Annotated in this window: 45 protein-coding genes (1 of these 45 cut by a window edge); 23 read left to right on the top strand and 22 right to left on the bottom strand. The window is 71.6% G+C overall.

The window, feature by feature from the left end:
* Window positions 1-558 carry the end of a cell wall metabolism sensor histidine kinase WalK gene (locus tag E6R62_RS10295; protein WP_136213143.1) on the top strand. 795 nt of this gene lie to the left of the window's left edge, so only the last 558 of its 1,353 coding nucleotides appear in the window; its start codon lies beyond the left edge, outside the window; the stop codon is at window positions 556-558.
* 38 nt (window positions 559-596) lie between these two features.
* Here the strand turns inward: E6R62_RS10295 and E6R62_RS10290 are convergent, their stop codons facing one another.
* The 5 genes from E6R62_RS10290 to E6R62_RS10270 form a co-directional block, all read right to left on the bottom strand.
* Window positions 597-980, bottom strand: coding sequence for a hypothetical protein (locus E6R62_RS10290; RefSeq protein WP_136213050.1), 384 nt, complete (start codon window positions 978-980; stop codon window positions 597-599).
* 316 nt (window positions 981-1,296) lie between these two features.
* Window positions 1,297-2,214, bottom strand: a complete 918-nt coding sequence (locus E6R62_RS10285; protein ID WP_136213049.1) for a MurR/RpiR family transcriptional regulator — start codon at window positions 2,212-2,214, stop codon at window positions 1,297-1,299.
* A gap of 50 nt (window positions 2,215-2,264) precedes the next feature.
* Window positions 2,265-4,184 (bottom strand): GAF domain-containing protein, encoded by a 1,920-nt coding sequence (locus E6R62_RS10280; RefSeq protein ID WP_240801587.1) that lies wholly within the window; start codon window positions 4,182-4,184, stop codon window positions 2,265-2,267.
* 91 nt (window positions 4,185-4,275) lie between these two features.
* Window positions 4,276-5,640 (bottom strand): MFS transporter, encoded by a 1,365-nt coding sequence (locus E6R62_RS10275; RefSeq protein WP_240801586.1) that lies wholly within the window; start codon window positions 5,638-5,640, stop codon window positions 4,276-4,278.
* Window positions 5,641-5,766: 126 nt separating this feature from the next.
* Window positions 5,767-6,681, bottom strand: a complete 915-nt coding sequence (locus E6R62_RS10270) for an aldose 1-epimerase family protein (RefSeq protein WP_168714016.1) — start codon at window positions 6,679-6,681, stop codon at window positions 5,767-5,769.
* A 288-nt stretch (window positions 6,682-6,969) separates the two neighbouring features.
* Between E6R62_RS10270 and E6R62_RS10265 the strand changes: the two genes are divergently transcribed.
* Genes E6R62_RS10265 through E6R62_RS10250 form a run of 4 tightly spaced genes read left to right on the top strand, consistent with a single transcriptional unit; the run spans window position 6,970 to window position 10,973 of the window.
* Window positions 6,970-7,809 (top strand): SDR family oxidoreductase, encoded by an 840-nt coding sequence (locus E6R62_RS10265; RefSeq protein ID WP_136213045.1) that lies wholly within the window; start codon window positions 6,970-6,972, stop codon window positions 7,807-7,809.
* A gap of 44 nt (window positions 7,810-7,853) precedes the next feature.
* A complete protein-coding gene (locus E6R62_RS10260; RefSeq protein ID WP_136213044.1) occupies window positions 7,854-9,326 on the top strand; it encodes a cytochrome ubiquinol oxidase subunit I in 1,473 nt (490 codons plus the stop codon).
* Window positions 9,323-10,381: a cytochrome d ubiquinol oxidase subunit II gene (locus E6R62_RS10255; protein ID WP_136213043.1), complete on the top strand. Its 1,059-nt coding sequence runs from the start codon at window positions 9,323-9,325 to the stop codon at window positions 10,379-10,381. The genes E6R62_RS10260 and E6R62_RS10255 overlap by 4 nt, the downstream gene beginning before the upstream one ends.
* Window positions 10,382-10,433: 52 nt before the next feature.
* Window positions 10,434-10,973, top strand: a complete 540-nt coding sequence (locus E6R62_RS10250) for a gluconokinase (RefSeq protein WP_136213042.1) — start codon at window positions 10,434-10,436, stop codon at window positions 10,971-10,973.
* 24 nt (window positions 10,974-10,997) lie between these two features.
* On the opposite strand, the gene E6R62_RS10245 is transcribed toward E6R62_RS10250, so the two are convergent.
* Window positions 10,998-12,767, bottom strand: coding sequence for a sodium:proton antiporter (locus E6R62_RS10245; protein ID WP_136213041.1), 1,770 nt, complete (start codon window positions 12,765-12,767; stop codon window positions 10,998-11,000).
* Window positions 12,768-13,018: 251 nt separating this feature from the next.
* Here E6R62_RS10245 and E6R62_RS10240 point away from each other — a divergent pair, with 251 nt between their 5' ends.
* The 4 genes from E6R62_RS10240 (at window position 13,019) to E6R62_RS10225 (ending at window position 19,145) form a co-directional block, all read left to right on the top strand.
* Window positions 13,019-13,951 carry a cyclase family protein gene (locus tag E6R62_RS10240; protein WP_206308700.1) on the top strand — a complete coding sequence of 311 codons (933 nt, stop codon included), beginning with the start codon at window positions 13,019-13,021 and terminating at the stop codon, window positions 13,949-13,951.
* Window positions 13,952-14,093: 142 nt separating this feature from the next.
* Window positions 14,094-15,674 (top strand): GMC oxidoreductase, encoded by a 1,581-nt coding sequence (locus tag E6R62_RS10235; RefSeq protein ID WP_136213040.1) that lies wholly within the window; start codon window positions 14,094-14,096, stop codon window positions 15,672-15,674.
* A gap of 85 nt (window positions 15,675-15,759) precedes the next feature.
* The gene (locus E6R62_RS10230) at window positions 15,760-17,577 is read left to right on the top strand and encodes a glycoside hydrolase family 15 protein (protein WP_136213039.1); all 1,818 of its coding nucleotides are present in this window, start codon (window positions 15,760-15,762) and stop codon (window positions 17,575-17,577) included.
* A 200-nt stretch (window positions 17,578-17,777) separates the two neighbouring features.
* Window positions 17,778-19,145, top strand: coding sequence for a histidine-type phosphatase (locus tag E6R62_RS10225; protein ID WP_136213038.1), 1,368 nt, complete (start codon window positions 17,778-17,780; stop codon window positions 19,143-19,145).
* 8 nt (window positions 19,146-19,153) lie between these two features.
* Here the strand turns inward: E6R62_RS10225 and E6R62_RS10220 are convergent, their stop codons facing one another.
* The 5 genes from E6R62_RS10220 to E6R62_RS10200 all read right to left on the bottom strand — a co-directional run bounded on the left by E6R62_RS10220 (window position 19,154) and on the right by E6R62_RS10200 (window position 27,500).
* Complete coding sequence (locus tag E6R62_RS10220) at window positions 19,154-20,419, bottom strand: MFS transporter (protein ID WP_136213037.1); 1,266 nt, start codon at window positions 20,417-20,419, stop codon at window positions 19,154-19,156.
* A 44-nt stretch (window positions 20,420-20,463) separates the two neighbouring features.
* Window positions 20,464-22,464 (bottom strand): PEP/pyruvate-binding domain-containing protein, encoded by a 2,001-nt coding sequence (locus tag E6R62_RS10215; protein ID WP_240801585.1) that lies wholly within the window; start codon window positions 22,462-22,464, stop codon window positions 20,464-20,466.
* Complete coding sequence (locus E6R62_RS10210; RefSeq protein WP_240801584.1) at window positions 22,461-23,894, bottom strand: acetyl-CoA carboxylase biotin carboxylase subunit family protein; 1,434 nt, start codon at window positions 23,892-23,894, stop codon at window positions 22,461-22,463. Before E6R62_RS10210 ends, E6R62_RS10215 begins: the two co-directional genes overlap by 4 nt.
* Window positions 23,895-24,228: 334 nt before the next feature.
* The gene (locus tag E6R62_RS10205) at window positions 24,229-25,965 is read right to left on the bottom strand and encodes a glycoside hydrolase family 6 protein (protein WP_136213036.1); all 1,737 of its coding nucleotides are present in this window, start codon (window positions 25,963-25,965) and stop codon (window positions 24,229-24,231) included.
* 14 nt (window positions 25,966-25,979) lie between these two features.
* Entirely contained in the window at window positions 25,980-27,500 is a 1,521-nt protein-coding gene (locus E6R62_RS10200) for a cellulase family glycosylhydrolase (protein WP_136213035.1), read from the bottom strand.
* Between the two features lie 635 nt (window positions 27,501-28,135).
* On the opposite strand from E6R62_RS10200, the gene E6R62_RS10195 reads away from it, so the two are divergent.
* From E6R62_RS10195 to araA, 4 genes are all read left to right on the top strand, one after another.
* Entirely contained in the window at window positions 28,136-29,125 is a 990-nt protein-coding gene (locus E6R62_RS10195) for a LacI family DNA-binding transcriptional regulator (RefSeq protein ID WP_136213140.1), read from the top strand.
* A 220-nt stretch (window positions 29,126-29,345) separates the two neighbouring features.
* Complete coding sequence (locus tag E6R62_RS10190; RefSeq protein ID WP_240801583.1) at window positions 29,346-31,097, top strand: ribulokinase; 1,752 nt, start codon at window positions 29,346-29,348, stop codon at window positions 31,095-31,097.
* Window positions 31,094-31,765, top strand: coding sequence for an L-ribulose-5-phosphate 4-epimerase (locus E6R62_RS10185; RefSeq protein WP_136213033.1), 672 nt, complete (start codon window positions 31,094-31,096; stop codon window positions 31,763-31,765). The genes E6R62_RS10190 and E6R62_RS10185 overlap by 4 nt, the downstream gene beginning before the upstream one ends.
* 16 nt (window positions 31,766-31,781) lie before the next feature.
* The gene (gene araA / locus E6R62_RS10180) at window positions 31,782-33,296 is read left to right on the top strand and encodes an L-arabinose isomerase (RefSeq protein ID WP_136213032.1); all 1,515 of its coding nucleotides are present in this window, start codon (window positions 31,782-31,784) and stop codon (window positions 33,294-33,296) included.
* A 220-nt stretch (window positions 33,297-33,516) separates the two neighbouring features.
* Here araA and mmsB read toward each other — a convergent pair whose 3' ends face one another.
* The 5 genes from mmsB to E6R62_RS10155 form a co-directional block, all read right to left on the bottom strand.
* Window positions 33,517-34,770: a multiple monosaccharide ABC transporter permease gene (gene mmsB / locus E6R62_RS10175; RefSeq protein ID WP_136213031.1), complete on the bottom strand. Its 1,254-nt coding sequence runs from the start codon at window positions 34,768-34,770 to the stop codon at window positions 33,517-33,519.
* Between the two features lie 3 nt (window positions 34,771-34,773).
* Window positions 34,774-36,321 (bottom strand): multiple monosaccharide ABC transporter ATP-binding protein, encoded by a 1,548-nt coding sequence (gene mmsA / locus E6R62_RS10170; RefSeq protein WP_136213030.1) that lies wholly within the window; start codon window positions 36,319-36,321, stop codon window positions 34,774-34,776.
* A 107-nt stretch (window positions 36,322-36,428) separates the two neighbouring features.
* Complete coding sequence (chvE, locus tag E6R62_RS10165) at window positions 36,429-37,526, bottom strand: multiple monosaccharide ABC transporter substrate-binding protein (protein WP_136213029.1); 1,098 nt, start codon at window positions 37,524-37,526, stop codon at window positions 36,429-36,431.
* A 337-nt stretch (window positions 37,527-37,863) separates the two neighbouring features.
* Window positions 37,864-40,308 (bottom strand): SpoIIE family protein phosphatase, encoded by a 2,445-nt coding sequence (locus E6R62_RS10160; RefSeq protein ID WP_136213028.1) that lies wholly within the window; start codon window positions 40,306-40,308, stop codon window positions 37,864-37,866.
* A gap of 124 nt (window positions 40,309-40,432) precedes the next feature.
* Entirely contained in the window at window positions 40,433-41,266 is an 834-nt protein-coding gene (locus E6R62_RS10155; RefSeq protein WP_306432422.1) for a class I SAM-dependent methyltransferase, read from the bottom strand.
* 224 nt (window positions 41,267-41,490) lie between these two features.
* Here E6R62_RS10155 and E6R62_RS10150 point away from each other — a divergent pair, with 224 nt between their 5' ends.
* Window positions 41,491-42,477: an MsnO8 family LLM class oxidoreductase gene (locus E6R62_RS10150; RefSeq protein ID WP_136213027.1), complete on the top strand. Its 987-nt coding sequence runs from the start codon at window positions 41,491-41,493 to the stop codon at window positions 42,475-42,477.
* A gap of 10 nt (window positions 42,478-42,487) precedes the next feature.
* On the opposite strand, the gene E6R62_RS10145 is transcribed toward E6R62_RS10150, so the two are convergent.
* On the bottom strand, window positions 42,488-43,186 hold the full coding sequence (locus E6R62_RS10145) for a DUF4232 domain-containing protein (protein ID WP_240801582.1): 699 nt from the start codon (window positions 43,184-43,186) through the stop codon (window positions 42,488-42,490).
* A gap of 170 nt (window positions 43,187-43,356) precedes the next feature.
* Window positions 43,357-43,710 (bottom strand): nuclear transport factor 2 family protein, encoded by a 354-nt coding sequence (locus E6R62_RS10140; protein ID WP_136213026.1) that lies wholly within the window; start codon window positions 43,708-43,710, stop codon window positions 43,357-43,359.
* A gap of 70 nt (window positions 43,711-43,780) precedes the next feature.
* Here E6R62_RS10140 and E6R62_RS10135 point away from each other — a divergent pair, with 70 nt between their 5' ends.
* The 3 genes from E6R62_RS10135 to E6R62_RS10125 all read left to right on the top strand — a co-directional run bounded on the left by E6R62_RS10135 (window position 43,781) and on the right by E6R62_RS10125 (window position 46,018).
* Window positions 43,781-44,677 (top strand): LysR family transcriptional regulator, encoded by an 897-nt coding sequence (locus tag E6R62_RS10135; protein ID WP_136213025.1) that lies wholly within the window; start codon window positions 43,781-43,783, stop codon window positions 44,675-44,677.
* 163 nt (window positions 44,678-44,840) lie between these two features.
* On the top strand, window positions 44,841-45,521 hold the full coding sequence (locus E6R62_RS10130; RefSeq protein WP_136213024.1) for a triacylglycerol lipase: 681 nt from the start codon (window positions 44,841-44,843) through the stop codon (window positions 45,519-45,521).
* A 101-nt stretch (window positions 45,522-45,622) separates the two neighbouring features.
* Window positions 45,623-46,018, top strand: coding sequence for a DUF2267 domain-containing protein (locus tag E6R62_RS10125; protein ID WP_136213023.1), 396 nt, complete (start codon window positions 45,623-45,625; stop codon window positions 46,016-46,018).
* 16 nt (window positions 46,019-46,034) lie between these two features.
* Here E6R62_RS10125 and E6R62_RS39455 read toward each other — a convergent pair whose 3' ends face one another.
* Together E6R62_RS39455 and E6R62_RS10110 are read right to left on the bottom strand one after the other, a co-directional pair.
* Window positions 46,035-46,937 carry a hypothetical protein gene (locus E6R62_RS39455; protein ID WP_168714015.1) on the bottom strand — a complete coding sequence of 301 codons (903 nt, stop codon included), beginning with the start codon at window positions 46,935-46,937 and terminating at the stop codon, window positions 46,035-46,037.
* A 204-nt stretch (window positions 46,938-47,141) separates the two neighbouring features.
* On the bottom strand, window positions 47,142-48,515 hold the full coding sequence (locus tag E6R62_RS10110; RefSeq protein WP_136213137.1) for an MFS transporter: 1,374 nt from the start codon (window positions 48,513-48,515) through the stop codon (window positions 47,142-47,144).
* A 227-nt stretch (window positions 48,516-48,742) separates the two neighbouring features.
* Here E6R62_RS10110 and E6R62_RS10105 point away from each other — a divergent pair, with 227 nt between their 5' ends.
* The gene (locus E6R62_RS10105) at window positions 48,743-49,597 is read left to right on the top strand and encodes a helix-turn-helix domain-containing protein (RefSeq protein ID WP_136213020.1); all 855 of its coding nucleotides are present in this window, start codon (window positions 48,743-48,745) and stop codon (window positions 49,595-49,597) included.
* A gap of 41 nt (window positions 49,598-49,638) precedes the next feature.
* On the opposite strand, the gene E6R62_RS10100 is transcribed toward E6R62_RS10105, so the two are convergent.
* Window positions 49,639-50,199, bottom strand: a complete 561-nt coding sequence (locus tag E6R62_RS10100) for a hypothetical protein (protein ID WP_136213019.1) — start codon at window positions 50,197-50,199, stop codon at window positions 49,639-49,641.
* A 102-nt stretch (window positions 50,200-50,301) separates the two neighbouring features.
* Between E6R62_RS10100 and E6R62_RS10095 the strand changes: the two genes are divergently transcribed.
* On the top strand, window positions 50,302-50,829 hold the full coding sequence (locus E6R62_RS10095) for a PadR family transcriptional regulator (protein WP_136213018.1): 528 nt from the start codon (window positions 50,302-50,304) through the stop codon (window positions 50,827-50,829).
* An 87-nt stretch (window positions 50,830-50,916) separates the two neighbouring features.
* Here E6R62_RS10095 and E6R62_RS10090 read toward each other — a convergent pair whose 3' ends face one another.
* The gene (locus E6R62_RS10090; RefSeq protein ID WP_240801581.1) at window positions 50,917-51,786 is read right to left on the bottom strand and encodes a hypothetical protein; all 870 of its coding nucleotides are present in this window, start codon (window positions 51,784-51,786) and stop codon (window positions 50,917-50,919) included.
* A 291-nt stretch (window positions 51,787-52,077) separates the two neighbouring features.
* Between E6R62_RS10090 and E6R62_RS10085 the strand changes: the two genes are divergently transcribed.
* The 4 genes from E6R62_RS10085 to E6R62_RS10070 are packed head-to-tail and all read left to right on the top strand — an operon-like array spanning window position 52,078 to window position 57,510.
* Entirely contained in the window at window positions 52,078-54,291 is a 2,214-nt protein-coding gene (locus tag E6R62_RS10085; protein ID WP_136213016.1) for a HAMP domain-containing protein, read from the top strand.
* A gap of 6 nt (window positions 54,292-54,297) precedes the next feature.
* Window positions 54,298-55,896, top strand: a complete 1,599-nt coding sequence (gene pgsB, locus E6R62_RS10080) for a poly-gamma-glutamate synthase PgsB (RefSeq protein ID WP_240801580.1) — start codon at window positions 54,298-54,300, stop codon at window positions 55,894-55,896.
* Entirely contained in the window at window positions 55,893-56,375 is a 483-nt protein-coding gene (locus E6R62_RS10075; protein ID WP_136213015.1) for a poly-gamma-glutamate biosynthesis protein PgsC/CapC, read from the top strand. The genes pgsB and E6R62_RS10075 overlap by 4 nt, the downstream gene beginning before the upstream one ends.
* Window positions 56,376-56,430: 55 nt before the next feature.
* Window positions 56,431-57,510: a C40 family peptidase gene (locus E6R62_RS10070; RefSeq protein ID WP_136213014.1), complete on the top strand. Its 1,080-nt coding sequence runs from the start codon at window positions 56,431-56,433 to the stop codon at window positions 57,508-57,510.
* The last annotated feature ends 161 nt before the right edge of the window (window positions 57,511-57,671 follow it).

Genomic DNA, 57,671 nt, shown 5'->3' with positions numbered 1-57,671 from the left:
CTGTGGGGCGAGTTGGTGAGCGGCGCGCTGGAGGACACGGTCCGGCTGCAGGACCTCGCGGCGGACCTGCTCCTGTTGGCACGTCTGGACACCGCCGAACCGGCCCCGGCCGCCGTCGTCGACCTCACCGGGGTCGCCCGGGAGGCCGCGCGCCCGCGCGGGGGCGACCGCGTCCCGGTAGAGACGGAACTCGCGCCCGACGTCACGGTGCGCGGAAGCACGCTGTGGCTGGCCCGACTCGTCACGAACCTGCTGGACAACGCCCAACGGCACGCCGCCGGGCGGGTATCGCTGGTTCTACGGGAGGACGCGGCGCGGGACGTCGTCGTGCTGGAGGTGTCCGACGACGGGCCGGGGATCGCGGTCGCGGACCGGGAACGGGTCTTCGAACGGTTCACTCGGCTGGACGACGCCCGCAGCCGGGACGCGGGAGGGTCGGGCCTGGGCCTGGCCATAGCCCGGGACATCGCCGGCAGCCTGGGCGGCTCCCTCGCGGTCCACACCGCCCCGGCGGGCGGCGCCCGCCTGGTGGCGACCCTGCCCCGGATGCCGGCCTGACGGCCCGGGCCCGGACGGCGCCCTTTTCGACGGGGGGCCTAGCGTCGGCGGGGTGCGCCGCCGACGAGGAGGGCGTCGGTGATCAGGCGTACGCCCCTGGCCAGCCGGGCGAGTTGGTCGAGTTCTACGGCGTACATCCGGATGGTGTTCTCGATGACGGCCTCGGCGACACCCAGCGAGGGCAGTTCGGCCCGGCAGGTCTCCAGGGCCACCCGCACGGCGCGCATCTCGTGCTGGAGTTGGAGGCGCGCGTGCCGGGTCAGGAGCACGGGGTGGCGGTTGAGCGTCGAGTAGCCCGCGTACCGGGCCGGCAGCAGGTCGCGCAGCCAGCGGATGGCGGTGCGCTCCCAGTCGTGGTTTCCGGGGGCCTTGACCTGACAGGGCCAGTCCGGGCTGAGGGTGACAGAGGCCGTCTGGGGCATTCTCGTCGCTTCCGAGTGGTGTCGAACTCTGATCGAGAGGGGGTGGGCGGCCTCGACCCAGGGGTTGATCGAGGCCGCCACGGCGGTCGACGGGATCCGAAAGCCCGGATCGGGTACCCGGAAGCGGGCGTGAGGAGGAGGCGCTCGCTGCTGGGTGCTCGCTCGGGAAGGCGTGGGGTCGCTCTCCCTGGCATCTGGTGGATTCCGGCCGCGCGCTCAGTAAACATATATACCGTCGAGTAAGCAAGCGTATGAAAAAATTCATACCTCCGCTGAATGAACGGTTCCATCCGGAAAAGGAGGCTGAGCCTCCGCTCTAAAGGAAGAAACCGTGCAGGTCAGCGGCCTGCTCATAGCTTTCGAGGCGCGCCTGCGTCCGTTCCGGGTCCGCGTCCGCCATGGCCTGGAGGAGGGCCGCCGACAGCACCCCGGGCGCCGCGTACGAGTCGAAGACCAGCCGCGAACCGGTGCCCGCGGTGAGCACCACGTCAGCCTCCTCCACCAGCGGGCCCAGCGTCGGATCGGTGATCAGCGCCACGCGCAGCCCGGCGCTGCGGGCCGCCCGCACCGCGGACAGGGTTTCCTTGGCGTGCCGGGGCATGGCGAAGGCCAACACCCAGGTGCCGCCCGCCGCCCGGGCCTGGAGCAGCGCGTCGTAGGCGACGCTGCCGCCCCCCGTCACCAGGCGTACGTCGGGGTGGATGCGCCGGGCCGCGTAGGCGAAGTACTCGGCGAGGGAGACGGAGATCCGCAGACCGAGCACGGTGAGGGGGACCGACCGGGCCAGGTCCCGGCCGATGTCGAGGATCTGATTGGTGTCGGCCAGCAACCGGCGCACGTTCTCCAGGTTCTCGATCTCGGCGTCCACCGCCGCCTGGAGCTCGTTGTGGCGGATCTGCTCCCGGCTCTCCGGGTAGCCGGCAACCGCGTTCAGCGCGATCGGCTGCAACACCTCGCGCAGGGCGGGATAACCGCTGAAGCCCAGCGCCGAGGCGAACCGGGTCACGGACGGCTGGCTCACGCCGACCCGTTCCGCGAGTTCGGTGATCGAGAGGAACGCGGCCTCGGTGAGGTGGTCGATCAGGTACTGGGCGATCCGCCGCTGACCCGGGGACAGGGGGTGTCCGTCGAACAGCGCCCGGACCCGGTCGGCGGGGGCGCGCTCGTGCTCCGCGGCCTGCCCGCTCGGCGTGATGGCGGCCGCCTGAGCGCGTTCCTGCTGCCCGGATGACACCGACGGGCCTCCTTCTCATCACTCGTGATCAAACATAGCTCACCGGTGAGTCACGAGGTCAGACGGTACAGACGAAGGGCGAGCTGGAGTTCCAGCGCGGCGGCGGGGGCGTTCCAGTCGTCACCGAGGAGCCGACCGATCCGGTCCAGCCGCTGCACCACCGTATTGACGTGCACGTGCAGGGCCTCCTTCGCCTTGGACAGGCTCGCGCCGTGGGCGAAGTAGGCATCCAGCGTACGGACGAGTTCCGTCCCGCGCCGGGCGTCGTACGCGATGACGGGGCCCAGCACCCGGTCGACGTAGCCGCTCACATCGGCGCGCTCCCCGAGCAGTACGCCGAGGAAACCCAGATCGGCCATGCCGGCGCCCCGGCCGGACTGTCCGAGGGAGTGCAGGGCCTCCACACACCGCAGGGCCTCCGCGTACACGGCCGGCAAGGCGCCCGGGTGGTCGGCGGGGCCGGCCGCGCCCACCGTCACCGGGACCCCGAGGGCGTGCCCCAGTTCGGCGGCCAGCGACCGGGCGAGCTCACCGGGGTTTCGCGCCGGGGTCACCATCACGACGAGGCCCTGGTGCACGCCGGACAGCCCCTGGGCGGCGCGTGCGCGGCGGGCCGCCTCCGAGGCCACGCGGCCCCGTACCCCCGCGTCGCACCGGAGCGCGAGCACGACGTGCGGTCGGGACAGGTCCAGGCCCAGCCGGCGGGCCCGGAGGTGCCGGCTCGCCCCGTCGTGCGACCGCCCCGCGACCTCCGGCGTGAGCAGGTCGCCGAGCAGTTCGCCGCGTACCCGGTCCTCCGCCTCCGCTATGGAACGCCGCAGCAGCAGGAGGAGGGCTGTGACCAGACCGGCCCGCTCGAACAGGCGACGTTCGGAGTCGGTGAGGCCGGCCCGACCGGTCAGGGCGACGCTGCCGAGGAGTTCGGTACCGGCCATGACCGCCCAGACCCATACGCCGTCCACGACCACGGCGCGCCCGCCGGTACGGGACCGCGCCACCCCCCGGTCCGGTGCGGCCAGGGGGTCGGCGCGGACCCGGGCCAGTTCGGTGCCGTCGGCGTCGTGGACCACGATGCCGCCGCCCAGGAGACCGGCGACGTCCCGCGCGAGGTCGCCCACGTCACCGCCGCGCAACACGAGATCGGTGAGCCGGTCGTGGGTCTCGGTCGCCAGGCGCATCGCTTCGCTGTGCGCGCGGACCGTCTCGTTGGCGTCGCCCAGCTCGCGCAGTGCGGCCCGCGTCTCCTCCAGCAGGCGGGCCCCGTCGATGGCCACCGCGGCGTGGTCGGCGAGCGAGGAGAGCAGGGCGACCGCGTCGGGGGCGAACGCCCGGACGGCGCGATCGGCCGCGTACAGCACGCCGATCACCCGCGTCCCCACCCGCAGCGGCACGCCCAGGATGCCCCGCAGCCCCTCCTCGCCGACGCCGCGGTCGATGACCGTGGTGTGTTTGAACCGGCCGTCCGACCCGTAGTCGCTGGTCGCGTAAGGCCGGGCCGTCTGGGCGACGAGACCGCCGAGTCCCTCTCCCATGCCCAGGCGCAACTGCTGGAAGGCGGCCGAGACCGAGCCGTCCGTGACCCGCATGAACGTGTCGCCCGCGGCCGGGTCGTTGAGGGTGAGGTAGGCGACGTCGGTGCCCAGCAGGGTCCTCGCCCGGCGGACGATCGCCCGTAGTACGGCGTCCAGGTCGCGCAGGGCGGCCAGGTCGCCGGCCGTGTCGAACAGGGCGGTCAACTCCGCCTCCCTGCGCCGATGCTGACCGAGGGTCCGGCTGACGGCCGACGCGACGCGGGTGGCGTCCTCGACGAAGGCGAGCTCCGCCTCGTCGGCGCCGTCGGTACGGGCCTGCCCGGCGGCCGCCGCGAACCGCTCGGCCGGGGCGCCCTCGGCCAGCAGGTCGAGCAGCGTGCGCAGCGCGGCCGCCGCCGGGTTGGCGACGCGGGGGCGGGAGTCGGAGGCATCGTTCACGCGGCCCATGCTGACAGTCCCTCCCCGGGGCCTCCGACGGGGAGGCCGGTTTCGGCGAGGACCCGCTGCCGCGGTCGCCCCCGCTCCGCGCTCAGGCCGCGTCGAACGGCTGCCCCGCCGGGGCGGATGTCCGCTGACCGGGCACCGCCGGGGCGGCGCGGACCGCCGTCAGGCTCCGGCCGCGGGTCTCCCTCGCGAACGCCACCGTGAGCGTGGTGACCAGGGCCGCGCCGCAGAGGTAGACGGAGACGGGCGCGGAGGAGCCGAAGTCCTTGAGGAGCTCGACGGCGATGATCGGGGCGAGCGCCCCCGCGACGATCGAGGCGAGCTGGGAGCCCATCGAGGCACCCGAGTAGCGGACGTCGGTGTCGAACATCTCCGAGATGAAGGCGGCCTGCGGCCCGTACATCGCCCCGTGCAACAGCAGCCCGACGGTGACCGCCACCGTGATCACCGCGAAGGATCGCGAGTCGACCAGGGCGAAGAAGGCGAACGCCCAGCCGGCCATGCCCACCGAGCCGATCATCGTCACCGGCCGGCGGCCGATCCGGTCCGACAGCGCGCCCCAGGCGGGGATGGTGACGAAGTGCAGGGCCGAGCCGATCAGCACGGCGTCGAGCGCGCTGCTCTTGTGCAGTCCGAGGTGGGTGGTGACATAGACGAGGAGGAAGGAGGTCAGGACGTAGTACGAGATGTTCTCGCCGAACCGGGTGCCGATGGCGGTCAGCACCTCGCGCCAACTCCTGCGCAGCACCTCGACGGCCGGGGCCTTCGCCCCGCCCGCGCTCTCGTCCCGCCGGGCCCGGGCCTGCGCGGCGAGGAAGACGGGGGACTCCGCGACGGAGATCCGGATCCACAGACCGGCGGCTACCAGCACGCCCGACAGGAGGAACGGGACGCGCCAGCCCCAGGAGAGGAAGGCCTCCTCCGATTGCACGGACGCCAGCAGCGCCAACACCCCGGTGGCGAGCAGGTTCCCGCCGGGGGCGCCCGACTGCGGCCACGAGGCCCAGAACCCCCGGTGCTCCTCACCGCCGTGCTCGGAGACGATCAGCACGGCGCCTCCCCACTCACCGCCCAGCGCGAACCCCTGCACCAGCCGGAGCACCGTCAGCAGCACCGGCGCCCCGACGCCGATTCCCGCGTAGGTCGGCAGCAGCCCCATCGCGAAGGTGGCGCCCCCCATCATCAACAGGCTGAGTACGAGCAGCTTCTTGCGGCCGACCTTGTCCCCGAAGTGCCCGAAGACGACCCCGCCGAGCGGGCGGGCCAGGAAGCCGATGGCGTAGGTGACGAAGGCGATCAGCGTCCCCGTCAACGGGTCGGCGGTCGGGAAGAACAACTTGTTGAACACCAGGGCGGCGGCGCTGCCGTACAAGAAGAAGTCGTACCACTCGATGGTGGTCCCGATCAGGCTGGCGGCGACGATCTTTCTCATGCCTGCGCTGGAGGCCATGTGCACCACTTCCGGGGGCGTTGACGGGGACGTTCCGTGTCGCCACACCATAGGAACGCCCAGGTCGGCCGCACATGTAGCCCACCACCACACTTCCCGCCCACCGCATGTGGGCGCCCCCCACCCCTACCCTCGCCAGGGTGCGAGCCCCCACCGCAGGGTGTGCCGGGCCCCCGGTTCGAGACGCACCTGCGCCGGGTCGCGGCGGAAGGCGTCGGGTCCGCAGCTCATCGGCTCCACGGCGACGCTCCGGCGCCGGTAGGGCTCGGCCAGCGTGTCCCCGGTGTACACCTGCACGAAGTCGGCACCCTGGCCGAGCCACAGATCGGTACCGTACGCACCGGACGGCTCGGACAGACGTACGACGGCGCGCCCGTCGGCGGTCCGTCGCAGGTCGGTGAAGGCCGTGTCCAGCCGCTGCGGGCCGATGGGCCGAGGCGCGCCGAAGTCGTTGGAGGTCCCCGAGACCGTCTCGGTCGCGACGGGCAGGCCGCGGTCGTCGGTGCGCAGCCAGGTCCGGGCGGGCACGGTCAGCAGGGTGTCGTCGACCGTGCCCGGTCCCACGGCCAGGTACGGGTGCTGGCCCACCCCGTACGGCGCGGGGGTGTCGCCCACGTTCCGTGCGGTCAGCGTGACCGTCAGGCCCTGGCGGTCGAGGGCGTACTCGGCTCGGGCCACCAGATGGAACGGGTACCCCGGTTGCGGCCAGAGCGTGGTCGTCAGCACCACGCGGCCGTCGGTCTGTTCCACCGGCTGCCACGACGTCCAGCGCAGCAGGCCGTGGATGGCGTTGGCGTGCTCGACCTCGTTCACCGGCAATTGGAGTTCCCGCCCGTGCCAGCGGTACCGGCCGTCTCCGATCCGGTTGGGCCACGGCACGAGGAGTTGTCCGCGTCCGCCCTCGATCGGGTCGTCGGCGTCGAAGCCGTCGAGGATCGGGCGCTCGGCGACCGCGTAATGGCGCAGGGCGCCGCCCGACTCCACGACCACGACGGTCTGTGGACCACAGGTCAGCCGGAACTGGGCACCCGTCCGATGCATCTTCGCCGTCCTCGCCGGTGGCGGTCGGGATGCGGGGGAACAGCACATGGAGCCCGCACACCGGGTGGTTCCATTGCAGCACCGGCCGGATCGCGGCGCACCTCGGCCGGGGCGGCCCCGCCGTGGGCGCGTTCGCCGGCGGGGCTCCCGAGCCGCCGTTGAGCCGTTCGGCCGGGGGGAGCACACCATAGGGGCAGCCGCAGTCGTGCCACCGGGCCGGGGCAGGGACGCGATGCTCTGGTGGTGGCGCGGATTGCGTGGCCCCCTCGGCACTCAGGGAGAGATTCAGTGGAAGCCAGCGGCAGTGACGGTCCAACGCTCCTCGTTCCCCCGATCCTCAAGGGGCAGAAGGCGCTGGTGACGGGAGCGAACTCCGGCATCGGCAAGGCCACCGCGATCGGTCTCGGGCGGGCGGGCGCCGACGTGGTCGTGAACTACGTCGCCGGGCAGGACGCCGCCGAGGAGGTGGTCCGGGAGATCGAGGGCTTCGGGGTCCGCGCCTACGCGCACGAGGCCGACGTGTCGCAGGAGGACCAGGTCGTCGACATGGTCGCCCGGATGGTCGAGGAGTTCGGGACCATCGACGTCATGGTGGCCAACGCCGGTCTCCAGAGGGACGCCGCCTTCACCGACATGACCATGGACCAGTGGCGCAAGGTGCTGGACGTCAACCTCACCGGTCAGTTCCTGTGCGCCCGCGAGGCGACCAAGGAGTTCCTGCGCCGCGGCGTCGTCCCGGAAGTGTCCCGCTCCGCCGGGAAGATCATTTGCATGAGTTCGGTGCACCAGGTCATCCCCTGGGCCGGGCACGTGAACTACGCCTCGTCCAAGGGCGGCGTGCAGATGCTCATGGAGACGCTCGCGCAGGAACTCGCCCCGCAACGGATCCGGGTGAACGCCGTCGCCCCGGGCGCGATCCGCACCCCCATCAACCGCAGCGCCTGGGACACCCCCGAAGCCGAGGCCGACCTGCTGCGGCTCATCCCGTACCGCCGCGTGGGCGACCCCGAGGACATCGCGAACGCGGTGACCCTCCTCGCCTCCGACCTGCTCGACTACGTCGTGGGGACGACGATCTTCGTGGACGGGGGAATGACGCTGTTCCCCGGCTTCGCCACCGGCGGCTGAGCCCGCAGTCCGCCCGCCGTCCGACACGAACCGCCAAGGCCCACATGAACAGCGCGATCGCGATCATGGCGGACACCCCGCCGCAGCTGCTCCCCGCCCGTGAGCTCATGGCCTTCACCCTGGCCTCCCACATCCTGCTCGTGCCCTTCGGCGTGGCCCTGCCGGCCATCACCCTCCTGATGCACTACCGCGGGCTGCGCAAGGGCGACGCGGTCGCCCTGCTGCTCGCCCGCCGCTGGTCGGCGGTCATGGCCGTGCAGTTCGCCATCGGCATCGTCACCGGTACCGTGCTCTCCTTCGAGTTCGGCCTGCTGTGGCCGGGACTGATGGGCCGCTGGGGCGATGTCTTCGGTCTCGGATTCGGGGTCGAGGCGTGGGCCTTCTTCCTGGAAGCCGTCCTCATCGCGATCTACCTCTACGGCTGGCGCAGACTCAAGCCGTGGACGCACTTCTGGCTGGGTCTGCCCCTGCCGCTGACCGCGCTGATGGGGGCGTTCGGCATCATCGCCGCGAACTCCTGGATGAACACGCCGCGGGGCTTCACGCTGGACGCGGACGGCGACCCCGTGGACGTCGACGTGCGCAGGGCGATCTTCACGCCGATGTTCGGGCCCGAGTACTGGCACTTCGTGGCGGGGGTCGTCCTCACGGCCGGGTACGTCGTCGCGGGGGTGTACGCGGTCGGCTGGCTGCGCGGCCGGCGGGACCGCTACCACCGGCTCGGCTTCACCGTGCCGTTCACCGTCGCCGCGATCCTCACCCCCGTGCAGTTCGTGCTCGGGGACTCCATCGCCCGCTCCGTCTTCCACAAGCAGCCGGTGAAGTTCGCGGCCACCGAGATCGTCTGGAAGACCGATACCCACGTACCGGAATACATGTTCGGACGCCTGCATCCGGACGGGTCGATCTCCGGCGGGATCAAGATCCCCCAACTGGACTCCATCCTCGCCGGTTTCAGCCCGGACACCCGGGTGACGGGACTGACGGCGGTGCCCGCCGGCGACCGCCCGACGGCGACCCAGGCGACGATCGCCCACTGGGCGTTCGACATCATGGTGACGATCGGGAGCCTGCTCGTCCTGCTCGCGCTCTGGTACGGGTGGTGCTGGTTGCGCCGCCGTGAGCTGCCGCGCTCACCCTGGTTCTTCCGGTGCGCCGCGGTGGCCGGAGCGGCCTGCCTGGTGACGGTGGAATGCGGCTGGATCACCACCGAAGTGGGCCGCCAGCCCTGGATCGTCTACCAGAACATGCGGGTGTCCGAAGCCGTCACGGGCACCCGGGCCGCGTCGTTGTGGGCGATGCTCGCGATCGTCGTCGTGGTCTACACACTGATCCTCGGCACCTTCCTGGCCGTCCTGCTCACGATGCGCACACGGTGGCGGGCCGCCGACGAACAACCGGTCGGCTCCCACGCCGCGGGTTCCCCGGAGGGCGACACGCCCTACGGTCCGCGCCGGCCGGCCGCCGCGGCCGCACCGGACCACGGCACCGCGCACGGTGACGGAGGAGGGCCATGATCGAGGATGTCGTCGCGTGGGTGCTGCTGGCGGCGGTGGCCGGCTACGCGTGCGCCGGCGGGACCGACTACGGCGCCGGCTTCTGGGACCTGTGCGCGGGCGGCCCCGAACGGGGCAGGCGTCCCCGTTGGTTGATCGACCACGCCATGGAGCCGGTCTGGGAGACGAACAACGTCTGGCTCATCTTCGTCCTGGTGATCATGTGGACGGGCTTTCCGGTGCTGTTCCAGACGGTCTTCTCGGCGATGTGGCTGCCCTTGGCGCTCGCCGCCGTCGGGCTCGTCCTGCGCGGCGCGGGCTTCGCCCTGCGCAAGCCCATGACACGCCTCTCGCGGCGCAGGATCTACGGAGCCGCCTTCGCGGTGTCCTCCCTGCTCACGCCCTTCTTCCTCGGGGCGGTGGTCGGCGGCCTGGCCACGGGCCGGGTCGCTCCTGGAACACAGGCCTCCGCAGACGCGTGGTCCAACGGGACCTCCGTGCTCGCGGGGTTGCTCACCGTCGCGGCGACGGCCTTCCTGGGGGCGGTGTTCCTCACCGCCGACGCCCGCCGCTTCGATGCCCCCGACCTCGTTCGCTACTTCCGGCTCCGGGCCTGGTGCAGCCTCGGGGTCATCGCCGTCCTCGCGGTCGTCGGCCTCGCCGTCACCCACCGCGACGCGCGGTACGTCTACGACGGCCTCACCGGTGGCATCGGCCTGGCCCTGGTTCTGGTGGCGGCGGTCAGCGCCGTGGCCACCGCCGGACTGCTGTACCGCACGGCGACCGGCTGGGCGAGGCTGACGGCGGTCGGCAGCGTCGCCCTCGTCGTGGTCGCCTGGGGGCTGGCCCAGCGGCCCTACCTCATCCCCACCTCGCTGACCGTGGAGCAGGCGGCCGGAGCGTCGACGACCCTGCGCTGGCTGCTCCTCGTCACCGTCATCGCGGTGGTGCTCGTCGGACCGCCCCTCGTCCTGCTCTACCGGCTGGACACCAAGGGCGCCCTGCAACCCCTCGCCGAGAACGACCTGCGGCGCACGGCCGCCGACCGGGGTGGGTCCGGCACCCCACCGTCGTGACCGGGTCTCGGCGGACGGCCGTCGGGGCCGATGCGGACACAGCGGGTGGCGCGTGACGGGGCCCGGGCACGAACCGGTGATCGTGGTGGTGCTGGGCGTGTCCGGCGCCGGGAAGAGCACCGTCGGCCAAGCCCTGGCAGAGGCACTCGGGGTGCCGTTCCTGGACGGTGACGATGTACATCCCACCGCGAACATCGCCAAGATGGCCGCCGGCCGCTCCCTGGACGACGCGGACCGAGCCCCCTGGCTCGGCGTGCTCAGGGAGCGGATCCGGCAGTCCTCCCGGGCGGGCCGGGGGCTGGTCGTCTCCTGCTCGGCGCTCAAGCGCGCGTACCGCGACGAACTCCGCGGGGCCGCCCCGAACGTCTGGTTCCTCTACCTGGCGCTGGACCGCGACACCGCCCGGGCGCGGGTCTCCCGGCGTCCAGGCCATTTCATGCCCGCCCTGCTGGTCGACTCACAGTTCGAGGCGCTCGACCCGCTGGAACCGGACGAGTCCGGTGCGACCGTCGACGCCACGGCCGCCCCGGAGGACACCGTGGCCCGGGCGCGCGGCGCCGTCGCCCGCCTCGGCGGGGGGCCGCAGCGCTGAGGAACCGGTTCTTCTCGGCCGGGGTCAGCCGCGCAGGAGTACGGCGATGTCGCCGGACCGCGGCGTCGGAGCGCCGGAGCGGGTCACCGGCAGCAGTGTGCCGTCCAGGCGCACCAGGAACAGCAGGTGGTGTGCGGCGGGGACCGGCCCGTCGAGGCGACGCGTGACCAGGCGGGCGCCCCGGTCGTAGCGGCGGGCCAGCTCGGCGCCGGTCAGCGGGGCGTCGAAGAGCACCTGGCCACCGGTGTACGGGGCGACGACCCCCTCGGTGTCGGCGGCGGGCCCGAGGCGGTACACCGCGCCCTCGACACCGCCCTGGAGACTGACGGAAGCCAGGGCGTTGAAGTCGGGCTCGTCGGTGAGGAGCAGGACGCCGGTGAGCCCCTCCAACTCGGCGCCCGAGCCGGTGGCCGCGGCAAACAGTTCCCCGGGGGCGAGTTCCAGCCCGGCGGCCGCGATCCGCTCCCGCTGCGCGTCGTGCCCCGCCCACATGACGACCTCCAGCCCGGCCGACCGCAGGGCCAGTCCCAGATCGACCACCCACGGATCACCGCCCACGAGCAGCGGCCTGGAGCGCGACGGGCGCACGACCCCCAACCGTTTCGCCACCGGCGCGGCGGTCAGCCCGTACAGCGTGACGGTCGCCACGATGACCAGGAAGGTGGCGGGAAGGATCTTCGAGGCGCCGCCCACGCCCTTGTCGGCCAGCGTGGCGGAGAACGTCGAGGCGGTGGCCGCGGCCACGATGCCGCGCGGCGCCATCCACCCGAGGAACCCCCGCTCTCCGCGGGTCAGGTCCGTACCGAGGGACGCGACGGCCGCCACGAGCGGCCGGACCGCCAGGACCAGGACCGCGACGAGACCTAGGGTCGGCAGCACCACGTGCCGCAAGGACTGAGGGCTGACGGTGGCCGAGATGGAGATGAACAGCAGACCGATGACCAGATGGACCAGGGTCTCGAAGAAGGGGTCCCGGGCGGCGACACCGGACCGCGGCAGGTTCGCCACCGCCAGCCCCATCAGGACGGCGGCGATCAGGCCGGTGTCGTCCCGGATCACATCGCAGGCCGCCGCCACCCCGATCACCGCCGCCAACTGGACGGTGGTGCCGAGGACCGCCCCGGGGCGCAGCCTGCGCAGGAGCGTCACCAGCACCGCGGTTCCCACGACGCCGCCTGCCAGGCCCACCACGGCACTGAGGGCGAACTCCGCCAGCTCGCTCCCCAGGCCCTTGCGTCTGCCCGCCACCACCACGCCGTGGAACACCAGGGCGCCCAGGATGGCCCCCAAGGGGTCGATGAGCGTCCCTTCCCAGACGAGGACGTGCTGGAGCCGGTCCGTGGGGCGTACGAAGTGGAGCAGCGGTCCCACGACCGTGGGTCCGGACACGATCAGGATGGCCCCGAGCATCACGGCCGCACCGTCCGACATCCCCAGCAGAACGCCGGCGAGCAGCGCCGCCGACACCGCGGTGAGCAGCCCGCCGCACCAGATCAGCCGCACCACGACCCGGCGGGTGTGCGCCCTGAACCTCTTCAGGTCAAGGCCGAGCCCGGCGTCGTAGAGGATCACCGCGACGGCCAGCGAGACCATCGGCGAGAAGCCGGCTCCCAGCAGTTCCTCGGGGTTCACCTCATCGGTCAGCGCCCCGGCGGTGAACCCGACGGGCAGCAGGATGATCAGCGAGGGGACGCGCAGCCGGCTCGCCAGCAGCTGGGAGCCCACGGCCAGAACGACGATCAGGCCGAGGCCCAGGAGCACCTGGTCGTCCGAAAGGGCGGAGGCGGAGCTCACGGACCGGCCCACCGGCTGGCGCGTGCCCCCGTTCCGACCGGCATCAGCACGGCGGTGTCCGGCGGCGACGGGAACGAACCTGCAGCATGTCCAAGCGGATCTCCGCGTGTGAGAGGCAGGCGCACGGGTGCGCGGGGCCCGGACGCGGGCCGCTCGTCCATTAACGTGGCGCCCCCGGGGCTCGGCAATTCGGGTTCGGCCGGTTCGCCGTTCGGCGCGCGCGAGCCACCGGTGTGCACGATGGTGAGGGCATGGGTACGCCCGACCAGATGACCGAGGCCGAATTCCGGTCGCTCTGTCGCGAACTGCGCGACACGGCGCCCGGCGGCCGGGCGCCCCGGGGAGCACTGGTCACCCTCACCCCCGAACGGACCCTGGCGGCCGTCCGCGAGGTCCGCTCCGGCCGTACGGTCTCGCTCGCCGCGCCCCTGGACACCCGCAAGGGACCCGACAACGCCGAACCGGCCGCGCATCGGCTCATCGCGCCCGCCGGCGGCGTCCCGGACCCGCACGGCCTCCAATTCGCCCGGGACCGCATCGCCCTGAACATCCACGGCGACGTCGACAGCCACATCGACGCGCTCTGCCACGTCATCTACGACGGCACCCTGCACGGCGGCGTGCCCGCGGCCGACGTCCTGTCCCCGGACGGAGCGGGGGCCCTGACCATCGACCTGGCCCGCGACGGGATCGTGGGCCGGGGCGTGCTCCTGGACATCCCCCGTCTGCACGGCAGCGAGTGGCTCGAACCGGGATCGCACGTCACCGCCGAGGACCTCGCCGCCGCCGAAGCGCGACAGGGAGTACGGGTCGGCGCGGGCGACATCCTCCTCGTACGCGTCGGGCACCGCCGCCGGCGCGAGGAACTCGGCGCCTGGGACGCGGGCGCCGCGCGGGCCGGGCTCCATCCGACGGCTCTGCGTCATGCGGCCGACCGCCGGGTCGCCGTCCTCGGCAGCGACGGCAACAACGACACGGCCCCCAGCGCCGTGCGGGGCGTCGCGTACCCGGTGCACGTACTGGCCATCCACGCGATGGGACTGCACCTGCTCGACTACCTGCGGTTCGAGGAACTGGCCCGCCTCTGCGCGGACGAGGGGCGCTGGTCGTTCCTCTGCGTAATCGCGCCGCTACGACTGCCGGCGGCGACCGGTTCTCCCGTCAATCCGCTGGCGATCCTGTGACCGGCCCGGGGGACCGGCGCCCCGGCCGAGCCGACTCGCCGGGCCACACGCGCGGGGCTACGTTGTAGATGCGAGCGCAGTGGATGCGAGCGGACCCAACTCACCTGACAGGAGCACACCGTGCTCCGGGGACGGTGGCGGCATGACCGAGGCGCGGCAGTACGACGTCATCATCATCGGTACGGGCGCCGGCGGCGGCACGCTCGCCCACCGCCTGGCACCCACCGGCAAACGGGTACTCCTCCTCGAACGCGGTGACTACCTGCCGCGCGAACGGGACAACTGGGACTCCACCCAGGTCTTCGTCAAGGCGAAGTACCGCGCACCGGAGTTCTGGTACGACCGGCACGGGAAGCGGTTCCCGCCCGAGGTGAACTACTACGTCGGCGGGAACACCAAGTTCTACGGCGCCGCGCTGTTCCGCCTGCGCCCCGAGGACTTCGGCGAGATCCGGCACCATGGAGGGATCTCACCGGCCTGGCCGCTGGACTACGGCGACCTGGAGCCGTACTACACGCAGGCCGAGCACCTCTACCTCGTCCACGGCCGGCACGGCGAGGACCCCACCGAGGGACCGGCCAGTGCCCCGTACGCCTATCCGCCCGTGGAACACGAGCCGCGCATCCAGCAGTTGAGCGACGACCTGGAGAAGCGGGGCCTGCACCCCTTTCACCTCCCGATCGGGGTGAACCTGCTCCAGGACGAGCAAGGGCGGGCGGCGCACGGCAGCGCCTGCATCCGCTGCGACCGCGTGGACGGCTTTCCCTGCCTGATGGGAGCGAAGTCGGACGCCCAGGTCATCTGTGTGGACCCGGCCCTGGAACACGCCAACGTCGAACTGGTCACCCGCGCCGATGTGCGCCGGCTCGAAACGGACGCCACCGGGCGGAGCGTCACCACGGTCGTCGCGGAACTGGGGGACGGCTCGACCGTCCGGTTCGCCGCCGACATCGTGGTAGTGGCCTGTGGGGCGGTCAACTCCGCCGCCCTGTTGCTGCGTTCGGCAGACGACCGGCACCCTCGGGGCCTGGCCAACAGCTCGGACGTGGTCGGCCGGCACTACATGCGGCACAACAACCTGGCCCTGATGGCGGTCTCCAAGGAACCGAACCCCACCAGGTTCCAGAAGACCCTGGCGCTGCACGACTGGTACCTGGGATCCGACGACTGGAACTACCCCCTCGGCGGCATCCAGATGCTGGGCAAATCCGACTCCGAGCAGATCCACGGCGAGGCACCCCGCTGGGCCGGCGCCGTCACCCCGGACATGCCCTTCGAAGTGCTCGCACACCACGCCGTCGACTTCTGGCTGTGCGGTGAGGACCTGCCGACGCCGGACAACCGGGTCACCCTCGACGGGGACGGTGGCATCCACCTCGCCCTCGACGAGAAGAACAACATCGCCGGCCTGGACCGGCTGCGGGGCAAACTGCAGCACATGCTCGGTCATCTGGGCATGCACGAACACCATCTGTTGTCACACAGCATCTACCTGCACAAGGGCATGCCCATAGGGGCCACGGCCCATCAGGCCGGCACCGTCCGCTTCGGCCACGACCCGCGCAGCTCCGCCCTGGACATCGACTGCAAGGCCCACGACCTCGACAACCTCTACGTCGTCGACACGAGCTTCTTCCCGAGCATCGGTGCGGTCAACCCCTCGCTGACGGCGATCGCCAACGCCCTGCGCGTGGGGGACCACCTCGCGGAGCGGCTGCGATGACGGGCACCGCCGCCGAGCCGCTGTGACCGGGCGCCGCCGAACCGTGACGACCGGGCACGACTGAGGCGTCCGGAGGAGGAGAGACATGGACCGATACCCGCCCATCGCCGACCACGGACTCGTGGGGGACCTGCAGACCGCCGCCCTGGTGTCGTCCAAGGGAGTCGTCGACTGGTTCGCGGCGCCACGATTCGATTCCCCCAGCATCTTCGCCTCGCTGCTCGACCACGACGGGGGCGGGTACTTCCTGCTAGCACCGGAACAGGGCGAGGGCACGTGGAAACAGCTCTACTACCCGGACACGGCGGTCGTGGTGACCCGCTTCATGTCCCCCGACGGGGTCGGGGAGATCATCGACTACATGCCGGTCCACCGGGGTCTCACCGCGTCCGACCGGCACACTCTGGTCCGTGCGATCCGCACGGTACGCGGCACCGTGAACTTCACCCTCGAATGCCGCCCCCGGTTCGACTACGCGCGGGCGACCCACCGACTCGACCTGGCGGGGAACACGGCGACCTTCCGGGCCCCCGGGGTCACCGCGTTCCTGCAGAGCACCTTCCCGCTCGAACGCGACGGCCGGGACGTCCGGGCGTCGATCACGCTCAACGCGGGTGAGGTGGCGGCGGCGGTGTTCACCACCGACGCCGAGGACCGAGCGGCGCCGCAGCCTCCGGACGGCGACCGGATCACCGAGGAGATCTGGGAGCAGATCGACTACTGGCAGAAGTGGGTGCGCACTTCGCGCTACCACGGCCGCTGGGCGGAGATGGTGTACCGCTCGGCCATCACGCTCAAGCTACTCACCTACGCCCCCTCGGGCGCGCCGGTCGCCGCCGCCACCATGGGCCTTCCCGAGCAGGTCGGCGGCGAGCGCAACTGGGATTACCGCTTCACCTGGGTACGGGACGGGTCCCTGTCCGTGCGGGCCCTGCTCGACCTCGGCTTCGTGGAGGAGGCGACCCGCTTCACCCACTGGCTCGGTGCCCGCCTGAGCGCCCATGAGGGCCCGGACGGGGAGCCCCTCCAGATCATGTACCGGGTCGACGGTGACCCTCACCTGACCGAGGAGATCCTCGAACACTTCGAGGGCTACCGGGGCTCGTACCCCGTCCGGGCCGGAAACGCGGCTATGGACCAGCTGCAACTCGACATCTACGGCGAGGCGCTGTACGCCCTGTCACAGGGCCGCGAGGTCGCCGGACAAGCCGACTACCAGGGGTGGAAGGCGCTCGCCCGGACCCTGGACTGGCTCGCCGACTCCTGGGACCGGCCCGACGAGGGCATCTGGGAGACCAGGGGCGGCCGGAAGGACTTCACCTACAGCCGCGTGATGTGCTGGGCCGCCTTCGACCGCGGAATCAAGATCGCCGCCGAGTTCAGCAGGCCGGCCGACACCGCCCTGTGGACCAAGGCCCGCGACGACATCCTCGAACAGGTCATGGAACGCGGCTGGAGCGACAAGGAACGGTCCCTGGTCCAGCATTACGGCAGCCACGTCCTCGACGCCTCGCTGTTGCTGGTTCCCCGGGTCGGGTTCCTCGCGCCGAGGAGCGCGAGCTGGCTGTCCACGCTCGACGCCATGGACCGCGTCCTGGTCTCCGACAGCCTGGTCTACCGGTACGACCCCCAGGCCTCCCCCGACGGTCTACGCGGCTCGGAAGGAACCTTCAGCCTCTGCACGTTCCTCTACGTCGACGCCCTCGCCCGCGCCGGACGGCTGCCGCAGGCCCGCTACACCTTCGAGAAGATGCACACGTACGCCAACCACGTCGGTCTCTTCGCGGAGGAGATCGGTCCCAGCGGCGAGCAACTCGGCAACTTCCCCCAGGCCTTCACCCACCTGTCGCTCATCATGGCGGCGACCACTCTGAACGAGGCACTCGATGCCCTCCACCGCTGAAAACGGCTTCCCGGACGGGCCCGCCGATCCGCGGGTCCCCGGGTGACCGGGGAGCGCCGCGGGACACGCCCGGGCAGACGTCGTTCAACCGTCGTTCATCCGGGCCACGGCCGGACGTGGGCGCGACTTCCGACTTCGGGGCGAACGTGCGGTGGACCCACCCTGCCGACCGGCGGACCGGGACGACCCGAAGGGCCGCCTTGAAGCGCACCGCCCCCCTCTCCGCCGCCGTCGCCGTCTCCCTGGCCGTCGGTCTGCTCTCCGCCACGGGAAGCGCGTCCGCGCGCGAGCGGCCCGGCCCCTCGCACATCGAACCGGTCCTCTACGGCACGAAGACGCCGTACGAGCCGAAGGGGATGCCCGGCCGGTACCAGCAGCCGCCCGAGGGGTTCAGCCCGATCTTCACCGAGACCGTCGCCCGCCACGGCTCCCGCGCCATGTCGGACAGCGGAGACGGTGACGCCGTACTGGCCGTCCTGCGGACGGCACAGGAGCGCGGCGCCCTCACCGGCCTCGGCGCCCGACTGGGCCCGCAAGTGCGGTCACTGCTGGGCGCCGCCTCGGCGATCGGCTACGGCAACCTCTCCGGCCGCGGGGCCCAGGAGCAGCGGCAGACGGCGCTGCGCATGGAACAGCGACTGCCGTCGCTGTTCGACACCATCACGGCCGAGCACGAGCCCATCGTCGTGGAGACGTCGGGCGTGGGGCGCGCCGTGGCCAGCGCCGACGCCTTCACGGGCGGCCTGGCCGCCGGCGATCCGGAGCTGACCGGTCTGATCCAGGCGCCGGTCACCGACAAGGACCTGCTGTACTTCCACAAGCAGCCGCAGAACGCCGACTACCAGGACTACCTGGCCCACGACCCGGACCTCGCCGCGGTACTCGCGGAGATCGACGCCGACCCGCGCACCGCCGAGGCGGCGCACCACGTCGTCGCGTCCCTCTTCCACGACGACTTCACCGCCTCGCTGCCCGCCGCCACGCGGGTCTCCTTCGCGCGCTCGCTGTACCAGCTCTACAGCGCGGCGCCGGACCTCCGCGTCGAGGCGCCGGACGTCGACCTCACCCGCTTCCTCGCCCCTCGCGACGCCCGGTGGTTCGCCTACCTCGACGACGCCGAGGAGTTCTACCGGAAGGGCCCCGCCCTCAGCGGGCGCACCATCACCTACAAGATGGCCGGCGTCCTCCTCGACGACCTCCTCACCCAGGCCGAGACGAAAGCCGCCGGCGCCGACCACAAGGGCGCGGTGCTCCGCTTCACCCACGCGGAGGAGATCGAACCCCTTGCGGCGCTCATGGGCCTGCCGGGCAGTACGGAACCGGCCGAGCCGGGCGAGCCCTACTCCTACCGGAACAACCCCTGGCGCGGCGCCGACGTCGCGCCGATGGCCGCGAACATCCAGTGGGACCTCTACCGGAACACCCCCTCCGGCGGTGAACCGGCCACCTTCCTGGTCCGCATGCTCTACAACGAGCAGGAGACCGCCTTCAAGCCCGCCTGCAAGCCGGTCTCCGCGGGCAGCCACTTCTACGAACTCCGTGAACTGGGCCGCTGTCTCCGCGGCTGACCGCGGTGTCAGGGCTGTCCGGCGGCCGGCGCGGCCCCGCGCCGGCGGAGCCGCCCCAGGACGACGCCCACGACGAGCAGCAACAGACAGGTGCCCGCCGCCGCGTGCACCAGGAGCGCGTCGAGACGGTCCGCCGCCAGGTAGGCGCCGACGGCCAGCGCCACCAGCGCGCACACGCCGCGGTCGATGATGGACTCCACCGACAGCAGGGTCGCGCGGTACGGGGTCGGGGGGATGGCCGCGTTGATCAGGTTGCGTTGCACCGGGTAGGCCAGCCCCGCCGCGGCGGCGAACACGCACAGCCAGAGGATCGTTCCCGGACCCCCCGACAGCGTGGTGGCCGCGAGGGTGAGTGCCATGACCACGCTGAGGACGGTGACCAGGGTGGTGTCGGACAGCCTGCCGCGCAACCAGCCGGTCCTGGCCGATCCGACGGCCTCGGCGACCGTCATCGCGGACAGCACCGCACCGTGGTCGGCGACGGGGAGGCTCTTTTCGAGGAGCAGCGGCTGGAAGAGGTTGACCTGGCAGATGCGGGCGAGCGTGAACACGGCCACGCCCTGCACCATCAACGGTCCGAGGGACCGTGACGTTCCGAGGACCTTCACGGCCTGCCGGGCCGAGGCCAGGAGCCCGACGCGCTCCGGCGGCGGGTGAGCGCCGTCGCGGGGCGCCGCGATCGCGGGGAGGGCCGCGGCGCAGGCCAGCGAACCGAGCGCGGAGAGCGCGGTCAACACGTAAGGGGCCTCGTGCCGGACGTGCATGAGTACGCCGACCAGGGGCCAGCAGGCGATCTTCGCCCAGAGGCCCAGCGCCCGGGCGGTGCCCTCGGCCTGTACGTAGTGTGCCCGCGCACCGTGCTCGTGGAGGTACTCGTACAGGTAGGCGCTGGACGCCCCGGACACCAGCGAGCGGGCGACGGCGATGGCCAGGAAGTGCGCCATGAAGCCCGCGAAGGACGGCGAGACGACCGGCAGGAGATTCGCCGCGGTCATCGCGGCCGCCCCCAGTTGCATGCAACGGCGCTGCCCGATCCGGTCGGCGATGAAGCCGGTGGGTATCTCCAGCAGGCAGAACGCCACGTAGTAGACGCTCTGGATGCCGAAGATCTGGCTGTCCGACAGGCCTGCCCGCCTCTGGTACTCGTAGAAGACGGGCATCCACCACAGCAGGTTGAACAACAACTGGAAGCCGTTGTTCAGACGGATGACGCGGAGCACCGCGGTGGGCGGGCGGACGCGGCGTTTCACGCGGGCGGGCAGGGAGAGGGGCATCGGCGACCTTCGGGTGGGGCGGTACGCGGGGGAGTCCGGACAGGTCAGGTGCTGTAAGGCCGGAGCTGGAGGATGTGGAGCGCGCCCCCCGGCCCGAGCAGCCATTCGATGTCGAGCGGCCCCGCGAAGGTGTAGTCCGTGGCGAAATGGGACTGGAGCAGGCGGCCCGCCAGCGCCAGCCGCCCGAGGTGGTCCCGTGTCTCCCGCGTCAGGTCCTCCTCGGCCGCGCCCAGCGAGATCGTGCGGCCGCCGCCCTCGACCGTGTTGTACAGGTACTGCAGGGGCATCGTCCGGCCGTCCACGACGTCGGCCGTGGACCCGTGCGCGCAGTTGAGGTACACGTTGCGGAAGTCGGCCCGGTTGGTCGGATTGCAGGTGACCATGACGCCCCCGAGGGGGGACGGCTCGTAGCGCTGGACGATCACCCCCATGTACGTGTCGTCCAGGGAGATGCCGGCCTGATGGCGCAGTCGCACGCTGCGCGGGGAGAGCAACGAGGCCCACACCTGGCGGATGGCGTCCAGCAGCCCCGGCAGGTCGGTGACCTTGGTGTGGGACTCGTAGATGCCGGCCGCGGAGAAGCCCGGCAGGTCCTCGGCGTTCGAGGAGGAGCGCACGGCGAAGCGGCTCGTGCCCGCCAGGTGCTCGACCACCTGGGTGTCCAGGGCGCGCACCAGGTCCTCGGGCACCGGAAGGGTGCGCACGAGGTGCTGCAACTGGACGCAGACCGTGTCCACGGCGTCCATGGCGTTCAGCTCCAGGGCCATCTTCAGCTTCCCGATGCTCTGTTGCACCGCCGGCGAGGAGTCCAGGAATCGCCGTTGGACGGAGAAGGGGACGGCGATGCCCTCCGGCGCCTGGACGTGACGGGTCAGGAACTCGCCCGCGTACTGGGCGAGGTCGCCGTCCTCGGGCATCCCCAGCCGCGCGGCCAGGTGACCGAGCAGGTCGGACCGGGGCGGGCGGGGCACGGAGTAGTAGCCGGTCAGTCGGGACGAGCCGTGGCGCAGCACGTGGTGCAGTTCCCCCAGGTTGGCCGCCTTCGTGCCGTAGCGGTTGCGGTCCCCGGCGCGCAACGCCGCCAGAGGCACGAGCGGTACGTCCGTCACGTGCGGCGCGTCGAGGCGGACCCGCTGCGTGTGCCACGTCGGTTCGGCGAGGTCCGACGGCTCCTCGGCGCGCTCGATGACGTACCCCTCGGCGCTCACCTCGTACCGGACCCAGGCACCGTCCAGCTTCTCGTCGGCGATCGTGTCGAGGACGCCGCGGACGATGGCGTTGGGGATGCCCCAACCGGCCGCGAGCATGTTGGTGTGCGACAGCGGGGTGGTGGGCAGGGCGTTGATCAGACCGGCGAGCCGCGGGATGTCGTCGGGAACCACCGGCATGGCGACGATGTCGTACCAGGTCAGGTCCGCGCGGGCGGCCAGGTACTCCTCGCCGGAGGCGAAGGCGCGGAGCCGACCGGTGGCCGAGGCGAGCGTCAACGGCACGAAGGGCGCGGTGGCCAGGAGCGCGTGTCCCCGGGCGCGGGGCACCACGGTCTCCGGCACCGCCGCGAGGGCGTTCTCCTGGCCGTGGTTGGCCGGCTTCACCAACAGCTCCAGCGCGGGATCGAGGTGAGCCCGTACGAAGGCGTGGAACTCGATCAGCAGGTCGGCGCCCATGGTGTCGGCCTCGGTGGTCTCCAGGACCATGAACGGCTCGTCCCGTTCCGGGCCGCCCCGGGAGTGCAGCGACAGGACGCCGAGCAGGAACCGCCGTGCCGGGTCCTGGTAGACGTCGTGGTTGAAGCGGTCGAGTTCGGCGTCGAGCTGGTCGAGGGTCAGCCCCTGGATCTCGGTGGCTATGTAGTTGACGTGGAAGGAGTGCACGGCGCTGTCGAGTACGTGCCACAGGCCCTGTTCCCGGTCCACGACGACCTTCACGTACGGGTGCCCTCCCAGCACCCCGGCCAGTTGTTCGAACAGGGGGAGCGTGAGCAGGGTGTCCACGGCGGCGCCCCGGGGGGACGTCGCGGAAGTGGTGGCGCCGGCGTTCGTCATGCGGTGCTCCCGGGTGTCGAGCGGTCGGCGGACGTGGCGGTGGTGTCGGGGGACGCGGGGCCGGCGGCCGGGGGGTCGGCGGACGCGGCGGTGAGGGCCTTGGGCAGGGCCGCGACGATGCGGCCGCAGTCGGCCAGCAGCTCCGGCCCGGACTCGGCGGTGAGGAAGCACAGCGCCGCCATGGAATTGGCCCCTCCGGCCTCCTCGTACGGCGGGACCGGACTGCCCGGCGCGAGACTGTGCTCGCGCACCTGCTCCACGCGGGATCCCGGCGCTACCAGGGAGGGCCAGTCGACCGCCCCGAAGTCCCAGGCCGGTAACTCGGTCCAGGGCCGGCCCCCGGGGTCGACGGCCAGCACGACGAGGGACCCGGCGGCCCCCACGCCCTCGGTTGCCATCCGCTCCGGGTAGGAGACGTCCCGGCCGAGCAACTGGCGCACCAACATGCCGATCATGTCGAACCCGAAGACGGTCTCCACCTGCCGGGTGGTCATCACCCCACCGAAGCGGGCCGCTGTCTCGATCAGCCACATCGCCCCGTCGGCGCCGAGTTTGATCTCGGTGTGGGTGGCGCAGGTGTCGAGTCCGAGGGCGTCGACGGCGGCGCGCGACACCTCCTCGATCCGGCGCTGCAACGCCTTCGGGAGGGCGGCCGGAGCCAGGCTCGCCCGCTCGGTGAAGGGCGCGACGGTCGGCATCCGCCCCGTGATGCACAACGGGTGGTAGCGGCCGTCGGCGACGATCCCCTCCACGCTGACGTAGTCGCCCCAACCGGTCCCCTCGAACCAGTCGGATGCCTGCCCCGTCACGATCTCCTCCAGCAGGAAATCGCTGACGCCCTCGTCCGCCGCGTGCAGCTCCGCGTATCCCTGGGCGGAGGAGGCCTCCATGACGGAGCGTCCGGTCTTCCAGGCCTCCTCGGCCTGCTGCTCGTTCCACACGGTGAGGTGGGCCGTGGAACCCGCGCTCCAGGCGGCCTTCAGCAGGAGCGGCGGCCGCAGGGTTTCGAAGGCGGTCGCGATGTCCTCCGGGCCGTGGACCTCCGCGAACCCCGGTACGGGCACCCCGGCGTCACGCCAGATCCGGCGCATCAGACGCTTGTCCCGGGCTCCCGCGACCCGCTCGCCGGCGCCGCGCAGACCGAGCCGAAGGCAGGCGTGGGCGACCGCCACCACCGCGTACTCCGACAGGGTCAGCACCGCCGCCGCGCCGACGCGGCGGGCGTGGGAGCAGATCAGATCGACCAATTCCACCCCCTCGCCCGGCGCGGCCGTGGTGACCGACGCGCACCCCGGCAGCCACGCCGCCTCGGTGGCTCGGGGCAGGGGCGCGAGCGCCAGGACGTGCACCTCGGCGTGCGCCGCGATTCTCGGGACCGCGTACTCCAGGGGAGGGCCGCCCTTGGCATAGACGAAGAGGATCGGGGTCATGGTGCTCCTGGGGTCGGGGCGGACGCCGCGTGGTGCGACGGCGTCGCCGGCGGACGATCCGCACGCGGTGTCACCGCGCACCGACCGCGGGTGACGAGAGCACGGCGGAAAACGGTGGACGCACAGACGTACGCCTACTCGATTAGGCGTTCGCCAAACAAATCGCGCTCCCCAACCCGAGCCGGCAGCACGGTATTTCGGCCACGCGCGCGGAGGGTGGGGATCACCGCCCGAAGCGCCGATCCGCTCGTCACCACCCGGGCAGGGACACGGCCCACGGCCGTACGGAACCCCTCGGGTCCCGTACGGCCGTGGTCTGCTCACCGACGCCGTGTCACAGCGCCGGGTAGGCGTTCTTCAGGAGCTCCTGGAACTGGGCCGAGAACCACTGGCCCGAGAGGGGCGCGTTCGGCAGGGCGCCGGACATGCTGTTCCCGTTGCGGGCGTTGCCCGTGTACGTCGGGTCGCACATCCGGTCGAAGCCCTTGCCCTCGTTGTTCGGGATCTCCTTGCTCGATCCGTCCGACTCGCCCGGCGGCTTCATCCACACATACGCGTCGATGCCCGGCGCCGGCGCGGCCTGCGGCCTCTCGCCCAGCCCGGCGCCGGCCTGGTTGCACCAGTTGCCCAGGTGGATGCGCCGGTCGTAGCGACCGCCGTTGACGTAGGTGTCGACGCTGGTCAGGGCCCCGGGGCCGGTCGGACGGGCCGCGCCGCCCCAACCGTTGCGGGAGGTGTCGACCAGCATGCCGAGGTTGGCGTCGAAGCCGAGGGAGATCAGCTTGGCCCGCATGGCCTGCGCGTACGACACCTCGTCCGTGTACCGGTTCCAGTCGATCCACTTCGACTGGCGTACGGAGGTGCCGTTGACGGAGTCGCCGATCGTGAAGTGGTCCTCCTTCAGCGCGCTGTAGTTGGCCGTGTTCACGATGAAGCCGTGAACCTTGGAGAGCGTGGAGCCCTCGGCGGTGGCGGCCTGCTTGAAGAGTTCGGCGGAGGCTCCGAAGTTGTCGTCCCAGCCGAGCCAGCCGTGGTGGCCCGCGTCCACGTAGTTGTAGACGTTGGCGATCGAGCCCAGCTTGTTCAGCGCGTAACCGACGCCCTTGACGTAGTTTCCGTTGGCCTTCATCACATCGCAGCCGGCGGTGGCCGTCGGGCGCCCGGAGACGTTGGTGACCAGGTTGGGCAGCGAGTCGATCTCGACCGTGGTGACGATCCGGAGCCCCGCGTACTTGGGGTCCGAGAGGATCGCGGCGATCGGGTCGATGTACTGCGTCTTGTACTTGTCGATCTCGGTGGGACCCAGCTCGCCGTTGGAGGCGAGCGCGGCGCAGTCGCGTCCGGGCAGGTCGTAGATTACGAGCTGGACGACGAGCTCACCGCTGCCCTTCTGCGCCAGTGCCCGGTCCAGGTGGTCGCGCAGACCCATACCGCCGGTCGTGCCGGCGATGGCGGCGATGCGGTCCAGCCAGACGCCGGTGGGCTGGTTCGACACCTTGGTGCCGCCCGGCTCGGCGGCGGCCTTGGCGGACCACTCGGGGTTCACGTACACCTTGGCGCCGGCGTACGGGTTGTCGGCCTTGCCGCCCGAAGGCGGCGGGGTGGTGGGCGGTGTCGTCGGGGGAGTGGTCGGGGGCTCGGTCGGCTGTGTCGCGCCGTCGCAGGTGACGCCGTTGAGCTTGAACGTCGCGGGGACGGGGTTCGTTCCGCTGTAGGAGCCGTTGAAGCCGAAGGAGGTGGTACCGCCGGTGGCCAGGCTTCCGTTGTACGAGAGGTTCCGGGCGGTCACGGCCGGCCCTGACTGGACAATCGAGGCGTTCCAGCCCTGGGTGACCTTCTGGTCGCCTCCGTAGGACCATTCCAGGGTCCAGGCGCCGACCGGGTCGCCGGTGTTGGTGATGACGACATCGGCACCGAAGCCGGTGCCCCACTGGCTGGTGATCCGGTACTCGACCTTGCAGCCGCCGGTGGCGGCTCCGGCGTCGGTGGTCAGGACGGTGGCGGTGACGCCGGTCGCGCTGATCAGCCCGAGGGCCGCCAGCAGGGCGGTGTGGCGGGGTAAGCGGCTCATCTCGTGGGTGCCTTTCAGTTCAGGGCGCGCAGATGGTCGCGCAGCCCGGTGCCGAACGGGGTGGGTGTGCCGTCGTACGAGGTGATCAAGGAGGGACCCGAGGAGCAGTTCCAGGTGTTCCAGGTCCAGCCGAGATACGAGAGGGCGTGGGCGTCGGCCCAGGCCATGACTCGGTCGATGAACGCGTGGCCGCAGGTGTTCTCACCGATCTCGCCGGTGACCAGGGGCACGTGGGCGGCGACCGGGGCGAGGGCGTTGTCCCAACACGCCTCGTCTGCACAGATGTTGAAGTTGTAGACGTGCCAGGCCGCGGCCAGGTTGCCCGTTGGGTCGGTAGGGGAGTGGGTGAGCCACTGGCTCAGGTCGTTGGAGTACGCGATGCCGGGGACGAGGACGAGATTGCGGGCCCCCGTCGAGCGGACGGCGTCCACCAGGTCCTGCATACCGGCGACCTCGTAACCGATGCCCGGGCAGGTGCCTCCGTCGCGCCAGCAGTTCCAGGCCTGGGCGGCGCCGGCCGTCGCCCGGTCGGGATACGGCTCGTTGAACAGGTCGAAGGCGATCCGGCGGTCGTTCTTGAAGGTGTTCGCCACCGAGGTCCAGAACGCCGGGGCGTACTGGGCGTCGGGCATCGGCTTCTGGCAGGAGGCGTGGACGTCGGCGCAGCCCGAGGAGTCGCCGGTGTACTGGCCGTACGTCCAGTGCAGCTCGACGACCGGGGTCATGCCGTGCGCGAGGACCCGGTCGACCAGGCCCTTGACGGCGTCCACGTAGCGCGCGCCGCCGTACTCGGGTTTGATGTTCGCCAGACCGAGCCAGCACTCCTCGTTGAGCGGGATACGGACGGTGTTCGCCTTCCAGTCGGCGATGGCCCGCACGGAGGCGTCGTCGACGGGCCCGTCGAAGATGCCGTGCCCCTGGACGCACATGAACTCGGCCCCGGAGCGGTTGACACCGAGGAGGCGGCGTGGGGTGCCGTTCCGATCGGTGAGCCGGTTGCCGGTGACGGCCAGTTCGGGTGCTCCGGAGGCCGGGCCGGGGGACCCGGTCGGGTCGGTGGGGGTGGGGGTGGGTGAGGTCGGGGTGGGTGAGGTCGGGGTCGGCTCGGGTCCGGAATCGGACTCGCAGGGCGCTCCGCCCAGCGTGAACGCCGTGGGCGTCGTGTGCGCGCCCGACCACGAGGCGATGAATCCGGCCGTCACGCTCGCGCCGGCGCCGAGGGTGGCGTTCCATTCCTCGTTCACGGCCGTGACGGCCGTCCCGGTCTGGGACCACTTGGCGCCCCAGCCCTGGCTGACGGTTTGACCTGCGGGGAAGCCGAAGCCGAGACTCCAGCCGTTCAACGCGGAACTGTTGTTGGTGACGGTGACCGACCCCTGGAACCCGCCGGCCCACTGGCCGACGACGGAGTACTTCACCGTGCAGACGGGTGCGGCCGCGGCTCCTGAGGCCGTACCCACGATGGCGAACAGACAGCTCGCCATCGCGAGCGCTGCTCCTGTGAACAGCGCGGACAGACGTGGGGGGCGTCGCATGAGCGACTCCTTGCAGCGAGGGCGCGTGCTGACGCGCCGACTGACGGAATCGCTCCCACTGGTTCGGCCAGACCGTAGCGGCAACGGGCGCCGAGCAACAGAGGGATCGCCCAAATTCCCCGACGTAAGGCTTCGACTCTTCACACACCTTGACGCCGTCGGGTCCGCCTTGCACAGTGGGAGCGCTCCCACTGGTTCAGGACTTGTGCTTGGGTTCGGGTAAGCGCCCTTCGTCTCCCGCTCACCGACCGCGCAGAACGACGACTCCATCGAACGGAGAGCCGTACGGTCCGCACCCGCTTGCTCCGCCCCGGCGTCAGTCGAGGGTAGAACCGGGCGGGCCGTTCCGGCCGCAAGACGGCCCCTGGCGCCCGTTCCCCGGGGCCACGGGGACGGTTGCCTCGTGATCGCGAACAAATACACTCTCGTCGGCACTCGTGAGACAGTCGTAGTGTCCGCGGGGCACGGGTGACGGACGACCGGTGACCGGCGGACGCGGCGGCCTGCTCCCGGGAACGGCCCGTACGCGAACGCCGTCACCTGCGGACACCGGCGGCCGATCCGCACCGCATGACCGACGAGGGGGGCCCTGAGTGGGAACCGCAAGCACCGAGCCGGAGTCCCGTCAGCCCGTGATGGCGGATGTGGCGCGGGTCGCCGGCGTCTCCCACCAGACCGTGTCGCGGGTGCTGAACGGTGCACCGCACGTCCGGCCCGACACCCGGGACCGGGTCCTCGCCGCCATCCGCGAGCTGGACTACCGCCCCAACTCGGCGGCCCGCGCGTTGGTCACCCGACGCTCCCAGACCCTCGGTGTGGTCAGTTTCGGCAGCGCGCTGTACGGGCCCGCGTCGATGCTGGACGGGATCGAACAGGCCGCGCGCAGCGCGGGGTACTTCGTCAGCGTGGCCAGCCTGAGGTCGCTGGACAGCCGCTCCGTACAGGAGGCGGTCGACCGGCTCCGCGACCAGGGCGTGGAGGGCATCGTCGTCATCGCCCCGCAGATCTCCGCGGTGAGCGCGGTGGCGAAGCTGTCCAGCGTGGTGCCCGTGGTCGCCGTCGGGTCCGGCAGTCAGTCCCGGGTGCCGGTGGTCGCCGTCGACAACGAGGCGGGCGCGCTGGCCGCCACCCGCCACCTGCTCGACCTCGGGCACGCCACGGTCCAGCACGTCGCCGGCCCGTCCGGCTGGCTGGAGACCAAGACCCGGCAGGACGGCTGGCGCAAGGCCCTGGAAGCCTGCGGCGCCGAGGTGCCGCCGGTGCTCAGCGGGGACTGGAGCGCGAGGTCCGGGTACGAGGCCGGCCTGCGGATCGCCGAGGACCCCCTCGTCACGGCGGTCTTCTGCGCCAACGACCACATGGCCCTCGGACTGCTCCGCGCCTTCCACGAGGCGGGCCGCGCGATTCCGGGCGACATCAGCGTGGTCGGGTTCGATGACATCCCGGAGGCCGCGTACTTCGCCCCGCCGCTGACCACCGTCCGTCAGGACTTCGGCGAACTGGGACGGCGCGCCTTGGAACTGCTGGTGGAGGAGCTGACAGGCGTCGATCACGCCCGCAGTCATGTGCTGATCTCCCCGGAGATGGTGCTGCGCCACAGCGCGGGCCCCGCGGCGCGCCGGTAGTCGGCGGCGCCCGTAGTCGGCGGTACCCCGTGGCGCGCCCGTAGTCGGCGGTGCGGCGCGGTCGCCTCGGGCCGGCCGCGTGCCGAGGCCACCGCGCGCCGCCGGCTCGTACGCCTTTTGCGCACCCTTGACACGGTGGATGTTAGCGCTAACAATCGCCGAGCGGGTGCCCCGTCCTCGCGCCTTCCGCCCGCGCGGCGCTCCGTACGAAGGATGTGAAGTGACCGTGACCCCACCCACCCAGACCGCGGAGAGCCATGTCGTGGGTGTCGACTTCGGCACGCTCTCCGGCCGGGCCGTGGTGGTCCGCGTACGGGACGGCGAGGAGCTCGGCTCCGCCGTCCACGCGTACCCGCACGGCGTCATCGAGCGTGAACTGCCGACGACGGGGCGCCCCTTGCCACCGGACTGGGCCCTTCAGCACCCCGAGGACTGGCGCGAGGTGCTGCGCACCGCCGTCCCCGCCGCGTTGGCCGCGAGCGGTGTGGACCCGGCCACCGTGATCGGCATCGCGACCGACTTCACCGCCTGCACCGTCCTGCCCGTACGGGGCGACGGCACCCCCCTCGCCGAGACCGGGCTGGGCGTGCGACCGCACGCCTGGCCCAAGCTCTGGAAGCACCACGCGGCCCAGAGCCAGGCCGACCGGATCAACCACCTCGCCCACCTGCGCGCCGAGAAGTGGATCTCCCGCTACGGGGGCAGGATCTCCGCCGAATGGCAGTACGCCAAGGCGCTCCAGGTGCTGGAGGAGGACCCGCGGACCTACGCCGCCACCGAGCGCTGGATCGAGGCCGCGGACTGGATCGTCTGGCAGCTGACCGGCGTCGAGACCCGCAACACCTGCACGGCGGGGTACAAGGGAATCCACCAGGACGGCCACTACCCGAGCGAGGACTATCTCGCCGCCCTGCACCCCGACTTCGCCGACTTCGCGCGCACCCGCCTGGAGCACCCGCTCTCCCCCCTGGGCTCCCGGGCCGGCTCCCTGACCGCCGAGGCCGCCGCCTGGACCGGGCTGCCCGAGGGCATCGCGGTGGCCGCCGGCAACGTCGACGCCCATGTCGCCGCCCCCGCCGCCCGAGCCGTCGAGAACGGGCAGCTCCTCGCCATCATGGGCACCTCCACCTGCCACGTCGTCAACGGTCCCGTCCTCGCCGACGTCCCCGGCATCTGCGGAGTCGTCGACGGCGGCATCATCGAAGGTGCCTACGGTTACGAGGCCGGACAGAGCGCGGTCGGGGACATCTTCGCCTGGTGGCTGCGACAGGGCGTACCCGCCGACTACCTCGCCGAGGCCGAGACCACCGGGGAGGACCTGCACCAACTGCTCTCCCGCAAGATCGCCGGCCAGCCCGTCGGCGGCCACGGTCTGGTCGCCCTCGACTGGATGAACGGCAACCGCTCCACCCTGGTCGACCACCACCTCTCCGGTGTCATCGTCGGCCTCACGCTCGCCACCCGCCCCGAGGAGATCTACCGCGCGCTGCTGGAGGCCACCGCCTTCGGCACCCGCACCATCGTCGAAGCCCTGGAGCGGGGCGGCGTCCCCGTCACCGAGTTCATCGTCACCGGCGGACTGAAGCAGAACCCCCTGCTCATGCGGATCTACGCCGACGTGCTGCGCCGTCCCGTCTCCCTCGCCGAGTCCGCCCAAGGCCCGGCCCTCGGCTCCGCCATCCACGCCGCCGTGGCCGCCGGCGCACACCCCGACGTACGCACCGCGGCCGCGGCCATGGGCCGGGTGCGGCGCGGCGCCTACCGGCCGGACACCGCGCGGGCCGACGCGTACGACCGCCTCTACGCCGAATACCGCGCTCTGCACGACCACTTCGGGGCCGGCCCCGACAAGCTCCTCCACCGCCTGCGCGCCCTCCGCAACGCGGCGTCGGCCGCCGGGCGAGCCGATCCGAAGGCCACCCCGGGCGCCGCCCCGGCCGCCGCCGTCCACGAGAGCGAGGTCCGCCCATGAGTTCCCCGATCGACCTGCTGCGCCGTCAGGTGAGCGAGCTCCACCAGGAGCTGGTCCGCTACGGGCTCGTCGTCTGGACGGCGGGCAACGTCTCGGCCCGCGTCCCCGGCGAGGACCTGCTGGTCATCAAGCCGAGCGGTGTCCCGTACGACGAACTGACGCCCCGGAACATGATCGTCTGCGACCTGCACGGCGAGGTCGTCGAGGGCGACCACTCCCCGTCCTCCGACACCGCCGCGCACGCCTACGTCTACCGCCACATGCCCGAGGTCGGGGGAGTGGTCCACACCCATTCGACGTACGCGAGTGCCTGGGCCGCGCGCGGTGAGGCGGTGCCCTGCGTACTGACCGCCATGGCCGACGAGTTCGGCGCCGCGATCCCCGTGGGCCCCTTCGCGCTGATCGGCGACGACTCCATCGGCCGGGGCATCGTCGAGACCCTCCGGGGCCACCGCTCACCCGCCGTCCTGATGAAGAGCCACGGTGTCTTCACCATCGGCAAGGACGCCACGGCGGCCGTCAAGGCCGCCGTGATGTGCGAGGACGTCGCGCGCACCGTCCACATCTCCCGCCAGCTCGGTGAACCCCTGCCGATCGCGCAGAGCGACATCGACCGTCTCAACCACCGCTACCGGAACGTGTACGGCCAGCGCCCCGCCGCCCGCTAAGGAGAAACCCGCCCCCATGAAGGCACTGAAGGCAATCGAGGGCCGCGAGGTCTGGTTCCTGACCGGCAGCCAAGGCCTCTACGGCGACGACACCCTGCGTCAGGTCGCCGAGCAGTCCCGCCGGATCGCCGACGCGCTCGGCGACCATGCGGGCATGCCGGTGCACATCGTCTGGAAACCGGTGCTCACCGACGCCGGCGCGATCCGGCGGGTCTGCCTGGACGCCAACGCCGACGACGCGTGCATCGGCCTGATCGCATGGATGCACACCTTCTCCCCGGCGAAGATGTGGATCTCGGGCCTGGACGCGCTGCGCAAGCCGCTGCTCCACCTGCACACCCAGGCCAACGCCGCGCTGCCCTGGGCGTCGATCGACATGGACTTCATGAACCTGAACCAAGCGGCCCACGGGGACCGCGAGTTCGGTTACATCCAGTCCCGTCTCGGCGTCGCGCGCAAGACCGTCGCCGGGCACGTCACCGACCCCTCGGTCGCCGCCCGGATCGCCTCCTGGGCCCGGGCCGCCGCGGGCCGCGCCGAGCTGGGCGGCCTCAAGCTGGCGCGGTTCGGCGACAACATGCGCGACGTCGCCGTGACCGAGGGCGACAAGGTCGAGGCCCAGCTGCGCTTCGGCGTCTCGGTCAACACCTATGGCGTCAACGACCTGGTCGAGGCCGTCGACGCGGCAACCGACGCGGACGTCACCGAACTGGTCAAGGAGTACGAGGGCACCTATCGCCTCGCGCCCGAGCTGCGCGCCGACGGGGACCGGCACGACTCGCTGCGCTACGCCGCCCGTGTCGAACTCGGCCTGCGCTCCTTCCTCGCGGACGGCGGCTTCCAGGCCTTCACCACGAACTTCGAGGACCTCGGGGGGCTTCGTCAGCTCCCCGGCCTGGCCGTGCAGCGACTGATGGCCGACGGCTTCGGATTCGGCGGCGAAGGCGACTGGAAGACCTCCGTCCTGCTGCGCACACTGAAGGTGATGGCCACCGGGCTGGTGGGAGGCACCTCGTTCATGGAGGACTACACCTACCACCTGGAGCCGGGGCGGGAGCTGATCCTCGGCGCGCACATGCTGGAGGTCTGCCCGACCATCGCGTCGGACGTGCCGACGTGCGAGATCCACCCGCTGGGCATCGGCGGCCGCGAGGACCCGGTCCGGCTCGTCTTCGACGCCCGCACCGGCCCCGCCGTCGTGGTCGGACTGGCCGACATGGGCGACCGGTTCCGTATGGTCGTGAACGAGATCGACGTGGTCGAGCCCCTCGAACCGCTGCCCCGCCTCCCGGTCGCGCGTGCGGTCTGGCAGCCGCGACCGAACCTGCGCACCTCGACCGAGGCGTGGCTGACCGCCGGCGCGCCCCACCACACCGTGCTGTCCGGCGCGCTGGGTACCGAGGAACTGGCCGACCTCGCCGACATCCTCGCCACCGAACTGCTGGTCATCGACGCGGACACCACGATCCGCCGGTTCGCCCAGGAGATCCGCTGGAACCAGGCGTACCACCGCCTGGCCCAGGGTTTCTGACGCCGAGCGGGTCCGAGGCCGCCGCCCCTCCCGACCGGGAGGGGCGGCGGCCGACGTCATGCCGGGGGAGCGAACGTGGCCGGCCACCCCGGCGCGTTCACGGTGGTCGACACGACCGCGCCTGCCCCGGCCAGGTCCCGGCGGTGAGAACGGGGCCGGCGGTGAGAACGGGGCCGGCGCGCCCCCGCGAGGGGGACGCGCCGGAGGGGGACGCAACCGATCAGGAACCGGCCTTGCGCTTGTTGTAGACGTCGAACCCGACCGCGGCGAGCAGCACCAGACCCTTGATGACCTGCTGGTAGTCGGTGCCGATGCCGACCAGCGACATGCCGTTGTTGAGCACGCCCAGCACCAGGCCGCCGATGATCGCGCCGAGTACGGTGCCCACACCGCCCGAGGCCGAGGCGCCGCCGATGAACGCGGCGGCGATGGCCTCCAGTTCGAAGTTGATGCCGGCCTGCGGTGTACCCGCGTTGAGGCGCGCCGCGAAGACCATCCCGGCCAGCGCCGCCAGCACGCCCATGTTGACGAAGGCGAGGAAGACGACCCGCTTGCTCTTGACGCCCGAGAGCTTCGCCGCGGCCTCGTTGCCGCCGATCGCGTAGGTGTGGCGGCCCAGGACGGAGTTGCGCATCAGGTAGCCGAAGGCGACGAGCAGCACGCCCAGGATCAGCAGCACGATCGGGAAACCGTGGTAGCTCGCCAGCAGCAGGGTGAACGCCAGCACCGCCGCCGCGATGGCACCCAGCTTCGCCAGGAAGAAGGCCGGCGGCAGCAGTTCGAGGCCGTAGCGGGCGGCCTGCCGGCGACCCCGGACCTCCTGGAGCACGGCGAGGGCGAGTACGCCGAGACCCAGCAGCAGGGTGAGGTTGTGGTAGTCGGTGTGCGGGCCGACCTCCGGCAGGAAGCCGCTGCTGATCTCCTGGAAGCCCTTCGGGAAGGGCGCCACCGACTGGCCCTGCAACACGATCTGCGTCCCGCCGCGGAACAGCAGCATGCCCGCCAGCGTCACGATGAACGACGGGATGCCCACGTACGCGATCCAGAACCCCTGCCAGGCCCCCGCGACCGCGCCGATCAGCAGGGCGGCGGCCAGTGCGAGCGGCCACGGTACGTCGTGCCTGACCATCATCACGGCCGCGGCGGCGCCGACGAAGGCGGCCAGCGAACCGACCGAGAGGTCGATGTGCCCGGCGATGATCACGATCATCATGCCGATCGCCAGGATCAGGATGTAGCTGTTCTGCTGGATCAGGTTGGTGACGTTGAGCGGCTGGAGCAGGATGCCGTCGGTCCAGATCTGGAACACGGCGACGATCAGGGCCAGCGCGACCAGCATGCCGTACTGGCGTATGTTGCCGCGCAGCGCCCGCGCCAGCAGGGGCCCGAGGCCGCCACCGCCTCCGGGCCGCGCGGACCGGACCCTCTTGAGGTCCGTGGTGTCCGTGGTGTCCGTGGTTTCTGTCTGGGCCATGCCCTACACCTGCTCGTTCCGGGTCGCAGCGCTCACGGTCATGAGGCGCATGAGTGATTCCTGGGTCGCGTCCGCGCGGTCCACCTCGCCGGTGAGCCGGCCCTCGGCCATCGTGTAGATGCGGTCGCACATGCCGAGCAGCTCGGGGAGTTCGGAGGAGATGATCAGCACCGCCTTGCCCTGGGCCGCGAGTTCGGCGATCACCGCGTAGATCTCGGCCTTCGCGCCGACGTCGATGCCCCGGGTGGGTTCGTCGAGGATCAGCACCTCCGGCTCGGAGAAGATCCACTTGCTGAGGACGACCTTCTGCTGGTTGCCGCCGCTGAGCTTCCCGGTCTGCGCGAACACCGACGGTGCCTTGATGCGCATGGCCGCGCGGAAGGACTCCGCGACCCGGGTCTCCTCGTGCTCGCTCACCCAGCCGCGCCGGGCGACCTTGCCGAGCGCGCTCAGCGAGATGTTGCGGCTGATGCCGTCCATCAGGTTCAGCCCGAGGTGTTTGCGGTCCTCGGTGACGTACGCGAGGCCGTGGCCGATCGCCTCCGGGACGCTGCGGGTGCGGATCTCCTTGCCGTTCATCAGCACCCGGCCCCCGGTATGGCGCCCGTACGAGCGGCCGAAGACGCTCATCGCGAGCTCGGTGCGGCCCGCGCCCATCAGGCCCGCGATGCCGACGATCTCGCCGCGCCGCACCTGGAGCGACACCCCCTCGACGACGTTGCGCTGGTGGTCGATGGGGTGTTGAACGGTCCAACCCTCGACGGCGAAGACGACCTCGCCCACCTCGGGGGTACGCTCGGGATAGCGGTGCTCCAGATCGCGGCCGACCATGCCCCGGATGATCCGGTCCTCGGAGATGCCCTCCGTGCCGACCGCGATGGTCTCGATGGTCCGGCCGTCACGCAGGATCGTCACCGAGTCGGCGACCTGGGCTATCTCACCCAGCTTGTGTGAGATGAGGATGCAGGAGATCCCCTGGGCCTTGAGCTCCAGGATGAGGTCGAGGAGCTTGCGGCTGTCCTCGCCGTTGAGGGCGGCCGTGGGCTCGTCCAGGATCAGCAGCTTGACCTCCTTGGCGAGCGCCTTGGCGATCTCGATCAACTGCTGCTTGCCCACGCCGATGTCGGCGACCCGGGTGTGCGGACTCTCGTCCAGGCCCACCCGCCGCAGCAGCGCCGTGGCGTGGGTGAGCGTCTTGTTCCAGCTGATGATGCCCCGGGTGGCGTGCTCGTTGCCGAGGAAGACGTTCTCGGCGATGGAGAGGTACGGAACCAGGGCGAGTTCCTGGTGGATGATGACGATGCCGCGCTGTTCGCTGGCCCGGATGTCCCTGAAGGCGCAGGGCTCGCCCTGGAAGAGGATCTCGCCCTCGTAGGAGCCGTGCGGGTGGACCCCGCTGAGCACCTTCATCAGGGTGGACTTCCCGGCGCCGTTCTCACCGCAGACGGCGTGGACTTCACCGGGGGCGACGCTCAGGTTGACGTCGGAGAGCGCTTTGACACCCGGGAACGACTTGCTGATCGAACGCATCTCTAGGACGGGTCCGGCCATGGTGGTGCATCCGTTCGACAGGGGCGCGGCGGGCGGGGCCTGTCAGGTCGACGGCCCCGCCCGGACGCGCCCGGCTCTGGTGCGACCCCGCGTGCGGGGCGCGGGGGTTACTTGAGCTGGTCGGCGGTGTACTGCCCGCCGTCGACCAGGACCTTCCGGTAGTTCTCCTTGTCGACGCTGACCGGCGGCAGCAGGAAGGCCGGGACGACCTTGACCCCGTTGTCGTACTGCTTGGTGTCGTTGACCTGGGGCTTGCCGCCGGTGAGCAGCGCGTCCCCCATCTGCACCGCGACCTTGGCCAGCTCGCGGGTGTCCTTGTAGACGGTCTGCGTCTGCTCGCCCGCGATGAGGGACTTCACCGAGGCCAGCTCGGCGTCCTGGCCGGTGACGATCGGAAGCGCCTTGCCCGAGCCGCCGTAGCCGACTCCCTTGAGGGAGGACAGGATGCCGATGGAGATGCCGTCGTAGGGGGAGAGCACGGCGTCGACCCGGGCGGAGGTGTACGACTTGCTGAGCAGGTTGTCCATCCGGGACTGGGCGACGCCGCCGTCCCAGCGCAGGGTGGCGACCTGGTTGAAGCCCGTCTGACCGCTCTGGACGACCAGCTTCTTCTGGTCGATGTACGGCTGGAGCACGCTCATGGCGCCCTGGAAGAAGAAGGTGGCGTTGTTGTCGTCCGGCGAGCCGGCGAACAGCTCGATGTTGAACGGCCCCTTGCCGTTCGCGAGGTCCAGCTTGTCGACGATGTAAGTGCCTTGCAGCACACCGACTTTGAAGTTGTCGAAGGTCGCGTAGTAGTCGACGTCCCCGGTGCCGCGGATAAGACGGTCGTAGGAGATCACGGGGATCTTCGCCTCGGCGGCCCGGTGGAGGACGTTGGTGAGCGAGGAGCCGTCGATGGCGGCGACGACCAGCAGCTTGGCCCCCTTGGTGATCATGTTTTCGATCTGCGACACCTGGTTCTCGACTACGTTGTCGCCGTATTGCAGGTCGGTCTTGTAGCCCTTGGCCTGGAACTGCTTGACCATGTTGTCGCCGTCGTTGATCCAGCGCTCCGACGACTTCGTGGGCATCGCGATGCCGACGAGACCGCCCTTGGCGTCTGCGCCCTTCGCTCCGTCACCGACGCCGTTGGCGCTCTGGCCGCATGCCGTCAGGGCCAAGGTGAGGCCCGCGGCGGCGAGGCCCGTCAAAACCTTTCGCACTCTTCCTCCAGTGGTGAAACGCGGTCGACGCGACCTCGGCGAAGCCTCGGATCGGATCGAGCGGGGTCGAGCGCCGGCCGGGGGCGGGAGGTGGCCGGATTCGCTCGGGGTCGGTGCGGCCGACCGGGCGGCGGGGTGAGTGGACCCGCCGGCGGCCCGGATGGGTGCCGCTCGGGGCTGGCGTTACATGAGTGTTAACGCTCACAGAAACCGCGTCAAGGGCTCGGAGATCACCGTTGCGTATAGCGCGGGGGGCGGTCGGGGCATGATCGGCGACGGGCTTGACGGCAGAATTGTTAGCGTTAACAATCGCCTCACCCGACCGACGCGAGAAGGCTCATCCCGTGTTCCCGCCGTCCGCGCGCCGCCAGGGGATCTCGGCCCACACCTGCTTGCCGCCGCTGAGCGGGACCGAACCCCAGGCCGCCGTCGTGGCCTCGACGATGAGCAGTCCGCGACCGCCGGTCGACTCCCAGCTCACCCATACCGGTTTGACCGGGCTGCGCGGCGACGCGTCGTTCACGGCGATCCGCAACCGGTCCGCCGACAGGGTCAGATCCATCCCCACCTCGCCCTGCGTGTGCGCGATGGCGTTGGTGACCAGCTCGGACACGACCAGCAGAGCCGAGTCCAGCTCCTCCTCCACCCCCCAGGACCGCAGGGTGCGCGTGGTGAAGCGGCGCGCGTGCAGGACCGCGTTGGGTACCCGCCACACCGTCCAGTGGGTCCGCATCGGCCGGCCCCGGGCGCCGTCGTAGCGCAGCAACAGCAATGCCACGTCGTCGTCGCGGCGGCCCACGCCGACGACCAACTCGTCGGCGACCCCTCCGGCATCGACCGGGTTGGCCGCGGCGAGCACGCCGCACACCCGCCGCATGCCCTCCTCCAGGGGAAGCCTGGCGGACTCGACCAGACCGTCCGTCAGCAGGACGAGCAGGGTTCCCGGGACCAACCCCACCTCGGTCATTGGGTATTCGGCCTCCGCGAGCACTCCCAGCGGAGGGCCGCCCTCGACGGTCATCTCCTCGGTGACGCCGTCGGGACGGCGCAGAATCGGCGGCAGATGGCCGGCCCGTACCACCTTGGCGATGCCCTCCTCCATGTCCAAGTCCACGTACCCGCAGGTGGCGAAGAGATCGGTCTCCATGCCGACGAGCAGCCGGTTGGCCCGCGCCACCACCACATCGGGCGGGTGGCCCTCCACCGCGTAGGCCCTGACCGCCGTACGCATCTGGCCCATGATGGTGGCGGCTCCCGCGCTGTGCCCCTGTACGTCCCCGATGACGAACGCCACATGACCGTCGGCGAGCGGAATGACGTCGTACCAGTCGCCGCCGACCTCCAGTCCGGCCGTCGCCGGCAGGTAGCGGGCGACGGCGACGCCGCCCGGCAGCTCCGGGAGCTTACGGGGCAGCAGACTGCGCTGGAGCATGGTGGCGAGTTCGTGGCCCGCGTCCAGCGCGTGGGCACGCACCAGTGCCTGCCCCGCCAGCCCCGCGGTCGCGGTCAGCAATGACCGCTCCTCCGGGCCGAACCGGTGCTCCGCGTCCCAGCCCACCAGGCACACCCCGACCAACCGGCCGTCCGCGGGCAGCGGAACCACCGCGAGTCCGCCGGGCCCCACGCCCAGAAGACCGGGTTCCAGGTCCGCGCCCGGCGGCCACAGACTCAGGTGCCCCCCGCGCAGCGCGCCCTGCAGGGTGGGCAGGTCACTGAGCGGCGCGTCGGGCCACTCGGACCGCCATTCGGCGCGCCAGACCTCGGGCCAGGCATCGGGCTCCGGGGGATCGAGGGCGGTGACGATGAGCCGTTCGGGCTCCAGTTCGCCGATCGCGACCCGGGAGGCGCCGAGCGGCTCGCGCAGCGAGGCGACCACCAGCCGGCTGACCTCCCGGATGGTCGCGGCTCCCGCCAGCGTCGCCGACAGCCGTTGCACGAGGGAGACCTCGTCGGCGCTGGGGCGCAGGTAGGTGGCGTCGGCCACCACACCCAGGACCCGCCGCGGCATGCCGTCGGAGTCCACCTCCACGCGGCACCGCAGCCCCAGCCAGCGCAGTTCGCCGTTCGGGCGGCGGATACGGAACGCCAGTTGCTGTCCGGCGGCGACCAGCCGGTCCGGTTCCACGATCGCCATCAGCGCGGGCATGTCGTCGGGGACGGCGCACGCGAGCAGGGTCTCCACCTGTCCGTCGAACTGCTCCGGAGGCAGCCCGAGCAGTTCCAGCACGTGCGCGTGGGCCTCCATGCGCCCGGTGCCCAGGTCCACGATGAACGCGCCGCCCTGGTGGGGCACCAGGGACTGACTCAGATGTGCCTGGGGGGCCTCACGTCCGGGGACGCGCGCGGCTACCGACGCGAGTCCGGCGGCCACCTGATCGGCGTACAGCTCCAGGAGGCTGCGGTCGTCGGCGCTGAAACCGTTCCCTACCTCCCCGGCCACGATCAGACAACCGAGCTCATGGTCGCCGTGTCCCAGGGGCAGCGCGCCCAGCGAGATCCTGGCCGGCGAGTTGGGGGCACCGTCCCGGACCTGCGTCGGGAAGTGGTGGGGATCGCGCTCGATGAAGGTGGCGAGTTCCCTGGGAGTCAGCCACAGCGGCCGACCGGAGCGGAAGGCGTCGGCGGTGGGCGAGTGGCCGCCCACGGCGAGGATCGCGGGCAGTCCGTAGAGGATGCCGCGGTTTCCGGTCAATTCGGCCAGGTGGAGTTCCCTGCCCTGGTCGGCGACCACGTAGACAGCGGCGAGCTCAGCCCCGCAGAACGCAAAGCGAGGACCGCTCACTGGCCGTATCGCCTCCTCCCGGGTGCGTCCCGCCGACCGCCCTCTCTCCATGCTGTCGCCCCCGCGACCATCCGGGCGAGTCGGAACACGCGCCGAGGGGACGCCGGCGCCGCCCGGGGCCGCCCTAGGGGCGGCGTGCGGTGACGACGTAGTAGTCCAGGATCCGCCGCTCGTACGCCCGCAGGAAGTTCCGCGGCCAGGTGTCCGGCGCCCACAGGCGCGACAGCCACGCGTCCCAGCCGGCCCAGACCTGCGGGCCGATCGACTCGGCCCGCGCCCCCGAGAGCCCGGACGCGGTGAGCGCGTCCGTGAGCGCCGTCACCGGGCGTGCGATGTCCAGGCCCTTCGCGTAGGTGTCCAGCAGCCGCGCCAGTTCCTCGTCCCGGGCCGGAGCGTCATCCGCGGCGAAGAAGCTGGCGACGGCGACCCGTCCGCCCGGACGCAGCACGCGCGCCGCCTCTTGCGCGAAGGCGACCAGGTCCGGGAAGTGCTGTGCGGCCTCCACGCTGACGACGACGTCGAAGGCGCCGTCCTCGAAGGGCATGTGCTCCGCCGCGCCCTGCTCGAATTCCAACCGCCGCGGTACCTCCTCCAGGAGGCGCGCGTGCGCCTCACGGGCCCGCCCCAGCTGGGCGGGGTGGATGTCCATGCCGGTGACGTGGGCGGGACCGTGTTCGCGCAGGGCCAGCGCGCAGCCCATCCCGAGCCCGCAGCCCACTTCGAGCACCCGCTGTCCCCGCAGCGGCGCCGCGGCGTCCAGGACCCGCCGGTAGAGGTCCTGCTGGCTGCGGACGCGCTCCGCCTCACCGAGCGGGGCCTTCAGATCGATCCCCCGCCAGTAGCCGAAGTTGATGAACCCGCCGGCGAAGACCGGCTCCCTGCTGAGGTCCGCGGGTCCGTACGTCTCCCGCACCGCGGGCCGCATGACGGGGAAGGACTCCTGGGCACCGAACGCCACCTCGTGACACCTCCTGGTAACGGGCGAAGCGCGGCCGTACCGACCCGGCCAGTCTGGCACCACCCGCGCCCCCGCCCGGTGCGGGGCGCGGACCCGTGGCCTGTGTCGATCCCAGGACGGCCGGAATCGACCGCTTCACACGGCCGGGTAGGGCACCCGCCCGCCCGTGGCGCAAAAGTGATCAACGAGCTTCCCGCCGAACGGGTGATCACTATGCTGGCGCCATGCTTGACGTACCTCTTTCAGCGCTGGAAGTCGCGATGGTCCAGACGGGCACCGGCGCCGTGGACACCTTGCGGGACACCGCGGCCTTCGCACAGGGACTGGAACGGCTGGGATACCACCGGATCTGGTATGCCGAGCACCACCACTCGCCCGCGATCGGTGCGTTCCCGCCGGTCGTGCTGATCGCGCACGCCGCCGCCATGACCTCGGTCGTCCGTCTCGGCTCGGGCGGGGTGCTGGCCCCCAACCACGCCCCTCTCATGCTGGCGGAGCAGTTCGGGACGTTGGCCGCCCTGCACGAGGGCCGCGTCGACCTGGGCATCGGCCGCGGCCCCGGCACCTTCGACGAGGCCATCGCGCGGGCGCTTCGCCGCGGCGCCGGACCGACGACCGACGCGGAGTACGGGAGCGACGTGGCCTCGATCCTGTCCTACCTGGTGGACGAGGTGGCCGTACGCCCGCTGCCGGAGCCTTGGCTGTTGGCCTCCAGCGCCGCGGGCGCCGCTCTCGCGGCGGCACTCGGCCTGCCGGTCGCCGTGGCGCACCACATCCGGCCGGACAACACTCATGCGGTACTGGAGCGTTACCGCGCGGACTTCACCCCGTCCCGGTGGTGCGAGCGGCCTCGGGTGCTGCTGTGCGTCGAGGCGGTGTGCGCGGACACGGAGGAAGAAGCCGTGTGGCGCGTGGGACCGATGGACGTCGTCAAGGCCGGACTCCTCAAGGGGGTGAGCGACGTACCCTTCCCCACCCCGGCGCAGGCCGCGGCCCACCCCTTCACGGAGGAGGAGCGGGCTGCGCTGGCCCATTTCCGGGCGCAGCAGGCCGTCGGGACGCCAGAGAGCGTCGTGCACCGGCTCGACCGGCTGGTGCGCGAGACCGGGGCGGACGAACTGATGGTGACCACGCCGGTCCACGACCTCGGTGACCGCCTGCGCTCCTACGAGCTCGTCAAGAAGTACTCCGAGGCCGCGACCGCGTCGTAGGGACCGGTCCTCAGGAGGGTTTGGTCGCGGAGAAGGCGGTGACGGTCACCTTGTTGTCGCACTCCGCGAAGACGCCGTCGTCCATGGAGATCTGGTGCGAGCCCGCGCCGGGAACGCCCAGGACGAGCGTGGGGAAGGAGGCGGGCGTGGCGCCGGACACGCAGTAGCCGTCGGCCTCACCCTGCACGTTGACGAAGGTGAGCTTGGTCCACGCGCGGGCGCCCGCGACGAGGGACACCGTGGCGGCCGAACCGCTGGTGGTGGTGGCCAGCGGGACGTTGTGGTCGGGCGAGCCGTTGCCGGCGCCGGCGACCGTGGGGAAGCCGTGGAGCGTGCAGGGGCTCTTCGCGGTGTTGGTGACCGAGACGACGGCCGCCCCCGTGCCCGTACCCGGCGGTCGGACATCGGCCTGGTGGGCCGCGGAAACCTTGATCTGGTCGATCGTGCAGGCCTTGGCGCCGCCGACCGGGCCGGGAGCCGAGGGGCTCGGCGTGACGTGACCGGTGCCGCCGCCGGCGGACGTACCGCCGGTGGGGGCCGGCTTGGCCGGCTCCGGGGCCGCGGGCGCCGACGGCGTCGACGACGTGGACGACGGCTTGGCGATCGCGGCGTCCGCGCCGGTCGGCGTACAGCCCGTCATCAGGGCGGTGACCGCCACCGCCGCCGCCAGTGCCCCTGCGGTCCGGCCGACGCCTGCTGAGTACTGCATGAGGTCTCCCCGATGTTCCCGACCGGTCCCGCGCCGGCACTTGCCATCGGACACGCCGCCACGCCCCTCGGGGTTCTCCCGGGCCCCCGTTGTGGCAGTTCCGTGACGTGCCCGTCGCACTCGGGGACCGGACGGCGGCCGGGGGCGTGGACTGCCGGCGGGGGTGGCGGTCAGGTGAGGGTCGTGAGGATGGACCGGGGGTCGAAGGTGACGCGAATGCGGGTGATCCTGCCGTCCTCCACGTGGCTCCAGTTGGCGGTGGGGGTGGCCGGCGCGCCGGGCACGTACAGGTCGAACCATGTGATCACGTCGGTGTCGGTGGCGACGCGCGCGTGGACCTCGATCCGTTCCAGCATCTGCCCCATGCGCTTGAGGCCCTGTAGGCACTCCTCGGCGCCCCGCGCGGTTCCGAGCGTGCCGACGAAGTCGACGTCGGGGGCGAGCAGGGTGCTCATGGTGTCGAAGTCGCCCGCCTCCCAGGCGGTGAAGTAGGTCTCGGAGATCTCAGTCGGAGTCATCGTCATGTCTCCATGCTGTCCACCGATGATCCATCTGTCCAACAGATGGAAGTGATGGTTCGTATCATTGTCGGTTATGGAAATGCATCAGCTGCGCTACTTCGCGGCCGTGGTCGAAGAGGGCTCGTTCACCGCCGCGGCGGCGCGGCTGCACGTCAGCCAGTCCGGTGTCAGCACTCAGGTGGGGAAGCTGGAGCGGGAGCTCGGTCAGCGGCTGCTGGAGCGCTCGGGGCGCCGGACGCGGCTCACCCCGGCCGGGGAGGCCGTGCTGCCGTTGGCCAGGCAGGCCTTGGAGACGCTGGACTCCATCGCGCACACGGCCGCCGAGTTCGCCGAGGCCGTACGGGGGCGGGTGCGCCTCGGCATGATCAGGGGCTGCTCTATCCCGGGGCTCCTCGACGTCGTGGCGGGGCTCGCGACTTCCCACCCGGGAGTCGAACTCGGCCTGCACGAGGACGATTCGGAGGCGTTGCGCGAACGGGTCCTCGCGCGCTCCCTCGACCTGGCGCTCATCGCCTTCGCGGGCGGAGAGGAGACCGGCGCCGGGAGCGCCGGCCTGGACGTGTCCGTCTTCCTGCGCGAGCCCCTGACGGCGGTGGTGCCCGTCGGCCACCGGTTGGACAGGGCGTCGGTGCGCCTGTCCGACCTCCGGGCGGAGAAGGTGCTCTGCCTGCCGCCGGGTACGGGCATCCGGGCGGCGTACGACCGCTCGTGCGCGCGGGTCGGCCTCGGGTCGCAGGTCGCGATCGAGGCGGCGTCACCGTCGGCGCTGACGGGTCTGGCCCGGCGCGGGGCGGGGGTCGCGGTCCTGACGCGGTCCTCCGGCGCGGAGGAGGGGATGAGTACCGTACCCGTCCTCGACGCGGCGACGCCGGCCTGCCTCGGGCTCGTGATCCGGCCCGACCAGCGCTCTCCCGCGACCCGACTCGTGCTGGCGGCCCTCCGCGAGGCGCTGGGGCGGGAGGGGGACTGAGGTCGGTGCCGGGGGCGCGATCCGGGCGGCCCGGCCCGCCGCCGTGATCGAGCCCGACCCCGGCGCACGGAAACGTTCCCGCGGTGAAATGTGGCCTCCAGTCGGGTGACGGGATTCCCGGGACCACGTCCCGGCCCGGTCGGCTCCGCTACAACCTGGCGGCGTGAACAACCGTCTGCGGGCCGTGCCCGCCGCCCTCCTCGCCTTCGCCGCGTCCGTTCCCCAGGCCGCCGCCGCTCCGGCGGCGCCGGCGACGGCCGAACCCGATCCGATCGTCTTCGTACACGGGTGGAACAGCGACGGTTCGACCTGGGACACCATGGCCGGCCGCTTCCGCGCCGACGGCCGGCCCGCCGGGCGCCTGGACCAGTGGACCTACCCGACCAACCAGTCCAACGTCACGACCGCCCACCGGCTCGCCGCCGAGATCGACCGCGTCCTCGCCGCCACCGGAGCGGCCAAGGTGGACCTGGTCACCCATTCCATGGGCGCCCTCTCCTCGCGCTACTACCTCAAGCACCTCGGCGGGGACCGCAAGGTCGACGCCTGGGTCTCCCTGGCCGGGCCCAACCACGGCACCAACACCGCCTACTTCTGCGGAGGCGCGTCCTGCCCCGAAATGCGTCCCGGCTCGCCTTTCCTGAACGAGCTCAACGCCGGCGACGAGACGCCCGGCGCACCCCGCTACGCCACCTGGTGGTCGCCGTGCGACAGCGTCATCAACCCCGACAGCGGCACGGTCGCCCTCGCCGGCGCGGTGAACACCGAGACCGGGTGCATCCGGCACACGGACTTCCCGGTCGACGCCCGGGTCTACGAAGAGGTCAAGACCCACCTGCGGTGAAACGGGCCGGGAGGAATACCCGGTCGGCAGTCTGCGCCGGGCGGTCCGGGGCAGGCTCGCCCTGTAAGAGAGCACCACACCCGAGGACGAAGGAGACCACCGTGGCCATCGCATGGGACGAGTACCTGGCCCAGGTCCAAGAACGCGGTCAGTACCCGACCGCGCGGGAGGCCGAGCGTTCCACCCGCGCGGTGCTGGCCACCCTGGGCGGCCACCTCGCGGACAAGGAGCGCACGGAACTCGCAGCCCAGCTGCCCGCCCCCTGCGGGCCGCCGCTCCTGGACGCCGTCCCGGCGACCGCGCCACTGGCCCCGCCGGAGTTCGCGGGAGCGGTCGCGCTCCTGATCGAGGGCGCGACCCCTGACACCGCCCACTGGGACAGCGGCGCGGTCCTCAGCACCGTCGCCGACGTGGTCGACGCGGACGTGCTGCGGCGCGCGCTCGTCCAACTCCCGCCCGGGTACGCGCTGCTGTTCGGTCGCACGGACCCGGTCTGACGCGGTCGCCCGAGGGCTACGAGGCCGGGGCGGGCGCGGTCGCGGGGTCCGCGACGGGCGGCTCGGCGACCGCGTCGGCCACCGGCCCTTCGGCCCCCTGCCCCGCGGCCACCGTCACCCCGGCCGCCGGATCGGCGGTGGTGGGCTGGACGGCGGTGTACATCACCGAGCCCTGACGGTGTTCCTTCTCGATCTGCCCCTTCTTGACCAGGCCTTCCAGCGTGTTGCGGACGACCTGGCCGGAGGCGGCCCGCCCGGGGTGCGTCTGCGTCAGCTCGGCGGCGACCTCGCTCACCATGCGGGGCTCCGCAGCCTTGACGAGCATGGCGTGGACGAGCTCACGCAACGGGGGCTCGTCCGTCCTGACCGTCTTCTTGGCCCGCGCAGCGGTCCTCGTGGCCCCGGCGGTCTTTTCCGAGGCGGGGGTGGACGCGGCATCGACGGTTCGCGCGGCCGCGACGGTCGGCTTCGCCTTGCCCTCGACGGCCTTGCCCTCGGCGGCCTTGGCGGCGGCCGGCTTGGCGGCGGACTTGCGGGTCGCGGGCTTGCGGGCGGCGGTCTTGGTCTCCGTGTCCGGCGCGGCGGCGCCGGAGGCCTTCCTCGTCTGGGCCGCCTTCTTCGCCCGCGTCGTACCGCCCGTGCTCTTCCTCGCCTGACGGGGCCGCGGGACGGCGCTCGTCGTCGGCGCCTTCGCGGGCGCCGGCGTCTCGGACGCGGGTGCGCTCTCACCGGCGGGCGGCATTACACCCTGCACGCCGCAGAGCCAGAGCTCGTCCGCCTTGAGTTGGTTCAGGCGCCCTTCCAAATCCTTGATCTGCGCGGTGAGGTCCGCCTGTTCCTTGCGATTGGTTTCGAGATCGGCGGCGAACCGCTGTGCGTACAGGTCGTGGATGGGCGTGGTGACAGGCTCATTGGCCATGTGCGGCTCACTTTCCTCATACCTCACGGTGGTGCTGTCGGATGCTACCCAGCCGCAAGCCCTTCTTTACCCGAAAGCCGCACTGTTGCTCCTCGTCATCGCCGGGAAAACATGGATCGTTCGGCGCCGGCGCCGCGCGACGGGGGAGGAGCGGGCGCCGGCACGGTTGCTCCGGCGCACCCTTGACGCCCTCCCCGTCCGCGCTCACCGCATGACACGCGGGAGGCGCAGGCTCAGCAGCACCGTCAGCGCGATCAGGCCCAGTTGCACCAACAGGGTGGTCGTGAGGGCGTCCCGCATCCCGATCGAGGGGGCCAGCGCCAGGAACAGGCTGCCCAGGGTCGCGACACCCAGCGCCAGAGCCGACTGCTGCGTGGTGATCATGACACCGCTGCCCACGCCGGCCCGGTCGGCCGGTACATCGGACATCATCAGGCGCATCAGCACGGGCAGTTGGAGCCCCTGTCCCAGACCCGCCACGGCAACTCCCGGTGCGAGCCCGAGGAGGCCCAGCCCCGGCCAGTCGCGCAGGACCGCGAGGACCAACAAGGTGATGCCGAGCGCCTGGAGCACGCCGCCCACGGTGACCACCCGACTGCCGTACCTGCCGATCAGCCGCGGGCCGGCGAGCGAGGCCGCGAAGAAGGCGACCGCCATCGGCACCAGCGCGAGCCCGGCGGAGACCGGCCCCATGCGCAACCCCTGCTGCAACGTCACGGCGATGACGAACATGAACCCGCTGAAGCCGATCGAGAACGGCACCACCATCAACAACCCGCGCCGCAACGATTCCAGTCGCAGCAGGCTCGGCGGGACCAACGGGGTCCGGCCGAGGCGGTCGGCGCGGCGCTCGGTGACGTAGAACGCCCCGGCCGCGAACGGGAACACGCCGAGCGAGACCCACGTCCACACGGGCCAGCCGGCGGCCCGCCCCTCGGTCAGCGGCAACAGCAGGGACACGAGCGACAGGGCCAGCAGCAGCGTTCCCGGTACGTCGACCGAGGCGGGCCGGTCGGAACGGGTCTCCGGCACGGCGCGGACGGCGAGCACCAGTCCCACCAGTACGACCGGGACGTTCACGAGGAACACCGAACGCCAACCGGTTCCTGCCACGTCGGCGGCCACCAGGACACCGCCGAGGATCTGCCCGGCGACCATGGAGAGCCCGGCGGTCGCGCCGTAGAAGCTCATGGCGCGGGCGCGGCGCGGCCCCCGCGTGGTGGCCTGGATGGTGGCGAGCACCTGCGGCAGCATCAGCGCGGCCGAGGCGCCCTGGGCCACCCGCGCCGCCACCAACGTCCAGGCGGTGGGGGCCAGGCCGCAGACCAGGGAGGTGACGCCGAAGGCGGCCATGCCGGTCAGGAACAGCCTGCGGCGACCGATCGTGTCCCCGAGCCGGCCCCCGAGGACCAGGAGCACGGCGTAGGTGACCCCGTAGCCGCCGACGATCAGTTCCAGCAGGGCCGGGCCCGCGGCGAGGTCGCTGTCGATGGCCGGCAGCGCCACGTTGACGATGAAGAAGTCGATCAGGGGAAGGGCCGCGCCCAGCAGCACGGTGAACAGCCCGAGGCGCCCCAGTACCGCTTCGTGACGGACGACGGGGACGGCGGTGGGTGCCGGGGTGGTGGCCGGGCCCGTCGCGGTCGGCGAGGACGCGGGGTTCTCGCGTACGGTCGCTTGGATGGTTTCGGTTGCTTCGCTCACGAGGTAGACGATCCACCCGTGCCCAGCCTGGTACCAGAGTCTCCTTATCCTGGTACAGGCAGTACCTGGCAACCGGCTGCGCGGTGCGGCACCCTGGACCCATGACCACTGTGGCCCCGGAAAGCGACATGCGCCGGCACGAACTGGCGGACTTCCTGCGCAGCCGCCGCGAGCGCATCACTCCCGAGCAGGTCGGTCTCGTACGAGGCCGCCGCCGGCGTACCCCGGGGCTGCGTCGCGAGGAGGTCGCGCAGCTCGCCGCCGTCGGGGTCACCTGGTACACCTGGCTGGAGCAGGCGCGCGAGATCCAGGTGTCCACCCAGGTGCTCGACGCGCTGGCCCGCGCCCTGCTGTTGGACCGCAGCGAGCGCGCGCACCTGTTCGCCCTGGCCGGCAGCGTCGACCCGGCGCCGCTCACCCCCTGCCCGAGCGTGACCCCGGCCCTGCGGGCGATGCTCGACCAGTTGGGCCCGATCCCGGCCGCCGTGCAGAACAGCCGGTACGACATCCTCGCGTACAACACGACGTACGGGCGCCTGCTGTGCGACCTCGACCGGGTGGCGCCCGAGGACCGCAACTGTATGTGGCTGGCCTTCACCGACGACGACTGGCGGGCGGCCGTGGTGGAGCTGCCCGAGACGAACCGGTTGATGGCCGCCAAGTTCCGGGCGTCGATGGCCGAGCACCTGGCCGAGCCGGCGTGGAAGTCGTTGCTGGCGCGGTTGGAAGCGGCGTCGCCCGAGTTCCGGGAGATCTGGGCGCGTCACGAGGTGGTCGGTCAGGGCGGGAAGTCGAAGTACATCCGCAACCGCCATGTGGGTCTGCTGCACCTGGAGCACACCAACCTGTGGCTGGGACCCGCCGCGGGCCCGCGCCTGGTGACCTACGTCCCGCTGGACTCGGAGACCCGCGAACGCCTCGAACGCCTGGAATCCCTTTCGCCCGCCCTGGTCTGACCGGTCCTCACCGCCCACGGGCGCCGAACGAGGGAGCGGGCTCAGCGGCCCGCGAGCCCGGCCTTCGCCTGGACGTGGGCGACGTAGCGGACGGTGAAGAGCATCGGGACGGCGAACCCGGCGACCTGGATGGCAGTGGCGGCGGTCGAGTGGGCGTTCCCGGCGTGTGCCACGAAGGCCAGGACCACGGCGGTCAGCGCGAAGGCGGCGGTCCACACGGCGGTGATGACGACGTTCGTGCGGACGAAGGGCCGCAGGCCCCACACCTCGCGCGGAGTGGTGCGCTTGGCGATGCCCAGGGTGAAGGGCTTGCGGATGGCCAGCGAGACACCGGCGACGACCGCGAGGGTGCCGGAGGAGAGTGCGGTCGAGTAGTCGTGGACGCCGGAGCGCGGATCGGCGAAGGCGATCGCGGCCAGCACGGCGAAGAAGACGGCCGAGCCCAGTTCCATGATCAGCGCGTCGAATCCGGCGCCGGCCCGCACCTGCTGGGCGATGACCGCCACGGCGACCGCCAGGGCGGCCAGGGCCGCCCACTGCCAGCTCCCCGACGGCAGGACGGCGAAGACGATCCACGGCAGGAAGGTGCGCAGGTAGGTCATGATTCCCCGTTTCGTGATGACGCCCGGTCTGGGTTCTGCCTTGACATGTCAAAAGTAGAAGGTCGGCTGCGACATGTCAACTGTGGAAGGTAGGCTGGGTCCATGAGCCTCAAGCACGCCCTTCTGGGCCTTTTGTCGGAGCGTCCCGCCAGCGGCTACGACCTGCTGAAGCGGTTCGAGACCTCCTTGGCCGACGTCTGGCCGGCCACGCAGAGCCAGATCTACACCGAGCTGACCAAGCTGGCGGGCGTCGGCTGGATCTCGGTGGCGGCCGAGGGGCCCCGCGGTCGCAAGGAGTACACCCTCACCGGTGAGGGGCTCGCCGAACTGCGGCACTGGCTGACCGAGACCAAGCCCCAGCGCAACACCCGCAGCGACGTCCTGCTGAGGGTGTTCTTCCTCGGGGTGCTGGAGCCGGCGCAGGCGCAGGCGTACCTGGCGGACCTGATCGAGATGTCGGAACAGGGCGGCGAGGATCTGCGCCGGCTGGCCGACGGCATCGAATGGGGCGATGACGACCTGTCGCTCTACGGCCGGATCGCCCTGGAGTACGGCCTGCGTTTCAACGCGATGCGCCGCGACTGGGCGCGGTGGGCGGCCGACCGGATCGAGGCGACGGCGAAACGCTGAGAGCGGCGGCGCCGCCCGGAGGCGGCGACGGGACGCGGACGGGGGCGGCGCCGCAGACACCGTGCGGGTGAACCCCTGTCGGCGTCGTCAGCCCGCGGCCCAGCTGTTCGTGAGGGTCGCGATCGCCGCCGCCGTCCGGTCGAGTCCCTCGTCGTCCCCCCGGACCGTCCTGTTCAGCTCCAGGTGCAGGAACCGTACGTTCTCCCCGGCCGCGACCTGGCCCTGTTCGTTCTCCGTCCCCGAGAGCCGGCACCGCTCGGAGTACGCGGTGCAGACCTGGCGGCCGTCGCCCCGCAGGGCCGCGGTCAACCGGGCGGCGTCCGCCACGGCCTTGTCGCCGGCGCCCGTGGAGACCACCGCGTCGCGGCCGGGGAAGGACTCGTTGGCGAAGCCGTGCAACTGGATGCCGGGGAGGTCGCGGCGCATCAGCTCGTCGATCACGCCGTGGAAGACGGAGTCCGTGCGGTGGGCCATGTCGGCCGACCCGTCCTTGGCCGCGTTGCGGTGGGCCCCGGCGATCACCATCACCCCGCCGGGCGCCCCGCGCAGCACGCGGGCGCCGAGGAGCTCGGTGCGGGCGTCGGCGATGGGGTGGGGGACCTGGACCGACCAGCGCGGGGGGTGGTCGAGGTCCACGTACACCCGGCCCCAGCCGCGGCTGCCGCGGCCCGATTCCCCCGCCCCGTCCGCGACCTCCGCGTACCGTCGGCCGCTGACGTCGTCGGTCACGGTGTGCAGGGTGAAGCCGACGGTCTCGAGCCGTGCCCGTGCGGCCTGCGGGTCACCGTCGAGCAGGAGGGCGACGCCCCGGGTGAGCGTCGATCGTTCCTCGCTCGTGGGGACGCGGTAGCCCCCGTGCTCGCCGAAGCCCGCGGTGAAGAGGGCCATCCGCCGCACGAGGTCGTTGTCGGGGGAGGGCTGTGGCGCCGGCGCGGCCCGCCGAGGGGGCGGAGTCACGTCCGGCCGCACCAGGAAAACCGTCAAACCGGTACATAGCAGAGCAAAGACTGCGCACAGTGCCGCAATTGTTATTCGTTTGGTCGACTGTGCGCTCATAGTCATATAAAAATAGCGGAGTGGCGTACTCCGTTTACCCGGCGGCACGACAACCCGAGCTTCTCCGGACCGCCCCGTAACCCAGACCGTCGCAATCCCTCGGCCACACCGGCTCCAGGACAGAACGAAGAGGAGCCTCTGTTGGCCGCGTCGCGATCGAGGCGGCGGCGCCGGACCCGCCGTAGGGCGGACATGTCCCTGCTGGGTGGCATCCGCCCGCCCATCGCAGCCCTGTCCGCCCTGTTGCTGACCCTCGCCGCCCTCACCGCGTTCCAACTCGGCCACGTGGGCAAGGGCACAGTACCGCCCGCCGTCCTCACTTCCCAGCAGCACTTCGCTGAGGACGGCGCCATCGCCCTGCGCGCCTCGCTCGACGAGAGCGTCACCGACATCGGCCGGACCGCTTCGCTGTTCAGCGCGGGCGAGCCCGTCTCACCGGACTCGGTGCTCGACAAGCTCGGCAACGTCTACCAGAAGTGGCGCGGCACGGCCGTGATCGAGATCAAGTCGGGACGGCTCGCGGCGCAACGCGGCGAGAACCTGCCCCTGACCGCCCTCGACCTGACGACCCTCAACGCCCCGAACGGCCTCGCCCCCCGCATGGTGCGGCTCGAAAACGGCGAGACCCGCCTCTTGACCCTGGCCCTGCTCTCCTGGCAGGGCCACCCGCAACAGCTCCTGGTCGCCTCCAGCAGCCTGCGGGTGCCGGGCGTCAGCCTGGGCAAGGGCCGAGCCATCGCCGTCCTCGACGCCTCCGGGCAGGTCCTGGACAGCAGCGGAGTCGGCGACGCGGGACGCGAGCGCAAGCAGCTCGACGCGTTCGCGAAGACGACGGCGCAGAAGGCGAAGCAGCACCCGCTCCAGTCCAAGGAGCCGGGCTCCGGCGGTTTCCCCGGCGTCAGCGGCAGCCTGCTGGGAGACGCCGCGTCAGGTCACCGCTCCGTGGCCGGTTACGCCAAGCTCGCCGGACCGGCGCCCGGCGAGGGCACCGATGCCACCGCCCTCGGGCTCACCGTCGTCTCGTTCGTCGGCGTCACCGAACAGGGCTCAGCCGTCGGCGACTCCTTCTTCTGGCTCGCCGCCGCCGGGGCCCTGCTGGTCCTCGGCGCGATCGCCGTGGCCCTGCTCGTCGTCACCGTGCAGCGCCCGCTGCTCCAACTGTTCCTCGAAAGCCGGCGGATCGGCCGCGGTGACCTGAACCGGCCGGTCACCCTCCCGAAGTACGGCGAGGCGGCCCGCATCGGCGTCGCCCTCGACCGGCTGCGCCGCCAGGCGCTCGGCGAGCCGGGCGCACCCGCCGACGGCCCCCGCCCGGGCCGCCGCGGTCGGATCGGAACGCGCGCCCTGATCGCGGTGTGCGCCGTCCTCCTACTGGCGTGGTCCGCGCCGCTCCTGCTGACGCTCAACCGCGCGGGAACCTCCGTCAAGGTGCCCCAGACGATCGTCGACGACCAGCGCGAGCGCACCGACACCCTCGCCGACCGAGTGCGCCGCGGCCTCAACGAAGGCCACGCCGACCTCACCTCCGTGGCCTCCGTCCTCGGCGCCAAGACCACCCCCGCCGAGGTGACGGACCTACTGGAACGCACCCGCACCCAACACGCGCGGTACGCGTCGCTCTACGTACTGAAGTCCGACGGCACCGTCATGGCCCGGGCCGGCGCCGCGCCCCACCACCTCGGCGGCAAGGGACCCTCCCGGGAACCGGTGACCGTGATCGACAGCGGGCACGAGCCGGTGATCACCGAGTACGCCGAGGCGCCAGCCCTGGGCGGCGCGGCGGTGGTCGGCGAGCTGCGCATCGACTTCATCAACGCACTGCTCAGGCGTCCGGGCCTGGGCGAGGTCCGCGTGGTCGACGGCAAGCACCGCGTGGTCGGCGGGAACAGCGGCTACCTCGCCTTCGCGCGACTGCCGAACGACCGGCTCGACGCGCTGGTGACGAGTGCGAACCAGAAGACGGGCAAGGGCCCCGGCGCCCGCGCCGGCGTCATCCGCGACGGAGGGACCTCCATCGCCGCCGCCGCACCGCTGACCGGCGGGGGAGTGGCCCAGCCGCTGGGATGGACGGTCGTCAGCCTGCAACCCGCCAAGGGCCTGGAGATCGCCGCGTACACCGCGCAGAACCGCACCGTACTGGCCGGACTGCTCGGCCTCACCGGCGCGGCGGCCTGCCTTGGCTGGCTGCACATCATCGTGGTGCGACCGCTGCGCTCCCTCGCCGATCGGGCGGAGGCCCTCGCCGACGGCGACCGCCGCACCGTCCTCTACCCCACCCACCACGACGAGGTCGGAGCCGTCACCCGCAGCCTCGAAGTCATCCGTCAGCAGCTGCAGGAGCAGCGCAAGCGGGACGCCGGCGGCGGCGCCGGCCGGACCGGCGCCGCCCCGGCCGGAAGGAACTGATCCGCCGTGCTCTTCCTCTACTGCGTGCTGCTCGTCAGCTGCCTGGTCATGCTGGTCGCGGGCATCGTCGAGCAGCGGCGGCACTACGCCAACCTCGACCGGATACCCCACCGGGTCCTGGTCAACGGCATCCGCGGCAAGAGTTCCATCACCCGGCTCTGCGCCGGGGCGCTGCGCGGTGGCGGGCTGCGCACGGTCGCCAAGACCACCGGAACCGCGGCCCGCTTCATCCACCCGGACGCCACCGAGGAGCCCGTCTACCGCAAGTTCGGCATCGCCAACGTCGTCGAACAGATCGGCATCGTCCGGCGCGCCGCCGCCTACCGGCCGGACGCGCTGGTCATGGAATGCATGGCGGTCATGCCGGCACTCCAGGAGATCAACCAGTCCAAGCTGATCCAGTCGACCATCGGCGTGCTGTGCAACGTCCGGGAGGACCACGTCGCCGAGATGGGCCCCACGCTCGACGACATCGGGCGCTCCCTGTCGCGGTCGATGCCGCACGGCGGGATCTGCGTCACCGCCGAGAAGGAACGCTTCCACGTCCTCCAGGAGGAGGCGGACGCGCGCGACTGCAAGCTCGTCTACGCCGACCCGGACACCGTCAGCGACGAGGAGCTGCGCGGGTTCAGCTGGTTCACCTTCAAGGAGAACGTCGCCATCGCGCTGACCGTCGCCGAACTGCTCGGTGTCGACCGGGAGACCGCCCTCCAGGGGATGTACGACGCCCCGCCGGACCCGGGCGTGCTGTCCGTGGAACGGTACGTCGCGCCCGGCGGCAAGCGGGTGCGCTTCGCCAACGTCTTCGCCGCGAACGACCCCGAGTCCACGCTGATGAACATCAACCAGCTCCTCGACCTCGGGGCCGTCGACCGCCCGCTGAACGTGGTGATCAACTGCCGGCCGGACCGGGTCGAGCGCAACGGTCAGATGGGTCAGATCGTGCCCGACCTGATGCCCGAGAAGGTCTTCGTGATCGGGCACCCCGCCAAGAGCGCCATCGACGCGATCCCCGCCGAGTGGCGTTCGCGCGCCGTCGACCTCGGGGGCGACCAGCGCGACGGCGAGGAGTTCATGCACGAGCTGCTCGGCCACCTGGGCGAGCAGTCCTCGCTGGTAGCCATCGGCAACATCCACGGTCAGGGGGAGATCCTCCTGGAGCACCTCGCGGAACTCCCCGGCTTCGAGGACGAGCCCGCCCCCGAGCCGGTCCGACAGGCCGGAACGCAACAGCCCCAGTACGCCCCGCACCTGGACCCGTACGCGGACCTCACCGCCGCTCAGGAGGCGCGGTACGCGCCGCCGCCCGTGCCGAGGCAGTACGTACGGCAGCAGCCCCCCGGGGACGCGGCGCAGTACCGGCAGCCGGCCCACCACCAGCCCCAGTACCCGCAGGCCGAGTACCACCAGCCGCCGTACCCCGGGCCCCGGCAGCAGCCGCCGCTCGAACAGCCGTGGCCGGGCCACCCGCAGTCGCACGCCCCCCAGCCGTACCAACCGCAGCCGTACCAACCGCAGTCACACGACCCGCAGTCACACGACCCGCAGTCACACGACCCGCAGTGGTACGACCCGCAGCAGCACTATCCAGGAGAGCCCCGTTGATCCCCGCAGTCCTCACCCCCGAGATCGCCGCGATCGGCATCGCACTGGGCCTGCTCTTCTCCCTGCTGTGCTACCTGACCACGAACCTCTCGCCCGGCGGCATGATCACCCCGGGATGGCTCGCCCTCACCCTCATCGAGGACCTTCAGCGCGCGGCCCTCGTCGTGGGCATCACCGTCCTGACGTACGTGCTGACGCTCGTCACGCAGAAGTTCGTGATCCTCTACGGCAAGCGGCTGTTCGCCGCCGTCGTCCTCATCGGCGTGCTCCTGCAGGCCACGGTGGTCATCGTGCTGCAGATGAAGTTCCCCCTGCTGTACGCCAACCAGACCCTCGGTTTCATCGTCCCGGGACTGATCGCCTACCAGCTGGTCCGCCAGCCCAAGGGCGCCACGCTCCTCGCCACCGGGTCCGCGACCCTCATGACGTACGTCGTCCTGACGTCGGGCATCCTGCTGGGCTTCCTGCCGCACGCCTGACCGACGCCGCGCCCGACCCCCCGCACCGCCGTCCGCCGTACCGCCCGGAGCAACGATGACCGTCAAACCCGCCCGTCGCGCACGTCCCGTCCTGCACGCCCTGGTGGTGACGAGCCTGCTGGCCGCCAGCGCCTACTTCACCTACGAGTTGCGTGAGCAGGAGCAGGCCCAGGCGCCCGCCGCCGTGCGCGTGACCGACCAGGCGGCGAAGGGCGGCGCCAAGGGCGGCCAGGACGGCACCCAGAAGTGGGAGCGGCTACAGAACCCGCAGCGCTCGGTGCTGCGCAGCGGGGGCGGCGCGGTTCTCGCGACGTTCACGGACGGGGCCCGGACCGCGACGCTCACCGGCAAGAGCCGTACCTTCGCCGAGCCGGCCACCACACAGACCCGGGTCGTCACCGACACCTGGGTCCGCCTCCTGCCCGAGCCCTGGCGGGTCGGCGCGGAACGCGAACAGTGGTTCCAGGACTGGTTCAAGAAGTACTACGGCAGCGAGGAGGACGACATCTTCGCGATCGCCTTCCAGTACGGCGACAAGGCCCCGGTGAAGAAGGACGCGGCGGGTGTCCAGTACGCGGGCGACGCCGCGTTCGGGCCGATCAACCCGAGCGGCTCCGAGGGGAACGACCTGCGCCTGGAGCAGTCCGACTTCTACGACTACCTCGGCATCCCGTACACCTTCCGCGACGGCACGACGGAGCAGCCCGAGAAGGCCAAGTTCCGGGACATGGACTGTTCCGGATTCATGCGCACCGTCTTCGGCTACCGAAGCCGCTTCCCGCTGATGGCCACCGACGCGGGCGGCACCGGGCTGCCCCGTACCGCCAACGGCATGGCCCGCTCGAAGATCGGCGTGGACGTCCTTCCGCTCAAGGGCGTCGCCGCCAAGGACCGGCCCGCCTCCATCGACGTCCTCCAGCCGGGCGACCTGGTGTTCTTCAAACTCGACGCGCGCACCGGCGAACGGCTGGACCACACCGGCATGTACCTGGGCAACGACACGGACGGCCACAAGGTCTTCATATCGAGCCGCGAGGAGGCCAACGGCCCCACCATCGGCGACAAGGGCGGCGCCTCGCGCCTCGACGGCAACGGCTACTACGCCACCACCCTGCGCAGCGCCAAGCGCCTCTGATCCGGGCAACCGGGTAGGGGGCGGCCGGCGTCCTCCCCGGCGGGGGTGATGGTCGTGCCGGAGGAACGCCGGGTGCGGCGGGTGGTGACGGCCGTTCTGCCGGCGCCGGCCGCCGCCGCCGTGTACGGATGGGCGAGCTGGTGCTTCGCCGGCTCCTCGGC

Origin of the sequence: Streptomyces sp. A1136 (genome assembly GCF_004795055.1) — a bacterium.
GTDB lineage: Bacteria > Actinomycetota > Actinomycetes > Streptomycetales > Streptomycetaceae > Streptomyces.
The sequence above is the reverse complement of the archived record's forward strand: the minus strand, read 5'-3'. Positions and strand labels throughout refer to the sequence as shown.

Coding starts and splice junctions, on each gene's coding strand:
- E6R62_RS10140 (WP_136213026.1), bottom strand. CDS start 43,710: ATGACGATGACTCCGACTGAGATCTCCGAGACCTACTTCACCGCCTGG.
- E6R62_RS10145 (WP_240801582.1), bottom strand. CDS start 43,186: ATGCAGTACTCAGCAGGCGTCGGCCGGACCGCAGGGGCACTGGCGGCG.
- E6R62_RS10260 (WP_136213044.1), top strand. CDS start 7,854: ATGAACAGCGCGATCGCGATCATGGCGGACACCCCGCCGCAGCTGCTC.
- E6R62_RS39455 (WP_168714015.1), bottom strand. CDS start 46,937: ATGGCCAATGAGCCTGTCACCACGCCCATCCACGACCTGTACGCACAG.
- E6R62_RS10270 (WP_168714016.1), bottom strand. CDS start 6,681: ATGCATCGGACGGGTGCCCAGTTCCGGCTGACCTGTGGTCCACAGACC.
- mmsA (WP_136213030.1), bottom strand. CDS start 36,321: ATGGCCGGACCCGTCCTAGAGATGCGTTCGATCAGCAAGTCGTTCCCG.
- araA (WP_136213032.1), top strand. CDS start 31,782: ATGAAGGCACTGAAGGCAATCGAGGGCCGCGAGGTCTGGTTCCTGACC.
- mmsB (WP_136213031.1), bottom strand. CDS start 34,770: ATGGCCCAGACAGAAACCACGGACACCACGGACACCACGGACCTCAAG.
- E6R62_RS10215 (WP_240801585.1), bottom strand. CDS start 22,464: ATGACGAACGCCGGCGCCACCACTTCCGCGACGTCCCCCCGGGGCGCC.
- E6R62_RS10070 (WP_136213014.1), top strand. CDS start 56,431: ATGACCGTCAAACCCGCCCGTCGCGCACGTCCCGTCCTGCACGCCCTG.
- E6R62_RS10185 (WP_136213033.1), top strand. CDS start 31,094: ATGAGTTCCCCGATCGACCTGCTGCGCCGTCAGGTGAGCGAGCTCCAC.
- E6R62_RS10220 (WP_136213037.1), bottom strand. CDS start 20,419: ATGCCCCTCTCCCTGCCCGCCCGCGTGAAACGCCGCGTCCGCCCGCCC.
- E6R62_RS10150 (WP_136213027.1), top strand. CDS start 41,491: ATGCTTGACGTACCTCTTTCAGCGCTGGAAGTCGCGATGGTCCAGACG.
- E6R62_RS10095 (WP_136213018.1), top strand. CDS start 50,302: ATGAGCCTCAAGCACGCCCTTCTGGGCCTTTTGTCGGAGCGTCCCGCC.
- E6R62_RS10235 (WP_136213040.1), top strand. CDS start 14,094: ATGACCGAGGCGCGGCAGTACGACGTCATCATCATCGGTACGGGCGCC.
- E6R62_RS10230 (WP_136213039.1), top strand. CDS start 15,760: ATGGACCGATACCCGCCCATCGCCGACCACGGACTCGTGGGGGACCTG.
- E6R62_RS10105 (WP_136213020.1), top strand. CDS start 48,743: ATGACCACTGTGGCCCCGGAAAGCGACATGCGCCGGCACGAACTGGCG.
- E6R62_RS10085 (WP_136213016.1), top strand. CDS start 52,078: ATGTCCCTGCTGGGTGGCATCCGCCCGCCCATCGCAGCCCTGTCCGCC.
- E6R62_RS10290 (WP_136213050.1), bottom strand. CDS start 980: ATGCCCCAGACGGCCTCTGTCACCCTCAGCCCGGACTGGCCCTGTCAG.
- E6R62_RS10100 (WP_136213019.1), bottom strand. CDS start 50,199: ATGACCTACCTGCGCACCTTCCTGCCGTGGATCGTCTTCGCCGTCCTG.
- E6R62_RS10200 (WP_136213035.1), bottom strand. CDS start 27,500: ATGCGACGCCCCCCACGTCTGTCCGCGCTGTTCACAGGAGCAGCGCTC.
- E6R62_RS10205 (WP_136213036.1), bottom strand. CDS start 25,965: ATGAGCCGCTTACCCCGCCACACCGCCCTGCTGGCGGCCCTCGGGCTG.
- E6R62_RS10240 (WP_206308700.1), top strand. CDS start 13,019: ATGGGTACGCCCGACCAGATGACCGAGGCCGAATTCCGGTCGCTCTGT.
- E6R62_RS10195 (WP_136213140.1), top strand. CDS start 28,136: ATGGCGGATGTGGCGCGGGTCGCCGGCGTCTCCCACCAGACCGTGTCG.
- E6R62_RS10135 (WP_136213025.1), top strand. CDS start 43,781: ATGGAAATGCATCAGCTGCGCTACTTCGCGGCCGTGGTCGAAGAGGGC.
- E6R62_RS10275 (WP_240801586.1), bottom strand. CDS start 5,640: ATGGCCTCCAGCGCAGGCATGAGAAAGATCGTCGCCGCCAGCCTGATC.
- E6R62_RS10210 (WP_240801584.1), bottom strand. CDS start 23,894: ATGACCCCGATCCTCTTCGTCTATGCCAAGGGCGGCCCTCCCCTGGAG.
- E6R62_RS10255 (WP_136213043.1), top strand. CDS start 9,323: ATGATCGAGGATGTCGTCGCGTGGGTGCTGCTGGCGGCGGTGGCCGGC.